The following is a 41,334-nucleotide window of genomic DNA, read 5'->3' on the forward strand; positions in this document are numbered from 1 at the left end:
GCGCGCAGGGACGACAAGGGCAGAAAGCGTCGCCGATGGCTTTTCCAGCGCCATCTCATAGGCATCCTGCCAAAGCCGCAACAGAGCCTCGATCGTCGCTTTTTCGAACAGGTCGGCATTGTATTCGATCGACATACGCCATCCGCTCGGCCGGCCGATCATGATGAAGCTCAGATCGTAGATGACGCCAGGCGACTGAGACGGCGCGCTCAGCAGTTCGAAACCACCATATTGATGATCTTCGAGAAATGCCTTCTGCAGGTTGAAGTTGACGGAGATCAGCGGATTGCGCGAAGGGTCGCGGACCGGATTGACCAGCTCCACCAACTTGTTGAAGGGCATCCGGTGATGGTTGAGCGCGGCCGTCACCTTCGCACTTGCCAAACGCACGTGCTCGGCAAACGACACGTCATCCGCGATGTCGAACCGCAGGACGACATTGTTGATGAAGACGCCAATGAGATTTTCCAGGTCGGTCTCGTCGCGGCCCGCAACCTGCGAACCGAACATCACGGTGTTGTGGCCGGTATAGCGATGGAGAAGCGCGCTGACGACGGCAGCACCGAAACTATAGAGCGAAACCCGGTGTGCGCGGGCGGCGGCGTCGATCCGTTCGCTGAATTCGCTCGGATTGTTGACGGACAGGATGTTGCCGCGACTGGTCTTGACCGGGCCGCGCGGGGTATCGGGAATGACCTCGAAATAGGGCGCGCCGGTCAATTGTTCGCGCCAGAAGGATTTCTCCGTCTCGAAACCGTAGCTGCCCAGATACTCCTGCTGCCACAGCGAGAAATCGCCATATTGCAGCGGCAGGTCGGGAACGGCCGGCGGCCGCCCAGCGTCGAGCGCCGCCGCGATCTCGCCGACTTCGCGACCCAGCACGCGGATCGACCAGCCGTCAAAGCAGCTTTGATGAGCGGTAATCAACAGGAAGCCGCGCTCGTTCTCCACCATCAGCAACGAGACGCGGAAGAGATAGGGACTGCTGAGATCGAACGGCGCGCGCGCGGTTTCCTCGCCGATCGACAGGATGCGCTGTTCGCGCTGGTCGACCGGCACGTTTCTCAGGTCAATGACCGACATCTTGAAGTCGACCTCGTCGACCACCTGCTGGCAGGGCCTGCCGCCGACCTCGACGAACCGGGTCCGCAGGATCTCGTGACGCTGGATCACCATTCGGAAGGCGGCCTCCAGCGTCGACGACCGGAAGGCGCCGCGGATCTCCCAGCGCACCGCGACGTTGAGCGCCGGATTGCCGGGCTTCAGTTGATCGAGGATCCAGCAGCGCAGCTGGGTCTGTGAACAGGGGAACTCCGCGATCACGACGGGTTCGGCGACGGTTGCTGTGTTGCTGGTCTCTTTCATGCTCGTGATACCTGCTCAACCCGGCGACGTGCGCCATTGCGGAAATCTCTCAGCGAAGGCACGGGCGGCTCAGCGCCGTTCAGATCGATCTCATCACGCGTCTCGGCAAAGGCAGCGAGTTCGGCGATCGAAGGATGCATCATCAGATGTTTGGCCTCGAGCCGCAGACCGCTGTCGAGCATGCGGGCGGCGATGCGGAAGATGATCAGCGAATCCGCCCCGAGCGCATAGAGGTTGTCGTCGACGCCGACGTCCTCCGCGTTCAGGACCTCGCGCCAGATCTCGCTGAGGCGGGTTTCCAGCGGCGTGCGCGGCTGTACCTTGACGGCTGCGACCACCCGTTGCGGCAACCCGCGCTGCTCGAGCGTCTTGCGGTCGAGCTTCCCGTTGGCAGTCTGTGGAAGAGCCTCTTCCAGCACCCAGAAACTCGGCACCATATGGGCCGGCAGGTTGGCCGCGGCATGGGCTGCCAGCGTGGATGCCGTGGGCTTGTCGGCCGGATTTTCGGGAATGACATAGCCCACGAGCTGCCGGTCGCCGTTCTTGCCTGAGGCAGCGACGACGGCGCATTGACGAACCCCGACGGCACTCGCCATGGCGGCTTCGATGTCGCCGAGCTCGATGCGGAAGCCGCGCAGCTTGATCTGCTGGTCGCGGCGGCCGAGCAGTTGCAGCGAACCGTCGGCAAGCCGCCGGCCAACGTCACCGGTCTTGTAGAGACGCTCCGCCGCTCCGGTTCCGACGTTGATGTCGACAAAGGCCTTCTCGGTCAGGTCGGACCGGGCGAAGTAGCCGTTGGCGAGGCCCTCGCCACCGATGTGCAATTCACCGGTGACGCCGATCGGAGCAACCCGACCGCTCTTGTCGAGGATCAGCAGCTGCGTGTTGGCGATCGGATGGCCGATGGTGATCGGCTTCTCGCCGTCCTCGATCCGCTGCACCGACGACCAGATCGTCGTTTCGGTCGGGCCGTACATGTTCCACAACTCGCCACCCAGGCCGAGCAACGACGAAGCGAGTGGCTTGGGCAGCGGTTCGCCGCCGCAGAGCATCTTCAGGCCCTGTCGGCTGAGGCCGGCTTCGAGCAGCATCTGCCACAGCGTCGGTGTCGCCTGCAGGACGGTTGCCCCGCAGCTTTCAATGAGCCCCACCAGGGCGAAGCCGTCACGCACGGTCTGGCGGCCGGCAAGCACCACCTTGGCGCCCGTAATCAGCGGCAGATAGAGTTCGAGGCCGGCGATATCGAAGGAGATCGTCGTCACCGCGACGATCGTGTCGCGGTCGGTCAGTCCCGGTTCCCGCGCCATCGACGTCAGGAAGTTGATAAGCGCGCGGTGGGAGACCTCCACCCCTTTCGGCGCGCCGGTGGAACCGGACGTGAAGATGATGTAGGCGGGCGTCGCCGCATCGTTGGGCAGCTTGGGCAACGCTTTCTCCGGGCCGCCGGCAGCGTGTTCGCCGTCGATGCGGATGACGGCGACGTCCTTGCCGACCAGGCCACCTGCCCGCTCGCCATCGCTGACGACGCCGGCGACACGCGCGACCTCCAATGTCTGCGTCAGCCGTGTCTCCGGGTGCGCCGGGTCGAGCGGCACATAGGCATGGCCCGATTTCATGATCGCCAGCAGCGCAACCACCATCTCGAGCGAGCGCTCGACCAGCAGCGCTATCCTCTGCCCCGGCTCCGGAACGGCCTGCTGGATCCGGCATGCCAGCGCGTCGGATCGCGCCTCGAGTTCGCCGTAGGTCATCGTCGCGCCGTCGAGCTCGACGGCCACCGCGGTCGGCTGTTCGGCGGCCCTGCGGCCGAACAGCGAAAAGACGAAGGCATCGCGGTCGTAGTCGGCGGCCGTGTCGTTGAGGCCCTCGGTGAGCCACGCCCGTTCTGCCGCCGACAAAAGTGGCAGGTCTCCGATCGGCCGGGTGATATCGGCGGCCAGCGCGGAAACCAGCGTCGTCAAATGTCCGATCCAGCGTTCGATCGTGCTGCGGTCAAACACCTCGGCGTTGTAGTCGACATCGATGCGCACGCCCTTCGGGCTTTCGGTCAGGTTGAAGAACATATCGAAGTTGGAGAACGCCTTGGCGTTCGAAGCCACGCTCGTCTGCAGCCCGCCGAACTCCAGATTGTCGGGCACCCGCTCCAGATTGAACTGGATCTCGGTCAAAGGCAGGCGGTGCGTGTCGCGCTTGACGCCGAGCTTCCTGACCAGCGTGCCGTAGGTATAGTCCTGGTGTTCGAAAGCGCCGAGCACCAGTTGCTGCGTGGCCTTCAGATGCTCGTCAAAACGCATGGAAGACGAAACGGTCTGGCGAAGCGGCAGCAAGTTGACGCAATGGCCGACCAGCGTCTGGCCGTCGAGCAGGCTCTGACCTGCGGATGGCACCGCGACGACGATGTCGTCTTGCCCGGAAAGGCGCGCGATCATGACCTGAAGTGCGGCGAGCAGGGTGGAAAACAACGTCGCTCCGGACTTGGCGCCCGCCTTCTTCAGCGCCTTGTAGGTATCCGCCTCGATATGGCCGGTGACGGTGCCGCCGGCAAAGCTGCGGCGCTCCGACCTCGGCCGATCGAGCGGCATCTCCGGCAGGTCGGGCACATCCTTGTACTGGTCGAGCCAGAATGTCTCGGTTGCGTTCGATATCTCGGCATTGGGGGCGAGATCGGTCGCATAGGTGGCAAAGGAGAGTGGCAGCGCAAGTGCAGCCTCGGCGCCGCCGACAGCGGCCGTATAGGTCGCCGCAAGCTCTTCGATCAGCACATTGACCGACCAGCCGTCGCAAACGATGTGGTGCGCGGTGAAGACCAGGCGGTGACGGTCCGAGGCCATGCGAACGATGGAGGCCCTGACGAGCGGTCCGTTGGCAAGGTCGAAGGGCGTGCGCGCATCCTCGTCGGTCAATTGCCGGAACAGCGCCTCGGCGTCACTTTCGCCGGAAAGGTCGATCTCGGCGACATCAAGTTCGAAATCGGGAATGAACTCGAAATGATCGCCCGCCCGGCCGAAGCGGATCTGCAGGGCATCATGCCGTGCGACGACCGTGTCGAGCGCCTGGCGAAGGCGCGCGCGGTCGAGCGGCCCGTCCAGAACCATCGTGAAGGACTCGTTGAAGGAGCAGGACGCGCCGTCGCCGACCTGGGCGGCGAGCCAGATTTCCTTTTGCGCTTCGGTCAGCGGTGCCGACGACGGACGCACGGGGCCGTCTGCGGCGGGCACCGCCACACTATCCTTGGCCTCGTTCTGCCCGCCGAAGATGCCGACCGACTGGAGCGCATCGAGACTGGTGCGGAAGGCCGCGGCGATGGCCTGAAAGTCGGCCTCGCTGTGGGCGGTCGTGAGGAAGCAGGGATAGCCGTCCTGAATGTGGATGCCCAGCATGCGCATCTTGCCATACATCAGGGCGCCGAGCGGATCGTCGCTGCCGAAGTCGGCGTAGAACCAGCTCTTGTAGCCGTGGATCGTCTTTGCAATCCCGCGCCTTGCGAGATCGGCGTTGATCTCGGCGACCAGCGCCTGCGTGCGATCGGCGACCGGCCCATAAAGCGCTGCGCCCTCGCCCCTGATGTGATGGAGCACGGCCTTAGCCGCTGCCAGCACCAGCGGATGACGCACGAACGTACCGGCACAGAAGGTCGGCGCGGTCATCGGGACACTGTCGTCGCCATAGTTCCATGTGCCGCCGTCGAGCGCATCCATGTAACGGCTGTCGCCGACCAGGACGCCGATCGGCATGCCGCCGCCGATCACCTTGCCATAGGTGGCCATGTCGCCCTTGATGCCCCAGATGGCCTGAATCCCGCCGGGGTCGACGCGAAATCCGGTGACAACCTCGTCGAAGACAAGCGCGAATTCGGATTGCGTTGCGATCGTGCGCAACTCCCGCACGAACTCGACCGGCCGCAATTCCGGATGGCGGCTCTGGACCGGCTCGATGATGACGGCGGCGATATCCGCCGCATTGGCCTTGATCCATTCAAGGCTTTCGGGTTCGCCATAGCGAAGCACCGTCATGTTGGCGACCGAGGCGGACGGAATGCCTGCGGCAACGGGGATCGCCACCGGCGCACCCGCCCGGTTCTTGCCCTTGACCAGCACCTCGTCGAACTGCCCGTGATAATCGTTGCCGAAGATCACGATCCGGTCCCGGCCGGTCACCGTGCGGGCTACCCGCATGGCCGCCATCACCGCTTCCGAACCGGTGTTGCAGAAGGTCACCCGCTCGTGTCCGGTCATCTCGGCGATCATTGCCGCGACTTCGCCGGCGAGCGGCGTCTGAGGACCGATGGCAAACCCGGCGTCGGCCTGCGCCTTCACAGCCTCGACAACGAAATCCGGGGCATGGCCGAAGGCCGTCTGTCCCATGCCGTTGACGAGGTCGATGTATTCGTTGCCATCGACGTCCCAGATGCGCGATCCCTTCGACCGCTCGGAGACCACGGGAAAGACCATTTCCTTCCAGTCCTGGCGGAACCCGGCGGCCGTGCGCGGGTCGGCCAGCCATTTGCGGTTCTCGCCCGTAAAGCGCTTCGACTTTCCGTTGCGCGCTTCATAGGCTGCGATGAGGTCCGTCACGAAAGCCTGCTTAGCGGGCGTCATCTCGCTTGCGAGGCTCTTGGCACCCGGGCGGTAAAGCTTGATGCGGCCTGCGCCGATTTCGCTCTCGTCCTGACGGCCGACGGCATCCTTCGGTGCCGGCTGCGGCGCAGCCGTTTGGATCGAGGTGGCGACCGCCGCAGTCGTCGTCGCGGCAACCGGCGCGGCGACGGAACCCGTCGCCTGCAGCACCTGCAACTGCTGCGAAACGATCGTCTGCAACATCTGCAGTTGAGAGTGGAGGACGGCCTCGATCCCGGCAACGTTCGCGACCGTCGCGACGGGAGCAACCACCGGCAACAATGCGACCGGTCCGGCCAGCTGTGCCGCGGCGGCGGTTGCCGCGATTTGCGGCGTCGCTGCCGCTGCTGCCGGCACCTGTTGCGGTTCAGGCGGTAGCTGCGCATCAAGGTGCGAAGCCAGATCGGCCACGGTCGGAATGTTGCTCAGGAGTTCGCGGAAGGACAGCTTGACCTTGTAGTCCTTCTCGATCCTCTGGGCGAACTGGCCGATGAAGAGTGAATCGAAGCCGAGTTCCAGGAACGTCGCACCCGCTTCGCCCGGCCCGAGCGCTTCCCCGGACATGTCGCCGAGCAAGGCGAGAAGGGCAGTCTGCAATGCCGGAATGCGGCTTGCGGCAGCAACTGGTGTGGCAGCATTCATGATGTTGATCCCGTCAATCGGTTGCGCTTGAGTGTCGCTTGAGGAAGGCTCGTGCCCGGCGTGTGGCGCGACCGGCAACGTCGATCGGCCTTCACTGCGGCGCACCGAGGCAGGTGCGTCGATCCAGTGGCGTTGCCGCTGGAACGGATAGGTCGGCAGCACCAGGGGCGCTTGTCCGGGGGCAGACGAAGTCGGCCAGTTGAGTTCGCAACCCGACATCCACAGCTTGCCATGGGCTTCGGCGAGGACTTCGCCGGCCGCATGCGCGCGGTCGTGCTCGGGCAGCGACTGCACGACAGCCGTGATCGCATCGCGGGCAAGGGTCTGTGCCGCGAAGACCGACAGGGTTCGGCCCGGGCCGACCTCCAGCAACACCGGCTTACGCCCGTCGCAAAGCGTTGCCAGCCCGTCTGCAAAGCGCACGGGCGCACGGCAATGTTTCGCCCAGTAGTCCGGCGACAGGCCCTGCTCGATCGTCTGCCATCCACCGGTGACGCAGGAGATATAGGGTGTAATGGCCGTGCCGTAGGTGACCTTTGCCGTCTCCTCGCGCAGCGCGTCCGTGACGCCGTCCATCATGGCCGAATGAAACGCATGGGATGTGTGTAGTCGGCTGTAGGCGATGCCGGCACGCTCCATGGAAGCGCAAGCCGCATCGACGGCAGCAAAGGTTCCGGAAATTACGCAGAGCTTCGGGGCGTTGACCGCCGCGATTTCGACGCCCTCGCCGAGATGGGCGCTGACCGCTTCGACCTCGGCGCGCACGGACACCATCGCACCTTGCGGCTGCGACTGCATCAGACGGCCGCGCGCGGCGACCAGCCGCAATCCGTCCTCGAACGAAATGACATTGGCAAGCGTCGCAGCAACGAATTCGCCGACGCTGTGGCCGATCATGATGTCGGGCTTCAGGCCGCGGCTCATCCACAACCGCGCCAGCGCATGCTCGACGATGTAGAGGCTGGGCTGTGCGATGCGGGTCTCGCGTTGCTCGTCGGCCATGGCCTGGCTGACCGTGCCGGCGTGGCAGATGAAATCGCGCAGATCGGTTTTCAATGGCGCGCGAAGCAGATCGGCGCCGCGGTCGATCCAGCGGGTGAATTCCGGTTCGCGGCCATAAAGACCGGCTCCCATGCCGACATATTGCGAACCCTGGCCGGGAAACATGAAGGCGATCGGCGGACGATCAGCCGCCACTGCGTTCGGCACTCGGTCCGCGCCCAGACGGTCGATCGCCTGCTGCATGTCGCTGACGGCTACCGCGGTGCGGTGAGCGAACGCCCGCCGTCCAGACTGCAGTGTGTGGGCCACCTGCGAAATCGCCACATCGGGGTTTGCCTGCAAATGGTCGCGCAGGTTCAGCCGCATGGCGGCAAGGGCCGCCTCGTTGCGGGCGGACAGCGGCAGAATGTACGGTCCTTCCGATACATCCTCGATATCGCCTTGGGGTGCAGGCGCCTGTTCCAGAACCAGATGCACATTGGTGCCACCAACGCCGAACGAACTGACACCGGCACGGCGGGGGCCGTCCGTCACCGGCCAATCGGCGGTGCTGTCGGGGATGTAGAAGGGGCTCGCGTCAAGATCGATGCGCGGGTTCGGGCGCTGGTAATTCGCCATGCCCGGGATCTTGGCATGGTAGAGCGCGAGCGTGGTCTTGATCAGCCCGCAGACGCCCGCCGCCGCATCGAGGTGACCGACATTGCCCTTGACGGAACCAAGCGCGCATTGCCGCCGCGCGTCGCCGGCATCGGAAAAAGCGCTCTTCAGGCCGCCGAACTCGATCGGGTCGCCGAGCGGCGTCGCGGTCCCATGGCATTCGACATAACCGATCGTGCGCGGATCCACGCCGGCGTTTGCAAGGGCGGAGGCGATCGCGTCCGCCTGCCCCTCGACGCTCGGTGCCGTAAAGCCGATCTTGTCGGCGCCGTCGTTGTTGATGCCGTAGCCGCGAATGACGGCGAAGATCCGGTCGCCGTCGCGCAGCGCATCGTCCAGACGTTTCAACAGCACGATGCCGGCGCCGCTGCCGAAGACCGTTCCGGCCGCCTTTTCGTCGAACGGCCGGCAGACGCCGTCGGGCGAAACCATGCCGCCCTCCTGATAGATATAGCCGCGCCGCTGCGGGATGGTGATCGACACGCCGCCGGCGAGCGCCATGTCGCACGTATAGGTCAAGAGGTTCTGGCAGGCCTGGGACACGGCCAGAAGCGATGTCGAGCAGGCGGACTGGATGGCGATGGCCGGTCCGCGCAGGTTGAACTTGTAGGCGATGCGGGTGGCAAGCACATCGGTCAGCGAACCGACAATCTGCTGGAAGCAGCCGATCTGGTAGTTGGAGGTGAACTCCTCGGCCTTTGCCCGTTCGCCGAGGACATTGTTGATCAGGTAGGTGGGCATCGACGCGCCGGCGAAGACACCGACGAGACCCGGATACCGATGGGGATCGTAGCCTGCCCGCTCAAGTGCCTCCCAGCAGATCTCGAGAAAGACGCGATGCTGCGGATCGGTGACCGCCGCCTCGCGTGGGAACATGCCGAAGAATTCCGCGTCGAACAGCTCGATATCAGGGAGCTGTGGCCGGGCCGGCACGTAATTCGCAGCCGCCCGCTCCTCGTCGGTGAACGCGTCGTCGATCTCCTCCGGTTTCAGCTTCGAGAAGGCGTTGCCCCCCTTGCACACGAGATCCCAAAGCGCCTCGACCGAGGGGGCGCCCGGAAACCGGCCGGACATGCCGATGATCGCGATGCCCGTCAGGTCCTGCTCGTCGCGCTCGCAATCGCGGGTTTCGTCCGCACTGTCAAAGACCGTCATGAAGCGCTCCTGCGGAAATGGGACATTGTTTTTTTTTGCAAGCCGGCCCGTTCGGCCGCCGTCATTGCGCGGGCACTCGCCGGCGACTTGCCGTCGAGGAAGCGCGCCAGTTCCCGGATCGTCGGGTGCTTGAACAGCGCGACCACATCGACAGGGCGGGCGAGGCTTGTTTCCAGCGCCGCATGCACACGCATCAGCTGGAGCGACGTGCCGCCGAGATCGAAGAAGTTGCGATCGAGTTCCACGGCCTGCAATCCGAGGACATTTCGCCATTGTTCCAGCAGCATGGCCTCGGTCCGGCTGGCGACCGGCGCGTTTTCGGCCGGCAGCACGTCCGCGGGCACCGGCAGCCTGGCACGGTCAACCTTTCCCGACTGATGCAACGGCAACTGCTCGAGCACCATCACGGCGCTCGGGATCATGTAGGCGGGCAGGCTGTTGCGCAGCCGTTCCATCACGGCGCGGATGAGTTCGGCATCGTCAACGCGCGTGCCCTCGCGCGGGCACAGATAGCCGACGATACGCTTGTGCGACTGATCGAGGTGCTGGCAGATGACGACGCCGTCGGCGAGCCGCGGATCGCGCCTGAGCGCCGCTTCGATCTCATCGAGTTCGATGCGCTTTCCATTGAGCTTGATCTGCCGATCGCGCCGTCCTCGAAACAGCAGGATCCCGTCCTCGCCGAGCACGGCAAGGTCGCCCGTCAGGTAACCGCGTACATCACCCTCGTCCGTATGGATGGTCACGAACCGTTCCGCCGTCAGCTCCGGGCGGCGGAAATAGCCGATGGCGACGCCATCGCCCGTCAAGACAAGCTCGCCCTCGACGCCGCGCCCGATCGGCCGCTGGTCTTCGTCGACAATCAGGATCCCCGTGTGACTGATCGCACCCCCGATCGGCACATCCTTGCCGTCGAAGGCTGCGGGAATATCGAAGGCCGTCGCCATCACGGTGATTTCCGTCGGCCCGTAGGCATTGGTCAGGCGGCAGCCCGGATGCGCCTTCTGGAAGCGTTTGACATGTTCGGCCGAAGCCACTTCGCCGCCCAGCATCATGTGCCGCAGCGTCGGCAGCTCGCCGCAGGAAAAGTCGGCGAGAAGATTGAACAGACCGGTCGTGATCAGCGAGACGGTGACACCGTTGTCGCGGATGGCATCCCGCAACCGGGCGACCGAAAAACGTCCGTCCGGCAGCCCGGCAAGGATCGCCCCGTTGATCAACGCGCCCCAGACCTCGAACGTGGTGATGTCGAATGCGATGGTGCCGGCATGCAGCACCACGTCGCCGCTGCCGAGCTCGACATAGTTCTGGTCGAGCACAAGCCGGGTGATGCCGCGATGGGGAATGGATACGCCTTTGGGGCGCCCTGTCGAACCCGACGTGTACATGACGTAAGCCAGGTCGCCGCCGTCCACCGCGACGGGATCGAGCGGGCGCCTTTCAACTTGCAAGAGGCCGGCGACAACAGCACCGAGATCGGCAACCGTGCCCTTCACGCTCGGCACCAGCCGGATCGTCGCGAGCGTGCAGCTGTCGACGAAGACCACCTTGGGCTCGCAATCGCCGATGACATAATCGAGGTGATCTACCGGGAAGGTCGTGTCGAGCGGAAGATAGGCCGCGCCTGCCTTGAGCGTCGCCAGCATGGCGACGACCGTGTCGAGGGAACGCGGGACGAAGAGGCAGACGATATCGCCCTTGCCGACGCCCTGGTCGATCAGATAGGCGGCGAGCGCGTCGGACAGGCGATCGAGCTCGCCATAGCTGATCGCGCGATCCTCGAAGACGATGGCGGTTGCATGCGGCGCCGCTCGGGCCTGCTGGCGGACGATGGCGTGAACGGAGCTCTGCGGATCATAGTGCACGACGTCTCGCGAGCGGCCGGTTGTACCTTCGGACGCCGTTGCCGAACCGTCCGTCCCGGAGAATCGGAACTCAGCCATACCTCGCCTCCTGTTGCCTTTCCCTGCCGCCAGGCGATGTGGGTCCAGACACCCTGCCGCCCTCGCACGGGCCGCAATTTTGTTGCAACGCCGTCGTCAGGCAGAATTCCATGGTGGCGAAAAATGAACAGCTGATCATTGGGATAGGCGCGGCGCCGACGCGCCATCAAAAGGTTTAGGCCCGCTTAGTCCTTATGGCGATGCGGGCCGCGTCAGCGCGCAAGCCACGCGCCTTCGGCCGCCACTGTCCGCGACATACATCCTATTGAAAATATTGATTTTATACTGCGTCAGCGCTCCCGATCCGGCCGGGCGCGGGTGACGAAAACCCCATGATCGAAGGGCCTACTGAAGGTCGTAGGCCCTGACATAGTCGATAAACATGTGGGAAGGGTCGGGCGCCTGATCGGCGGTCTTTTCGACCAGGGCAAGATTGAGCAGCACATACATCGGCTGCCGGTGCTCGGGCCGCGTTTCGGCCTTCCACACGAGTTTGCGGTCGAAATACATCCGGATGAATTCGGAGTCGATCTTCACGCCGTAGGTATGAAAATCCTGAGGATCGGCATCGCCGAACACCTCGATCCGACTGAATTGCGAATCGTCCTTGTCATCACGATGCCAGACATGGATGACAGAGGAATAGCCGTCGGGCTTGTCGCCGTAGAATTCCATCACGTCTATTTCCGCCGTCGACTTCGAGCGATCCTTGCCGATGAGCCAGAAGGCGGGCCATACACCCGGACCAACAGGCAGTCGGGCGCGCATTTCGAAATAGCCGTATTGCTGGGCAAAGCCGTTGCCCTTGGGATCCACCGATGCAAGCAGGCCCGACTGCCAGTCGCCTTCGGGATCGCGCTTTGCCTCGATCCGCAGGATACCGTTCTCGGTCTTGAAGGGCGTGCGCTGGCCGGGATCGGCAAAACGGGCGCCGCCGAAATCGCCCGACCACGGCGTGTGGGCGATCCAGCGGGTGCCCGGCCCCCAGGCCGATACGCTGAGATCGTCGAACGGCTCATCGAAGGTCAAGGGCATGTCGTCGAGCGGAAGCTCGTCTCCTGTATCGCCACCGGCATAACCGCCGCCATAGGCCGCCGACGCCAGCATCAGCAGACACAGGCAGCCGAGGACCGGCCGGGCAAAAAGCCGGGATTTCGGATGACGGGCCCACAAGGGGCGAGCTTCGCGAACAGATGGGGTCATGCCGCAAAGCTAGCTGCCGCCCCGCCGCGGGTCCATTACCGATTAAGGACGCGGCTTTATGCGAAAGACTTAGCCGCAGGCGTAAATACGCGCCCTGCCCCCTTTGATAGGATCGCCGCAGCAACTGGAACGGGTGGCATGAGCTTTGAACTGATCGGCTTCGTGACCGTACTTGCAGGGTTGGGCGTCCTGATGGCGCCTGTCCACTGGGCGTTGACGTTGATGGTCGTTTCGACCGCGCTTGGCTCCGCGGCGGCCATCGACCTGCCCGCCCTTGGCGGCGCGTCCATCCTCGTGCCCAACGTGTTCCTCTTGTTCTTCGGCCTCAGGGTGCTGATGGCCTATGGCGAAGGGCCTGTGCTTTCCGCCTTCGTGCCTGCAGGCGCCGGCTTCTGGTTGATGGTGCTTACCTTTTTCGGTGTCCTGACTGCATTCCTGTCGCCACGTCTGTTCCAGGGTGCCGTCGACGTCATGACCGTCGAGCGCTCGGTCGGCGCAAGGAGCTTCATTTCGCTGTCGCCGCTGCAGTTCTCCTCCAACAACATAACCCAGACCGTCTATGCGCTCGGCGGCCTTGGCTGTTTCGGTTTCTGCTACGCCTATCTGCGTCGCACGATGGCGCCGTCGCACCTCATCAACGCTCTGCTCGTCGCTGCCGCAGTCAATATCGCCTTCGCGGTGGCCGATGTCGTCACCTACTTCAGCGGCACGGAATATCTGCTGAGCGTGGTGCGGACCGCCAACTATGCCCTTCTCACAGGTGCCGAAAAAGGCGGACTGAAGCGGATTTCCGGATCCTTCCCCGAGGCATCCGCCTTTGCCGACTACACCCTGGTGCTGTTTGCCGCCACCGCGAGCCTCTGGCTCGACCGGGTGCGCGCTCGGGTGACGGGTGTCCTTGCGGCAGCCTCTCTGGCGGGATTGATATTCTCGACCTCAGCCACGGCGCTGCTGGGACTTGCCGTCGTTTTCCCGTTTCTCTGGATCCGCTCGATCCTCACGGCTTTCGATCGCAGCAAGCCTGCCCGCCCGGTCTTCCTCGCGGCGCTTTTCCTGGTGGTCCCGCTCGTCATCCTCGCTATCGTCAACCTGTTTCCGGAGATGATTGCGACCGTTTACGACTTTCTCGACGAGATGCTGCTGTCGAAGGCCGACAGTCAGTCGGGCCGCGAGCGCGCCATGTGGAACACCGCAGCCTACGAGGCGTTCATCAATACGTTCGGCCTTGGAGCAGGACTGGGAAGCGCCCGTGCTTCCAGCTATCTCCTGGTGCTGCTGTCGAATGTGGGCATCCTCGGGTTCATCCTCTTTTGCATTTTTGTCGCGGCTACTCTTTTCGCGCGCACGGCGTCCGATGGCGTGCGCTCGGCGGAGAGCCGCGCGGCAATGCGCGCGGCCAAGGCCGGGTTTGGCGCAGCCCTCAGTACGGCTCTGGTATCGGGCACCGTCTACGATCTCGGCCTGATGGTCTACATCCTGGGCGGTAGCGTCTCGGCGCTGGCATGCCGACAGATCATCCAGCCAACAGCAACCGGTGCGCGGCTGATAGGTGCGTCCGGGCCGCGCCGCATGGGAGGCATCCGATGAAAATCGTTATCTTCAACGTCAAATACAGCGAAAACCTCGGCGACGGAATTCTAGCCCAATGCCTGGAGACCGCACTCGCCCGCGGCATGGCAACGCCTGACGTCACGACGATCGACCTTGCCGGCAGGACGGCTTTCGGCACTGGCGGCGGAGGCCGGCGCCGGCAGGTGCTGAAGGTACTGCAGGCGCTGCCGTCGGCCCTGCGCCGGCTGGTTGTCAGACGGGCACTTGCGCCCAAACTCCGTCGACTGCAGGTCGAATGGCAAAACGCGATCGATGCCGCGGACGCCGTCGTCATCGGCGGCGGCAACCTGTTTCAGGACGACGATCTGAATTTCCCGCTGAAGGTTGGCGCTGCGCTGGACTGCATCAGGCGCAGCGGCAAGCCGCTCGCCATCTATGCTGTCGGCGCCAGTCGCGACTGGTCACACCAGGCAAGACAGCTCTTCGGCGTGATCGAGAACTGCCAGCTCGTCCATGTCTCCGTTCGCGACACCATCGCCAGCGGCAACTGGATCGGACATTTTCCGGCCGGGCCGCACGCCGAGATACTTCCGGACCCGGGCCTGCTCATTCGCGATATCGTTGAAACACAGGATATCGAAGCGTCGAAGATCGACGACCGCCCGATCGGCATCTGCGTTACCGACCCGCTGATCCTGCGCCGTCATTCGAGCCGCCAGGCGCATGGCATTCCCTTCCGCCACGCGGACGACTACCGCCAGTTGCTCGGCCTCCTGCTCGACGCCGGATACCGCGTCTGCCTGTTTACGAACGGAGCACAGGAGGATCAGGCCTTCGCCCGGCGCATACTCGACGCAAACGCGCTTGTCGGCCACATCGACAGCGGCGAACTACATCTCGCCGCTCGCCCCAAGACGCCGCAGGACCTGGTCCGCATCATCGCCTCGACACAGGTCATTCTGGCGCATCGCCTTCACGCCTGCATCGCCGCCTATTCACTGGGCGTGCCGCCGGTCGGCCTGGGTTGGGATCCGAAGGTCGACGGCTTCTTCCAGTTCATCGGCCACTCCGACCATTTTGCCGGCGATGCCACCATTACCGCGCAGCAGGTCGCATCCCTGCTCGAAGAAGCTGCCCGCCGTGGCATCGATCCTGCGATCCACGCGGCCGTCCTCGATCAGGCTCGCGCCGGCATCGCGCAATTGCACGCGAGCCTGGACGCGCAGCACTTCAACAGAGAACGCCCGGCACTCCAGCCTGCGATGGCGGCAAGCGAGGAGGACCGTTTCGGCTACGTTTTAGCGCGCAGCCTCTAATCGTTACGGGTCACAGGCCGACGATCAATGGCACCATCCTGGAGCTCATACCTAAAGATCAATTTTTTCAGCTGCTTACCGGCGACCCCACCCGCCCGGATTAAGCTCATATCGATGTGAATTCCCACCATTACTAACTATCTTGGGTAATATCCCTAACCACCGGTTGTTTGCTATATACTTAAGTACAATCTGAAAGACCAAAGAGAGAGTGCGCCTTTATGGTGGGGCAACTTCAGGCAATTTTGGGGTCGCGGCCGTTGCGCGAACCGTCGCCTTTACAGACGGATCAGCAAAGGCCCGAGGTGGCGCTCGCCCGAAAACGCGTCTTTCCCGCGGGCTCGATTCTGTTCGAGCCGGGCGGACGGACCTGCGTGCTGTATTTCATTTCCGGCTGGAGCGTCAGCCGCAGGATCCTGACCAACGGCACGCGCATCGTCATCGACTTCATCCTGCGCGGAGACATGGTCTGGACCCTGTCGTCGGAGATGACGCAGGAAACGATCCAGGCCCTGTCCGATGTGACGGCCTATGAGTTCGCCGTGCCCACCGGCGGCGCGGGGCCCGACCTGCCGCAAAAAGCCCAGCAGACCTTCCTCCACGAGACGCTCAAACGTCAGGTCAGGATGACCGAACGGTTGGCGAACATCGCGCGTCGCGACGCGCTGGAGCGCACCGGGCATCTGCTGCTCGAACTCTCACTGCGGGCAGGCAAGCCCGACAGACCGGGATTTGACGGCTTCGACTGCCCGTTGACGCAGTCCGATATCGGCGATGCCGTCGGCCTGTCGACCGTTCATATCAACCGCGTTCTAAAGGAGATGAGGCTTAAAGGATTGCTGTCGTTCAGAAATGGCATCGTCGAATTTCTCGACCGCCGCCGACTGGCCGAGCTGGTCGATTTCGATTCAGGTTACCTCGGCACCAATTCAGGATAAATCATTGCACCGACATTAACCTGTGTTAATGCAACCTTCGAATATATGTGATTTTGTACTAAAAACATTGAGAAAATGCGAGAGGAACACAAGGATATATTGAAACCATTACTTGTATCACTGATATTTACACCTTCAAAATAAAAATAAAAAGGAGAAATTTCAATGGATATTCGTTCAGCCACAATTGCAAGACCCTCAACGGCACGGCCGACATCCTTCCCAAGCGCAGTGGACCAGCGCATGCCCCAGGGACTGGCAGGTTCCGACGTGACAGCCCAGGAAGAGGACGTCGATTACATCCTCCTCATCGACCCCCGTGCCCTCGACCGGGAATGCCTCTCGAAGAGCCTGACCGGTTACGACCCCGACCTGACGATCATCACCGTCGGATCCTTTGAAGAATGGCGCAGCCGCAAACTGCCTGCAGATCCGTCCGCAGTTCTCCTGATCGTTGGCGGCGGCAAGGTCGGCGACCTCGCCATCTGCGAAAAGATCGAGACGCTGGTCGAGAAGTTCAAATACAGCCCAGTGATCGTGGTCGCCGAAACGGACGAACTCGGCCAGATCCTCAAGGCACTCGAATGCGGCGCCCGCGGCTACATTCCAAGCAATGTCGGCATCAATGTCGCGGCCGAGGCCATTGCGCTGGCCCGCGCCGGCGGCGTCTTCGTTCCGGCAAGCAGCATTCTGACGATGAGGGAGGCAATCAACTCCGTCGTCAACGGTGCGCGCTGCTCCGACAGTCTGTTCACGCCGCGCGAGATCGAGGTTGCCGAAGCCTTGCGCCGCGGTAAAGCCAACAAGATCATCGCCTATGAGATGGACCTGTGCGAGAGCACCGTGAAGGTTCATATCAGAAACATCATGAAGAAGCTGAATGCGACCAACCGCACCGAGGTCGCCTACAAGATCAGGGAATTCATGAAGTAATCCGGCGACACCAGGCGCACGGCTGACCTTCGGGTAAATGACGTTCGTCCGGTGCACCTGTGATACTCGCCCGCCGAGAACGCTCCTCCAAAGAGCGGACATGCCTCCTGTATCCGACCACCGTGTCGGTACGGGACGGCTTGGGCGATGGACCGCGTCACGACTGCGAACGTCGCGGGGCGTCTATTGGCGCGGCATCGGCATCCACCTTGGCGAAAGAGTGAGACGGCCCTGTCGCTGCGTCAGCGGCTGCCGGTTCCGTTGACGAGGTTGAGGATCAACTGGTGGACGTTGCCGCCGGCGCTGAGTTCGACCCGGTCGAAATCGCGGCTTCTTTGACGTTGTGCCATGGACAGTTCGCCGAGCCGCCGCGTCAACTCGGTCCTGATCTTGCGACAATTGGGGTCGCCCGCGACCGACAGCCCGACCGATGTTGCCTCGATCGCCTTGACCAGATCCTTGATGAAATCGCCGTGCACGCGCTCGTGGTCGCGAACGCCCGCGATGAACGTCTCCCAATTCTGCGCCATCGCGCCCTCAAGCGGCTTTGACGGCTTTGGTAGCGTATAGGTGATGATCAGCTTCGGCTTGGCAGTCACCAATGTGCAGCCGCCATCCTGCGGCTCGTATTTCCTGGTCCAGGTCAGCTTGAAATCGGTGTGGGCGATGGCGCGCACCAGTCCGCCGACCTTGGGCCCGCGTTCTCCGATCGAGGCATAGAGCTCGGCGCCGGTTTGTCCGGAGATGGCATAGGTATTGGTCTTTTCCACCGCCTGCCACTGCGCATGCGCCGGTGATGTCAGCGACAATGCGCCGGCGATCATGCTGCAAAAGAAAACGTCTCGCTTCACCCGAATCCCCTGAAAGGCGTCTCAATCCGGGTGACCCTACCGCATTATTCGCCGGCAGGCATCGTTTCGCGCCGTAGAAGCGTGGCCGTGGCGGCGAACGAAGCGCATCCGGCATCGGACGAGCGTCCCTGACGGTCGTTCGACGCTACTCCGCCGCCACTGCCGGCGGATAGAGCACCGTCGCGCCCGGTTCCGGGCTCGTCGCTTCGGCAACCTCAGGCTCCGGCGTGCGCTTCTTCGGCTCCCGACCGAAAAACAGCGCGTAGCCGGCCGGCAGCACCAGGATCGTCAGAACGGTCGCGACCAGGATCCCGCCCATCATCGCATAGGCGAGCGGCCCCCAGAAGACGCCGCGCGAGATCGGGATCAGCGCCAGAACCGCGGTCAGCGCCGTCAGCATGATCGGGCGAAACCGGCGCACGGCCGAGCCGATGATGGCTTCCGAGCGCTCCATGCCCGCGGCAATGTCCTGATCGATCTGGTCCACCAGGATGATCGAGTTGCGCATGATGATGCCGAGCAGGGCGATGACGCCGAGGATCGCGACGAAGCCGAAGGGCGCGCCACTGATCAACAGCGCCGCCGCCGCGCCGATGATGCCGAGCGGGCCGGTCGCCAGAACGAGCATCGCCTTTCCGAAATGCTGGAGCTGGATCATCAGGAGCACGACGATGACGGCCAGCATGATCGGCGCCTTGGCGGCGATCGAGCCCTGGCTTTCGGCGGCATCCTCGGCTCCGCCCTGGATGCTGACGCTGTAGCCGGGCGACAGGCCGTCGCGCAGTCCCTGCATGTCGCCATACATCTTCAATGCCACGTCGTTCGGCTGCACGCCGTCCGGCAGGGTGCCGCGAACCGTGATCGTCGGCAGACGATCCCTTCGCCATTCGATGCCCTGCTCGAGCACCGGCACCACCTTGGCCACCTGCGACAGCGGAACGAAGCTGCCGAAATCGGTCGGGATATAGATCGATTCCACCGACGACAGCAGCGCCCGGGTTGCGTCCGGCTCACGCGCGACGATCGAGACGGTTTCTTCGCCGTCGCGGAACGTGTCGAGCGGTACGCCGGACATGCTTGCCTGCAGCATCTGGCGGATGCGCTGCGACGTGACGCCGAGCGCGCGGGCGCGATCCTGGTCGACCACCAGCTTCATCGCCGCTACCGGCTCCAGCCAGTCGTCGTGCACGGCACCGAGCTGCGGGTTTTCGGCAAACTTCGCCTTCACCTGATCGGCGATGCGGCGGACCTCCTGGCGGTCCGGGCCCGTGATGCGCATCTGCACCGGCCAGCCGGTCGGAGGGCCTAGGAAGAGGCGGTCGACCTTGGAGCGGATCGACGGGAAGTCCTCGGCAAGGATCTTGCGCAGCTTCACGATCAGCCGCTCGCGCGCCGGCTCGTCATTGGCCATGATCAAAAGCTGGGCGAAATTCGGGTTGCGCAATTGCTGGTCGAGCGGCAGGAAGAAGCGCGGAGCGCCTTCGCCGATATAGGTGGCGATGAAGCGCTTGTCGGCATCGTCCATCATCCGCGCTTCCAGCGCCTTGGCCTCACTCTCGACTTCCTTGATGCTCGTGCCTTCCGGCAGCCAGAGATCGACGAGGATTTCCGGACGGGAGGACTGCGGGAAGAAGTTCTTCGGAATGAACTGGAACGCCCACAGGCTCACGAAGAAGGCGACAAGCGTCATCGACAGCACGATGACGCGATGGCGAACCGCCCAGGACACCGTCGAGCGCAGGCGCCGGTAGAAGCGGGTATCGAACACGTCGTGATGGCCGCCGGCATGGGAACGCTGCTTCAGGATCATGTTGCCGAGCCAGGGCGTGAAATAGACCGCCACGAACCACGAGACCACCAGCGCGATACCGACAACATAGAACAGCGAACGGACATATTCGCCCGCGGTCGAGGCTGCAAAACCGACGGGAATGAAGCCGGCTGTGGTGATCAGCGTGCCGGTCAGCATCGGGAAAGCCGTCGAGGTATAGGCGAAGCTTGCAGCCTCGACCTTGACGAGCCCCTCCTCCAGCTTCCGCTCCATCATCTCGACGACGATCATCGCGTCGTCCACCAGCAGCCCGAGCGCAATGATCAGCGCGCCGAGCGAGATGCGCTGCAAGTCGATGCCGAGCTCGTACATGATGGCAAAGGTGGCTGCCAGCACCAGCGGAATGGTGATGGCGATCACCAGGCCAGAGCGCCAGCCGATCGACAGGAACGAGACGACGAGCACGATCACCAGCGCCTCGCCCAGCGCCTTCATGAATTCGCCGACGGCTTCGGTGACCACCTCGGGCTGGTTTGCGATCTGGTCCACGCTGACGCCATAGGGCAGTGACGCCTCGAAGCGTTTATACGTTTCCTCGACGGCCTTGCCGACATCGGTGACCTTGAAGCCCTTGGCCATGACCACGCCGATCTGCACGCTGTCCTCACCGTTGAAGCGGAACTTGCGCGAATAGGGATCTTCCAGCCCCAGGGAAACCGTGGCGATATCGCCAAGGCGGGTCACCTGCCCGCCGGCCCTGACGCTGAGGTTCTTCAGATCCTCGACCTTGTCGAGTCCGCCCTCGACGGCAATGCGCACGGAGCGCGACCCGGTATCGACCGAACCGGCCGGATCGACGCTGTTCTGGCCGGCGATGGTGTTCCTCAGATCGTTGAGCGTCAGGCCGCGCGCCGCCAGCACCTTGGAGGAAACGTCGATGAAGATCTTTTCCGGCTGGTCGCCCAGGATCACCGCCTTTTCGACGCCGGGCGTCGTCAAGAGCATGTCGCGCGCCTGGATCGCGAACGCCTTCAGTTCCGGGTAGCTGTAGCCATCGCCACTCAGCGAATTCAGGGTGATGAAGGTGTCGCCGAACTCGTCGTTGAAATAGGGCCCGTGCAGGCCTTCCGGCAGCTCGCTGGCGATATCGCCGACCTTCTTGCGGACCTGATAGAAAGCGTCGGCGACCTGCTCGGCATTGGTATCGCCTTCGACCTGCAGGGTGATGATCGCGCTACCGGCGCGGGTGTAGGAACGCACGAAATCGAGGTGCGGCGTCTCCTGCAGCTTGCGCTCGATCTTGTTGACGACCTGGTCCTCCATCTCCTTGATCGAGGCGCCCGGCCAGAAAGCCTGCACCACCATGACGCGGAAGGTGAAATCGGGATCTTCCTTCTGTCCCATGCGCATCAGCCCGAAAACACCGGTAATGATGATCAGGCCGAACAGGAACCGCGCCATGCTGGGATGGGCGATCGCCCAGCGCGAAAGGTTGAAAGGCCGCTTTTCTTCGGTGGACTTGGACATCGGCGTCATTCCGCGGTTGGGTTGGCTCAGCGCACGATTTCGGTGGCTGCGGTCTGATCGTTTCCGGCGGATTGGCGAGCGACATCGCCCGAGATCGCCACCTTCAGGTTTTCCGTCATGAATTGCGTGCCGGCAGCCACGACGAGATCGCCGCGTTTCAGGCCGTCGAGCACGCGCACGCCGTCACTGGTGAAATCGGCGACGGTGACCGTGCGGCTCCTGACCGTCTGGCTGCCACGGTCGACGACCCAAACCGTCGTTCCGCCGTCCTTCTGCGCCAGGGCACTAAGCGGCACGGACAGGTGGCGGTCGGCGTCGGCGGCCGAAGCCAGGATCGTCGCCGTCATGCCGAGCAGGATACGCGGATCGTCGGGCAGGCTGACGCGCACCGCAAAGGTTCTGGACGGCTGTTCTGCGCTGCCGGCAACTTCGCGAACCTTGCCGTCGAGCATGAGCCCCTGATCCGACCAGAACCCGGCCTTGACCGCCATGCCCGGCTTGAAATTGGCGACATCGACTTCGGGAACCGCGATCAGCACTTCCTTCTCGCCCTCGGCAGCGACAGTGGCGACCGGCGTTCCGGAGCCGACGACCTGGCCGACATCGGCGGCGATTGAAGCGACGATGCCGCTGCGGTCGGCCATCAGCTCTGTATAGGTCACCTGGTTTTTCGCCTGGGCGAGTGCGGATGCTGCCGCATCGCGGCTGGCCATCGCCTGGCTGTGCCCAAGCGTCGCCTGATCCAGTTGCGCCTTGGAGGCGACCTTCTTGGCAAAAAGCTGTTCGGCGCGCGTGCGTACCAGCGCCGTTGTCTCGACCTGACGCTCGGCGGCCTCCAGATTTGCAGCGGCACTCTTGACCGAAAGCTCGTAGTCGGTCGCATCTATGCGCGCGATGAGGTCGCCGGATTTCACCCGGTCGCCGACATTGACCAGGCGCTCGGTGATCTTGCCGCCGACCCGGAAGCCGAGGTTCATTTCCGTGCGCGCCCTGATAACGCCCGAATAGTTCATCTGGCGCGCCTCGCCCGCATCGCCGATCTCGATGACCTTGACCGGCCGCACGACGGGCTTTGCTTCCTCGGCCTCCTCGGAGCAGGCGGCGAGCAGGAGCGAGATCGCGGCAAGAAGAACCATCGTTCCGCCGGAGGAGAAGCGGCGACGGGTTTGAACGGGCAAGGGCATTTCCGCACTCCTAAAGGTGGCATCAGCCATACCGGCCGCATGAGGGCCATCTGCAGTTCGTCAGTTTTTCAGGGCCTTGATCGCAAACTCGATCAATTGTTCGGGCGTCGCCCGGTTTGCCTTCGAAAGACATTGCGCCACCATCTGCGGGTGACAGAGGGTCACCGTGGCCGCGCCGAAACATCGGGAGGCAATATCGACATCCTGCTCGGGGAATTCTCCCGCTTCGATGCCCTCGCGGATCACGTCGGCGAAAAGGGCGTGCAGACGATCGATGTGCATGTCGATCACATGCCAGTCGCGCTCCATGGCGATGACGACCATTTCGTGCACCTTCTGATCGTCGAGCATGACCTCGACCGTCATCTGGTACTGCGCGCGCAGATACTGCCGCAGGCGCTCCGGAGCACTTATCGGCAGCCGACAAATGTCCTGCGCCATCTGGCAACTCGCATCCAGCAGCCGGCCGCAGATCGCCTGGTGGATCTCTGCCTTGGAGGCGAAAAAGCGATAGATGTTGGCTGGCGACATGCCGAGATCGCGGGCGATGTCGGCCACATTGGTTTTGGAATACCCGAAATGTCGAAACAGCCGCTCTGCCGATTCCAGGATCCGCTCGACGTTTTCCTGATGCGTGGCGGTCAGCTGGTCGATGCCGTCGTCCATGAGTTTCACTTTCGATTTACGTCTGACGAATTTCATATTTCGTCAGACGTAAATCGAAAGTCGTCAAACGTCAACCAATGAGCCGTGCCTGCCGTCTCACGAAACTGTGTTCGCCAGCGGCAACGTGCGCTCATCGTTGACTCGACACGCGGTGGTGGTTACTGCCGAATCCTTAAAGAGCGACTGCTCGAACCGAATTTCAGCACAAAGGCTTGGCATTTCATGGCTACTGGTCTCATCGCCCTGCTCGACGATATCGCTGCCATCGCCAAGATGGCGGCCGCCTCGCTGGACGACGTCGCCGCCCAGACCGCAAAGGCCGGAGCAAAGGCGGCAGGCGTGGTGATCGACGACGCCGCCGTGACCCCACGCTACGTCGTCGGACTGACGCCCGAACGCGAATTGCCGATCATCGGCCGCATCGCACTCGGCTCGCTCAAGAACAAGATCCTGTTTCTGCTGCCGGGCGCATTGCTGCTCGGCTACTTCGCCCCCTGGGCGATCAACCCACTCTTGATGTTGGGCGGCATTTTCCTCTGCTACGAAGGTGCCGAGAAGCTCTATGGCGTCTTCTTTCCGCATGCGGCCCACCAGCACGAAAACGCCGTGCTCGGACACAAGACCGACCCCGTAGCGCTCGAAAACGAAAAGGTCTCGGGCGCGGTGCGCACCGACTTCATCCTGTCGGCCGAGATCATGGCACTGACGCTGTCGTCCGTCGCCGACGCCAGCATCTACATGCAGGCCGCCGTGCTCGCCTCGGTCGGCATCGCCATCACCCTTGCCGTCTACGGCGTGGTCGCCCTGATCGTCAAAGCCGACGATGCCGGCGTCGCTTTGGCCAAGACGTCGGTCTCGGCGCTGCGCGCCCTCGGCCGCGGCCTCGTGATCGGCATGCCCGTCTTCCTGAAAATACTCGCCGGCGTCGGCACGGCCGCCATGCTCTGGGTCGGCGGCAGCATTCTGGTCCATGGCGCCGCCCAGATGGGCTATGCCGGGCCGGAACACCTTATCCACGACATCTCCGGAGCGATCGTCCAGGCGCTCGCCATTGCACCGGGCCTGATCGGCTGGATCGCCACGTCCGCACAGCAGGCGCTGCTTGCGATCGTCGTCGGCGCCATCACCATTGTCGTCATGGGCAATGTGGTCGCACCGATCTGGAGCCGCTTGAGGCCGGCGCGTCACTGACATGCCGGTGTACGGTTCCCAACTCTGGCCCGCAGGGGGCCAGAGGAATAGACTTCGTCTCGAACCGTGATCAGCCCGCGGCGAGATGGGCCTTCGACGGATCGGGGATGACGACGATGGGGCTGCCGTCGCGCACCTGGTCGTGCAGATAGACCACATCCTGGTTGAGCATGCGGATGCATCCGGACGAGACGGCCTTGCCGATCGAGCGCGCCTCGGGGCTGCCATGGATGCGGTAGAGCGTGTCCCTGCCGTCCTGGTGGATGTAGAGGGCCCGTGCTCCGAGCGGGTTTTTCAGGCCCGGCCCCATGCCACCATTCTTGATGCTGTAGGGCTCGAGCTTCGGCTGGCGTGCCACCATCTCGTCGGGCGGCGTCCAGCGCGGCCACTTGCGCTTGTAGGCGACGACCGCGCGTCCGGACCAGGCAAAGCCTTCGCGACCGACGCCGATGCCGTAGCGCATGGCGCGCTGGCCGGGCAACACGTGGTAGAGATACTTCGCCGGCGTATCGACGATGATCGTGCCCGGGCGCTCTTGCGTCGGATAATCGACCTCCTGGCGCCAGAATTTCGGATCGACCTCGGCGATATTTACGGCGGGAATGGGAAACTGCTCGTTCGGCATCGCCTGATACATCGCGGGAACCACGCCCTTTACCGGCGGCGGCGGCTCGACCACCACCGGCTTCGGCGTCGGGCGCGCCGTTGCGGCACAACCTGATAACAGGACGGCGGTTGCGCCGACGAAAAGGCTGCGGCGCGTCAGCGTTACGCCGGCGCACCGATCGGTTATGGCTGACGGCAATGGATTCGGCTGTTCTTTATCGGACATTCATCGACTCGAAGGGCTTGTTACGATGGCCCCAGAGGAAGGCGCTACCTTAAGGCTGCCTTAAGGGACGTGATAAACAACCGTTGCCGAATACAGCGTGGAGATCCGAGTGCGGGTACTGATTGTCGAAGACGATGACATTTTGCGTGACGGGCTGAAGGTCGGGCTGGCGCTTGCCGGCTTTACCACCGATGCCGTCGCCACTCGTGAGAGCGCAGATGCGGCGCTCGCGGCTGGCAGCTTCGACGCCGTGGTCCTCGACCTGATGTTGCCGGATGGCTCCGGCATCGACGTCCTGAAGAAGCTGCGCGACGGGCGCGACGATACGCCGGTACTGTTGCTGACCGCCCGCGACACGGTCGCCGATCGCGTCAGCGGGCTCGACATGGGCGCCGACGACTATCTCGGCAAGCCCTTCGATCTCGACGAGGTGGCGGCACGCTTGCGCGCGCTCGCACGCCGCTCTGCCGGTCGTTCGACGGCCCTTGTCGAATGGGCGACGATCCGGCTCGACCCTGCCCGGCAATCGGTGGAAAAAGCGGGTATCCCGGTCAGGCTCTCGCGCCGCGAATACTCGATCCTGCATGCGTTGATGTCGCAACCCGGCACCATCCTGTCCAAGGCGACGCTGGAGGACAAGCTCTACGGTTGGCAGGAAGAGGTCGAAAGCAACGCCGTCGAGGTGCATATCCACCACCTGCGCAACAAGCTCGGTCCTGGCCTGATCGAAACCGTCAGGGGCATCGGCTACCGGCTCGGCGGCGGCAACTGATGCGATCGATCCGCACCCGCCTGTTCTTCATCCTGCTCGTCACCACCGGGCTCATGTGGCTTTCGGCCACGCTGTGGATCTTCTTCAGCACCCGCGCCGAAGTCGAGCAGGTGCTCGACGCCCGGCTGATGGAGGCGGCAAAGATGGTGAGCTCGCTGGTGGTCAACCAGGAGATCGACCCGGACAGGCCGGCCCAGACGAAAGCCAGGATCCCGGTGCTCGACCACCCGCACTATGACCGGCAGCTTTCCTGCCAGATCTGGTCGCTGGACGGGACGCTGATCGGCAGGTCGGAAAGCGCGCCGGAGACGACATTGTCGGCACATGCCACCGGCCTTTCCGAAACGGTGATCAACGGCGAGACCTGGCGGGTCTATGCGGTCGAAAACGCCGAGCTCGGCGTGCGCGTGCTGGTCGGCGACAACCTGCGCATCCGCGACAGGCTGGTCAATGACGTGGTCAAGGGCCTGCTCTTTCCCGCGCTTCTGATCGTCCCGCTGCTGGCAACGCTCATCTGGCTGAGCGTCGGGCGCGGGCTGGCACCCCTCAGAAAACTCGCAGGCGACCTCGCTGCGCGTGATGCCTCCGACCTGCATCCGATCGGTCAAACCGCGGCGCCAAGCGAGATCACTCCGGTGCTTGGCGCGCTCAACGGCCTTTTCAGCCGCGTCGCCGGCGCGCGTCAGCGCGAGCAGAATTTCATTGCCTTTGCCGCCCATGAGCTGAGGACGCCGCTTGCCGGGCTGAAGACCCAGGCCCAGGTGGCACTTGCCAGCAACGATGCCGAGATCCGCGAAAAGGCGCTTGGCCAGATCGTTGCGGGCGTCGACCGCACCGGACGGCTCGTCCGGCAATTGCTCGACATCGCCTCGGTCGAAGCATCGGAAACAGCGCGGGCCACGGCCGAAGTCAACTCGGGCGAGATGCTGGCCTCGCTGAGGACCGAACTGCTCAGTCACGCCGGCCGGGCGGCCACGATCTTGATCGACCCGGACCTTCTCGCGCTCCGGGTCAGGATCAATGCGGACCTCATGCGGCTCGCCGCCCGCAACCTGATGGAAAATGCACTCCACCATTCGCCAACCGGCGGTGTTATCCGCTGTTCGCTCGACAGAAGTCGCGCATCCACGACGATAACGATCGACGATGAAGGCCCGGGGATACCGCCGGAAGAAATGCCGCATGTCACCGAGCGCTTCTTCCGCGGCCGCTTCAAGGCCGCCATCGGCAGCGGCCTCGGCCTCAGCATCGCCGAACTCGCGCTCCAGCACGCCGGCGCAACGCTGGCCCTGCAAAATCGGGCCGAGCGAGGCTTGTCCGCCCGGATCGTCATCCCGAATGACCTCATCGTTTGAGCGCTGGCGGAAAGTTCCCATCCGATAGGCCGCATGACGCTTGCCGGATGCCATGCATCGGCGCACAACCCTCGCAGGAACTCAAATCATTGCACACATCATGAGAGAGCGGTGATGGATAAGCGTATCGAAACCTTCCTTGCCGATATCGGCGACCGTGGCCCGACCCAGTTCGCGATCGTCACGAGGCTGCGCGACATCGTGCTGGCGTCCGGGCTTGGCCTTTCGGAAGAGATCAAATATGGCGGCCTGCTGTTTTCCGCCGCGCGGCCGTTTTGCGGCATATTTCCCTATTCGGCACACGTAACGCTGGAGTTCAGCGAGGGCGCAGCTCTCCCCGACCCGCATGGCGTGCTGATGGGTCAAGGCAAGGGGCGTCGGCACATCAAGATGCTGTCCCTGTCCGACATCGAGGAAAAGCATGTGGCCGCCTATGTCGAACTGGCTTTCAGAGCCGCCAGTTGACCCGGACGTTCCACGACGTCAGCGCCCCGCGGCACCCGGCATGCTGACCTTCTCGACGTAGTAACGCGGAATGCTGGCGCGCTCGCGATCACGGTAGAAGTCGATGCAGAAGTCGACGAAAGCCCTGAAGCGCTTCGAGACGTGCCGGCGGCGCGAATAGATCAGGTTGATCGCCGTTTTCGGCGACGACCATTCGGAAAGCACCGGCTGCAGCAACCCCGCCTGCCGCTCCGTCTCGACGAAGAATTCCGGCAGGTAGGCGATACCCTCGCCGGCGACCGCGAAGTACTTGATCGTCCAATAGTCGTTGGTGGTGCAGGTTGCGGCCGGAAGCAGATCGACCTCGCCGGCACCCTCGCGTGTCAGATACCAGGATTGCAACCGTGTCGGCTGGCGAAAGACAAGGCCGCGATGGCCGGCAAGCGCGTCAGGCGTCGAAGGCTGGCCATGCCGGGCGATATAGTCGGCACTGGCAAACAGGCCGTAGGAAGAGACCGAAAGCCGCCGGCTGATATAGTCGACATCAGACGGTTCGCCCCAGTGAAAGATGCCGTCGAGCGCCTGTTCGGTGACGTCGGAGAACGGCTGCCTGGAGCTCAGGAAAACCACGTCGAGATTGACTTGCGGGTATTGCTGCCGAAAGGCGTAGAGCAGCTCGGATGTGATCGTGGTGCCGAACTCGCCGGTCGAGCCGACGCGCAGCGTGCCCGCCACCTCCTGGCGCATCTCGGCCATGGCCGTTGCCGCATCCTCGCAATTCGACTGGATCAGCCGGGCATAGCGCAGGAATTCGGCTCCGGCATCGGTCACATGCAGCTGGTGCCCCTCCCGCACGAAGAGTTCGATACCGAACTCATCCTCCAGTTGGCGGATCTTGTGGCTGAGCGTCGATTTCGGCAACCGATGAAGGCGCGAAGCCGCTGAAATCGAACGGGAATCGGCAACTTTGACGAAGCAGTCGAGAAGCGAGAGGTCCATGTTTCGTCCAAAATCTTGGATGATATGTCCGAGAAATACGCCATTTCGGCCCATTGTACAAACGAAACCAAACTGGGACTATTTGTCGACGCTAAGGGAGACGTTTCAGTGAGCGATATCAGAGAATTTATCCGGGCAGCCTCGGGCACCGGCAACAAGGCCACATTGGCGATCCGCGGCGGCCGGCTGGTCAACGTCGTTTCGGAAGAGATCTACCAGGCCGACGTCGCGATCTATGGCGAGCGGATCATCGCCGTCGGCGATATCTCCGATTATATCGGGCCGGACACGAAGATCATCGATGCCACTGGCAAGTACCTGGCGCCGGGCATGATCGACGGCCATCTGCATGTCGAATGCTCGAAAATGTCGCTGACGAGCTTTGCCAAGGCGGTCGTGCCGCTCGGCACAACCTCGATCGTCACCGGCCTCGACCAGATCATCGTCGTCGGCGGGCCGTCCGCCGCACGCGAATTCCTCGACGAGGCCAGGGAGACACCGCTGAAGGTGTTCTGGGGCGCGCCGTGCAAGACCCCCTACACCATGCCGCGCTCCACCGTCGGCCATTACTTCAGCCCGGCCGACCACCAGGCCACCCATCACTGGCCGGAATGCGTCGGTATCTGGGAAACGGTGCGCGAGTTCATCCAGGAAGAAGACCCGGACGTGCTCGCAGCACTGGAGCTTGCCGAAAGGAGCCGGCTGCCGGTGCTCGGCTGCTGCCCGATGACGCGCGGCGCGCGCCTCAACGGCTACCAGCAGTCCGGCGTGCGTGCCGACCACGAAAGCTACTCGCCGGAGGAAATGCTTGAGAAGCTTCGGGCCGGAATGCACGTCGTCGTGCGCGAATCCTCGATCTCCCACTTCCTTTCCGACAACCTGCGCATCGTCACCGAAATGGGCGTGAAGGCGCTGCGCCGCATCAGCTTCTGCACCGACGACGTCGTTGCCAGCGACATCTTGAAGCGCGGCCACCTCGACAACATGGTCCGCATGGCGATCGCCATGGGCATCTCGCCGATGGCGGCGATCCAGATGGCAACGATCAACGGCGCCGATGCGCTGCGCATCGACGACAAGGTCGGTTCGATCTCGCCTGGCCGGGCGGCCGACATCCTGCTCGTCAACGACCTGCGCGAATTCCGCATCGACGCCGTCATCGCCAAGGGCGAGGAGGTCGCCCGCGACGGCCGCATGGCCATCGAACTGGTGCCGCCGCCGCGCAGCGCGGCATTGCTCACCTCGATGAAGGTCGCGCCGCTTGAACTCGACGACCTGAAACTGCGTTACGACGGCTCCGGCGACACCGCCCGTGCCATGGCGATCGCCGTCACGCCAGAGAAGATCTTCGTGCGCACCCGCCGCGATGTCACCTTGCCGGTGATAGACGGCTGCGTGCTCGCAGACCCGGCCCAGGACATCCAGTATGTCACCGTCGTCGAGCGCTACGGCAAGACGAAGAACCGTCCCGTCGCCTTCACCTCCGGCTTCGGACTGCGCGAAGGCGCGATCGCAAGTTCGACAGCACCCGACGACAACAACATCATCTGCATCGGCGCGAACCCGCAAGACATGCTGGTCGCGATCAACCACCTGATCGCCAACCATGGCGGCCAGGTGGTGGTGAAGGACGGCAAGGTCGTCTCCTTCCTGCACCTGCCGATCGGCGGCATCGTCTCCGACATCGAGCCATCGGAAATGGCGGCGCTGGAGGAGGAGCTGGACGACGCGGCGCGTGCGCTCGGTTGCACCCTGCCATGGCCGTTCATGTACATGTTCGTGCTTCAAATCACCGCGATCCCGGAATATGCCATCACCGATCTCGGGGTCGTCGATTGCGTTCAGCTGAAAGTGATCTCGCCGCTTCATGGGAATGGTGGCGAGGAAGAGCGCGCCGCAGCGGCGGAATAAAGCCTTGGAAGGGGTCGGCACTGCCGGCCCCTTCCTCATTTCAAAAAAAGGGGAACACGAATGAACTACCAACCCAAGGGCGTGGAGCCAGCCTCAGGCAGAGCGCAAGCCTCCTGGCTCGCCGGCCTGCTCGACCGCTACTTCCAGATCTCCAAATTCGGCTCGACGATCCGCACCGAGATTCTCGCCGGTCTCACGACCTTCCTTGCCGCCTCCTACGTGATCGTCGTCAACCCGTCGATCCTGTCGCATGCGGGCATTCCGTTTTCGGCCGGCGTCACGGCGACCGTGCTCGTCAGCTTCGTCGGTAGCTGCGCCATGGGGCTCTATGCCCGAAGCCCGATCCTTGTGGCACCTGGCATGGGCATCAATGCGCTGTTTGCCTATACGATGGTCGTTGGTGCCAACGTGCCGCTCGAAATCGCGCTCGGCTGCGTCTTCTGGGCCGGCGTGCTCTTCACCGTCATGGCCTTCTTCAACCTGCGCCAGACGATCATCGAGGCGATTCCGGTCGACCTGCGCTATGGCATTGCCTGCGGCATCGGCCTGTTCATCGCGCTGATCGGCTTTGAAAACGCAAAGTTCATCGTGGCCAATCCCGATACGATCGTCGGGCTGACGACCTTCAACCCCGTCACCCTCACCTTCATTGCCGGCTTCATCCTCACCGTGGCGCTCGTTGTCCGAAAGGTCCCCGGCGCCATGATGGCCGGCATGATCCTCACCACCATCCTGTCGATCCCGATCGGCCGCTGGTGGGGCGATGGCAGCGCGTTTTCGCCGGAGACACCCGACGTGCACACGCTGGTCAACTGGAGCGGCTTTTCCGCAGCACCCGACTTCAGCTTCGTCGGCCAGATCGATCTTATCGGCGCTCTCAGCCTGATCTACGTGCCGTTCATCTTCGTCTTCCTGTTCACCAACTTCATCGAGGCGCTCTCGACCTTCCTCGGTCTTGCTGAAGCGGCGGACCTGAAGGACGAGCAGGGATTGCCGCGCAACATCAAGCAGTCCATGCATGTCGACGCCGTCGCCGCACTGATATCGGCGCCGCTCGGCACCAGCCCCGCCACCGTCTATCTGGAATCGGGTGCCGGCATTGCCCAGGGCGGCCGCACCGGGCTGGTCGCCCTTGTCGCCGGCCTTCTGTTCGTGCCGTTCCTGTTCCTGTCGCCGCTCCTGTCGCTGGTTCCGGCTGTGGCGACGGCGCCGGTGCTGATCCTCACCGGCCTTTTCATGTCCGAACCGATGAGCAAGATCCGCTGGACCGACCTTGACGAGGCGATCCCTGCCTTCCTCGCCATCGTGCTGATCCCGCTGACATTCTCGATCACGCTCGGCCTGTCGCTGGCCATCATCGCCTATGTCCTGATCAAGCTGGTCTGCGGCCGGGCGGGTGATGTAAAGCCGGTGATGTGGTTCGTCGCCCTGCTCGCGGCAGCGCTCGTCGCCCAGACCCAGTAACGCCTCCCGGCGCCCCTTTCTCCAGTCGCGCGAAGGGGCGCCGATACAGTCTCCACTCGAAGGAACCTCTCATGCTTCAATCCTGGTCGAGGACCGCACCCGAGCTCGTCGACGTCGCCATGGGCCGCACACCGGCGGACCTGGTGATCCGCAACGGCAAATGGGTCAACGTCTATTCCGGCGAGATCATCCCCAATACCGACATCGCCGTCAAAGCCGGTCGCTTCGCCTATGTCGGCGCCGACGCCAGCCACACGATCGGCGAAGGCACGAAAGTCGTCGACGCTCACGGCCGCTATCTCGTGCCGGGGCTCTGCGACGCGCATATGCATGTCGAAAGCGGCCTCGTCACCGTCACCGAATTTGCCCGCGCCGTCATCCCGCATGGCACCACGACAATGTTCATCGATCCGCATGAGATCGCCAACGTGCTCGGCCTTGCCGGCGTAAAGCTGATGAACGACGAGGCGCAGAGCCTTCCGGTCAACGTCTATGTCCAGGTGCCGAGCTGCGTGCCGAGCGCGCCTGGGCTTGAGACCGCCGGCGCCGAACTCTCAGCCAAGGACGTGGCGGAGGCGCTCAGCTGGCCCAACATCATCGGGCTCGGCGAGATGATGAATTTCCCGGGCGTCGCCTTCAACGATGAAAAGATGGTGGCCGAGATCGCGGCGACCCAGGACGCCGGACTGACCGTCGGCGGGCACTATGCCTCGCCGCATCTCGGCCGCGAGTTTCACGCCTATGCTGCCGGCGGGCCTGCCGACGACCATGAGGGAACGACGGTCGAGGACGCGATCGCCCGCGTCCGGCAGGGCATGCGCGCCATGCTCCGGCTCGGTTCCGCCTGGTTCGACGTCGCCGCCCAGGTCAAGGCGATCACGGAAGCCGGCGTCGATCCGCGCAATTTCCTGCTGTGCACCGACGACAGCCACTCCGGCACGCTCGTGCACGACGGCCACATGAACCGGGTGGTGCGCCACGCGATCGCCCAAGGGCTGAAGCCGATTACCGCCATCCAGATGGCGACGCTCAACACCGCCCAGCATTTCGGCGTCGAGCGCGAACTCGGCTCGATCGCGCCGGGTCGCCGCGCCGATCTGATCATCACCTCGGATCTTGCCGCGCTGCCGATCGAGATGGTGTTTGCCCGCGGCGAACTGCTGGCGGATTCCGGCGCCCTGGTGCGGGACATCCCGCCATTCGTCTATCCGGCAAGTGCCCGCGACACGGTGCATCTCGGCAAGACGCTGAAGGCGGGCGATTTCGACATCGGTCTCAACTCCAACGAAAGCCGTGCGCGCGTGCGGGTGATCGGTGTCGTCGAGAACCAGGCCCCGACGCGGGCGCTGGAGGCCGAGCTTTCGGCTGCGGGCGGCATCATCGAGATGGACCGCGCAAACGACGTCTGCCAGATCGCGCTGGTGGAACGCCACCGCGGCACCGGCGACGTCGTCAACGCCTTCGTTTCCGGCTTCGGTTACGACAGCGACTGTGCGGTTGCCAGCACCGTCGCCCATGACAGCCACCACATGATCGTCGTCGGCACCAACAAGGACGATATGGCCAAGGCCGCCAACCGCCTGCACGAAGTCGGCGGCGGCATCGTGGTGATCAAGGACGGCAAGGAGCTTGCGCTCGTGGAACTGCCGGTGGCGGGGTTGATGTCGGACCAGCGCGCCGAGATCGTGGCCGACAAGGCCGCTGCACTCGTCGAGGCGATGCGCCTCTGCGGCTGCCGCCTGAACAACGCCTACATGCAGCATTCGCTGCTGGCGCTGGTCGTCATTCCCGAACTGCGCATCTCCGACAAGGGCCTGATCGATGTCAGGACCTTCGAGAAGGTCGACGTCGTCATCTCGTAGCGGCAAAAGGCACTCGACCGCCCGAAAAGGGCGGTCGAGACCTGGTTGTTGCAAATATGGGTGGCAGCTCAACCGTCCAGGATGATACCGACCGCGCGATCAAGCACCTCATGCAGCCCGCTGGCGTAAAAGGACATGCGGTAGCCCGAGCCGACATTGCTGGCCATCGCGATTGTCAGGCCTGATTTCGGCTCGTGCATCATCACGGTAACGTAGCCCGGAATGCTGCCCTGGTGACCATAGAGGAGCCGGCCGGCATAGCTGCTCTGGAACAGTCCAGCCCCCGTCTCGCGCATTCGGGTGCCGGGGAAGCTGACGGTAACGCGACGTTCGCTCATCTGCCCGAACATGTCGGCCGCCAGGAGCCGGCCACCATAGAGCGCCCGCATGAACGCGACCATGTCACTCGGGGTCGAGACCATGTCGCCACAGGCATAGGCCGCGGTGAACGGGAACGAATCCGATGAATCCTGCAGCGCATCGGAATAGGGCAGCACACCGTCCATGCGCCACATCTCGGCGCCGGCGGCGATGCCCGCCCCGGCGTCCGCCGCCGGCGGCGGACGGTGATAGTAGCCGCGAACCATCCGCTCCTCGGGGAAGCTTTCAGTCGACGGAGACCAGGTGTTTTCGAGCCCGAGCGGTTCGAGCACCTGCCGGCGCACATAGGTGCCGAGCGACTGGCTCGTTACCGTTTCGATCAGCATGCCGGCCAGCACATACCCGGTGTTGTTGTAGACCGCCGGGCCGCCGGACGCCGTCTGCCCACCGACCCGGAAGGCGAGATCGACCAGTTCGGCCGGCGTCCAGAGACGATCCGGCGTCATCGGGATATCGTATTCGAACTCCGGCAGGCCGCCGCGATGGTTGACGAGCTGGCGGACCGAAATGGCCGCCGCTCCCGGCAGATCCGGAAACCAGCGCGAGATCGGTGCATCGAGATCGACGGCGCCGCTTTCAGCGAGTTTCATCAGTGCGGCGACGGTGAACGTCTTGGTGCAACTGCCGATCTTGAACAGCTGCGTCGGCGAAACGGAAATCCCGCGCGCCCGATCGGAAAGCCCCGCGGTTACGGCAGCCGTCTCGCCATCGCCGCACGCAACGGCGAGGGAAGCGCCAACGGCACCATCGTTGACATAGCCTTGAAGCAGCCGGCTCAGATCGGCCATGCGCGTGCCGCCATTCGCGCCTATCCCGTCCATCCCCATCACTCCGCAATATCGACGCTGGCAAAATTCTGGCGCCCGAAGGCGTCGAGCACATAGTTCTTCACGTTGTTGCGCACCGGGATCGACACGACCGAATGGGCGATCGGCGCCACCGGCACTTGAGCCTTCAGGATCGCCTGTGCCTTGCCGTAAAGCGCAGCGCGCTCCTTGGGATCGGCGGCAACGCGCGCATCCTGAAGCAGCTTCTCGAAATCGGCATCACACCAGCGCGCCCGGTTGGAACCGCCGGCAACGCCGTCGCAGCTCAGAAGGTAGCTCAGCATGTTGTCAGGGTCGCCGTTGTCGCTGCTGCCGCCGAGCAGGAAAGCGTCGTGCTCTCCCTTGGCGGTACGGGCCAGATATTCCGCCCATTCGAAGCTGACGATCTCGGATTTGACGCCGATGGCGTTCCAGTCCGCCTGGATCATTTCCGCCATGCGGCGGGCATTCGGGTTGTAGGGCCGCGAGACCGGCATGGCCCAGAGCGCGACGGAAATGTCGCCCTCATGGCCCGCTTCCTTCAGCAACGCCTTTGCGCCTTCGGGATCGTAGTCGATGCCGGCGTCCTTGGCAGCACCGAGTTGCGCCGGCGGCACGACGCTGCCGGCAACCGTGCCTGCCCCCTGATACACCGCCTCGACGATCGCCTGGCGGTTTACGGCCTTGGCGAGCGCCAGGCGGATGCGCGCATCGTCGAGCGGCTTGTGCTCGACGTTGAAACCGAGAATGCCGATGTTCTGGCCCTCGAGATTGTAGACGGTCACGTCGGGATCGTTGCGGAGCTCGGCAACGGCGCCCGGAGGGGGCGGTGCCGCCACCTGGCACTCGTTTGCCTTCAGCCGGGTGACGCGCACCGTCGGCTCGGGCGTGATCGCAAAGACCAGGGTGTCGATCTTCGGCGCACCGTTCCAATAGTCCTTGTTGGCGGCATAGCGGATCTGGCTGTCCTGCGCATAGGCTTCGAGGACGAAGGGCCCGGTGCCGACAGGCGCCTGGTCGATCAGTTCCGGCGTGCCGGCCGCCACCATCTTCTCGGTCTGTTCCAGCGACAGGATCGAGAGATAGTCGAGAGCAATGCTCGGCAGGAACGTGACATTTGCCGACGTCAGCGTGAAGCGTACCGTGTAGTCGTCCACCTTCTCGATCTTCTCGATCAGCGGCCCCAGACCCAGCGCGCTGAAGTACTCGTAAGATGCGTTCGACAGCTTGTGATAGGGATTGTCGGCGTCGCGCTGACGGTCGAAAGTGTAGAGCACGTCGTCAGCGTTGAATTCGCGCGTCGGCGTGAACTGCGCGTTGGCATGAAACTTGACGCCATGGCGCAGATGGAAGGTGTAGACCTTGCCGTCCTCGGACACGTCCCAGCGTTCGGCCAGTGCCGGGCCAACTTCCGTCGTGCCGGGCTTGAACTCCACCAGCCGGTTGAAGATCGGCTTGGCGGCGGCGTCCATGGTGCTGTCAGCCGTTCCGATCATCGGATTGAAGGTCTCCGGGCTCGCCTCGGAGCAATAGACCAGGGTCTTGGCGTAGGCCTGGCCGCCGAAAAGGATTGTCGACGCGACGAGCGCGGTGCGCAGGATCAGATGGGTGGATTTCATGGAAAACGCTCCTGGTTGTCCTAGGTGTTGACGTCGCCGCGCGGCTCTCCCCACAGCATGGTCGACGTTTCGTTGATGGTGGCGCTCCCGGTCATTCACCGACCGGAGCAAGCGGCGCCGCTTGGGCGACTGCGATAAATCTATCGGGCGAAAGCGCGTCGAAGGTGACGCCGAGGCCCGCGACATCCTCGGGCATCCCGGCATCGCCAAGCAGCGCCGAGGCGATCCGCGCCAAAGTCAGCGACACCTGGAAGCCATAACCGCCCTGGCCGCCGAGCCAGAAGAAGCCGGGCAAACGCGGATCGAAACCGACGACGGGCGTGCGATCCGGCGCAAAGGTACGCAACCCGGCCCAGGGGCGTTGCGGGCGGCCGATGCGAAACTCCGTCGCCTGCTCGATCCGGTCGACGGCGATCGCAACGTCGAGATCGTCGGGATAAGCGTCGCAGGGGGGCGTATCCGTTTCGTCCGCCAGCGACCCGATCAACTTGCCGGCATCCGGCTTGAAATAGAAGCGCTCGTGCAAGTCGACGGCGAGCGGCCAGTTGCGCGCGTCGAGCCCCTCTGGTGGATCGAACATGAAGGCGGTGCGTCTCTTCGGAGCGAACCCGAGCCCGGGCAAACCAGCCCGTTCGGCAACAACGTCCACCCAGGCGCCAGCCGCGTTGACGACCATGTCGGCCGTGTGCGAGCCCGCCGAAGTCCTCACCAGGAAATGGCTGGTGAGGCGGGAAATCTCCAACACCTCTTCGCCCGAGATCACCGTCCCGCCGCGTGCCTTGAGCGAGGCGGCGCAGGCATGCACCATCTTGCCGGTGTCGATATCGAGCGCGCCGGGTTCATAGACGCCGCCGCAGGTGGTGTCGGCGCGGATGACCGGGATCAGGCGGTTGACTTCATCAGGCGAAAGCCGCCGCACGCTCGGCACCAGCGCCTGGTACTTTCGTGCCAGCTCGTCGACCATCCGGTCGTCGCCATGCCCGCCGAAATGCAGGGCGCCGCGCACATGCTCGGCAAAGCCGCCGTCGACGATGGCCGGTCGACTGGCGACCGAAAGCGCGCGCACCGTGGTGTTGCCGTAGGTTTCCGCAAACAGGGCCGCCGAGCGACCGCTGGCGTGATAGCCGAGATGGTCCTCGCGCTCGATGAGGGTGACAGAAGCCCATTCCTGGACGGCGGCCGCGACCGAAAGGCCGGCGATACCGCCGCCGATGACAATCACTTTGGGAGAAGAGGTTCCTGAGCGCATAGCCATTGGTAAAATCATTTTCCGATACGGTCAATATTTAGCGTATCGGAAAATTCTTGGTGGATGTTGCGAGGCGCGCGGAGTTGAACTAGCTAGTGGACTGTCGCTTGCGGGAGAAAACCATGTCGGAACAGCCAAACCTCGGCGATTGCCTGCGGAACCTGAGGAAGCACCACGGCTGGACCCTTCAGGATGTCAGCCATCTGACCGGCGTCGCCGTGTCGACGTTGTCCAAGGTCGAGAACGACCAGATGTCGCTGACCTACGACAAGCTGCTGCAGATCTGCGCCGGCCTCGGCGTGCATGTAACGGAACTGTTGAGCGGCGACAGCAAGCAGCCATCCGCCCGCACGCGGCGTTCGGTGACCTCGGCCACCACGACGTTGCGCCAACTGACCCGGAATTACGACTATCACTATCTCGCCACCGATCTCGTGCGCAAACGCATGGTGCCGATCCTTGCCCATGCCCGCGCCCGCACCCTGGAAGAGTTCGGTCCGCTGACGCGACACGCCGGCGAAGAGTTTCTGATCGTGCTCAAGGGCGAAATCGAGCTGCACACGGACCAGTACGCGCCGGTGCGGTTGAAGGCCGGCGAAAGCGTCTATATCGATTCGACGATGGGCCATGCCTATCTCTCGGTCGGTGATGGCGAAGCGGAAATGTTGTGCGTCTGCTCCGGCGACGAGCCGGACATGGAAAAGACCCTGCTTAGCATCACCGACCGCGCGCTGACGGATCGATAACGCCCCGCCCCATCGGTTGGCGGGCCAATCCTTTCCTGCACCACCCCTACTTGCTGCAGCACCTTCATGCAGCCGCTCGGCGTCTCGACCATTGCCCGACACCACACCTTCATTCGAGCGGCAAAGAACCGTCGGAGTCCACCGCCTTCCAAATCGGCATTATTGACGTCGGTGATTTCCGGGCCTATTGATAAAATCATCCGATGACTTGATGAGCAGATCATGCAACCCATCAACCGTACCAATCTTGCCGACAGCGCGGCGGAAAGCCTGCGTGCCGAAATTATCAGCGGCCGCTGGGGCGTCGGCGACCGCATCCCGAACGAAACCGTGCTGACCGAGCTGTTGTCCGTCAGCCGCGGCACGGTGCGCGAGGCCGTGCGCGTGCTGGTGTCGCAAGGCCTGCTCGATACGCGCCAGGGCTCCGGCACCTATGTTCGCTCGACGGTCGATCCGGCCGGCGCGCTCGACCGCGTCAAACGTGCGGGCTTGCGCGACCAGTGGGAGGCACGGGCCGCTCTCGATGTCGAAGCGGCGCGGCTTGCCGCAATCCGCCACACGCCGGCAGATCTCGAGCGCATGACCCGGCTTTTGAAGGCGCGCGGCACGGTAGCCGATGATGGCTTCGAGGCCTTCGGCCAGCGCGACATCGCCTTTCACAAATCGATCGTCGAAGCCTCCGGCAACCACGCCATCGTCGGGCTCTACGACTTCTTCACCGCATCGATCCTCGAAACCATTCACTCGACGCTCAAGGGCGACTTGCCGGAGCCGGACGAGGAGGCCCATGCGGCGATCGTCACGGCCATCGCCACCGGCGATCCGGACCGGGCTGCCGCCTCCGTGCGCGCCTTCATGGCGCCGGTGCTGCGCGAACTCGACAGGCTTCTTTCGCAATGAACCATACTTTTCGCGACCCCAATGCCCAGGCCCTGCAGGCCACAGCGCTCGATGGCCTCGAAGACCAGCTCATCGACGCCGAGGCCGATAGCGTGCCCGAACCTGAACCCCCGGTCATGCCGCGCGGCGCGGCGCGCTTTGTGCTGGGCGCCAGCCTGGTGCTGATCGCCTTCAACCTGCGGCCGCTGTTTTCGAGCCTCTCCGTGCTTCTGCCGGAGGTGATGCGCGACACCGGCCTTTCGACGGCAAGTGCCAGCCTCTTGACGACGCTGCCGGTGCTTTGCCTCGGCCTATTCGCACCGCTCGCGCCGAAGCTGGCGCAGCGTATTGGCGCGGAGCGCACCCTGCTCGGCGCCCTGGCGCTGCTCGCGCTCGGCACGGCCCTGCGCGGTTTCGGTCTCGTGCCCCTGCTCTTCCTGTCGACCTTTGCGGCCGGTGCCGCCATCGCCATCGGCAACGTCCTGCTTCCGGGCCTCGTCAAGCGCGACTTTGCCGACAAGGCAGCTGTTATGACCGGGCTCTACACCATGGCGCTCTGCGCCGGTGCTGCCGGGGCAGCCGGCCTGACACTGCCACTTGAGCACGGCGTTACGGGCTCCTGGTCCGGCGCGCTCGCCATCTGGGCGCTGCCTGCCTTCATCGTTCTGCTGATCTGGGCACCGCAGGCGCTCGGCAGCAAGGCGCAGGTGAGACACACCGGCTTTCGTGTCGTCGGCCTTTGGCGCGACCGGCTCGCCTGGCAGGTCACGCTGTTCATGGGCCTGCAGTCGGCGCTCGCCTATTGTATCTTCGGCTGGCTCGCTCCCATCTTGCGGGAACGCGGCTTCGACCCGGCGACGGCCGGCGCCATCGTCTCGGTCTCGATCATGACCCAGGTCGTTACCTGCCTGCTGGTTCCCTCCTTCGCCGTCAGGCGCAAGGACCAGCGGGGCATCAACGTGGCCCTCGTCGCGGCCGCGGTCATCGCCCTCATCGGTATTCTCTTTGCGCCGCCCTCGACGGTCCTCGTCTGGGCGGTCCTGCAGGGCTTCGGCCAGGGCGGGCTGATTGCGGTGGCGATGACGCTCATCGTGCTGCGCTCGCCCGATGCCCACGTCGCCGCGCATCTCTCCGGCATGGCGCAAGGGGTCGGCTATGTGCTCGCCGCCATCGGCCCGCTGCTCGTCGGGCTCATTCGCGACTGGACGGGAAGCTTCGATGCCGCCGCCATCCTGTTCGTGGCGCTTGGCCTCGCGGCCGCGTTCATGGGCTTCGGTGCCGGCCGGGCGCTGCATGTCGGCGCGCGCACGATCAAGATCGACGGCTGATCCTTATCGTCAGCCGCCAACCCCGAAGTATGATCAGGACGCCCGTTCCATTTCCGGCAGGGCTTCGAAGAGGTCGGCGACCAGGCCGTAGTCGGCGACCTGGAAGATCGGTGCCTCCTCATCCTTGTTGATGGCGACGATGACCTTCGAATCCTTCATGCCGGCGAGATGCTGGA

The 41,334-nt window shown here is 63.8% G+C and carries 27 protein-coding genes and 1 pseudogene (1 of these 28 cut by a window edge); 14 read left to right on the forward strand and 14 right to left on the reverse strand.

All coding sequences use genetic code 11. From position 1 onward, the window contains the following. The 4 genes from RTP54_RS16980 to RTP54_RS16995 form a co-directional block, all read right to left on the reverse strand. Positions 1–1,365, reverse strand: the start of a protein-coding gene (locus RTP54_RS16980) for a condensation domain-containing protein (RefSeq protein ID WP_312364341.1). The gene continues 1,434 nt to the left of window position 1, outside the view; 1,365 of the gene's 2,799 nt are visible here — the first part of the coding sequence; it begins with the start codon at positions 1,363–1,365; the stop codon falls past the left edge of the window. Continuing rightward, positions 1,362–9,437, reverse strand: coding sequence for a non-ribosomal peptide synthetase/type I polyketide synthase (locus RTP54_RS16985; protein WP_312364343.1), 8,076 nt, complete (start codon positions 9,435–9,437; stop codon positions 1,362–1,364). Before RTP54_RS16985 ends, RTP54_RS16980 begins: the two co-directional genes overlap by 4 nt. Continuing rightward, a complete protein-coding gene (locus RTP54_RS16990; RefSeq protein WP_112817751.1) occupies positions 9,434–11,380 on the reverse strand; it encodes an amino acid adenylation domain-containing protein in 1,947 nt (648 codons plus the stop codon). Before RTP54_RS16990 ends, RTP54_RS16985 begins: the two co-directional genes overlap by 4 nt. Before the next feature lie 345 nt (positions 11,381–11,725). Then, positions 11,726–12,583, reverse strand: coding sequence for a glycoside hydrolase family 16 protein (locus RTP54_RS16995; RefSeq protein WP_312364345.1), 858 nt, complete (start codon positions 12,581–12,583; stop codon positions 11,726–11,728). A 138-nt stretch (positions 12,584–12,721) separates the two neighbouring features. Between RTP54_RS16995 and RTP54_RS17000 the strand changes: the two genes are divergently transcribed. The 4 genes from RTP54_RS17000 to RTP54_RS17015 all read left to right on the forward strand — a co-directional run bounded on the left by RTP54_RS17000 (position 12,722) and on the right by RTP54_RS17015 (position 17,321). Then, positions 12,722–14,170: a hypothetical protein gene (locus tag RTP54_RS17000; protein ID WP_312364347.1), complete on the forward strand. Its 1,449-nt coding sequence runs from the start codon at positions 12,722–12,724 to the stop codon at positions 14,168–14,170. Then, positions 14,167–15,450, forward strand: a complete 1,284-nt coding sequence (locus RTP54_RS17005) for a polysaccharide pyruvyl transferase family protein (RefSeq protein ID WP_312364348.1) — start codon at positions 14,167–14,169, stop codon at positions 15,448–15,450. The genes RTP54_RS17000 and RTP54_RS17005 overlap by 4 nt, the downstream gene beginning before the upstream one ends. Before the next feature lie 221 nt (positions 15,451–15,671). Then, positions 15,672–16,388, forward strand: coding sequence for a Crp/Fnr family transcriptional regulator (locus tag RTP54_RS17010; protein WP_112807734.1), 717 nt, complete (start codon positions 15,672–15,674; stop codon positions 16,386–16,388). A gap of 243 nt (positions 16,389–16,631) precedes the next feature. Continuing rightward, positions 16,632–17,321, forward strand: coding sequence for a response regulator transcription factor (locus RTP54_RS17015; RefSeq protein WP_112807732.1), 690 nt, complete (start codon positions 16,632–16,634; stop codon positions 17,319–17,321). 242 nt (positions 17,322–17,563) lie between these two features. On the opposite strand, the gene RTP54_RS17020 is transcribed toward RTP54_RS17015, so the two are convergent. From RTP54_RS17020 to RTP54_RS17035, 4 genes are all read right to left on the reverse strand, one after another. Beyond that, positions 17,564–18,145 carry a DUF922 domain-containing Zn-dependent protease gene (locus tag RTP54_RS17020; RefSeq protein WP_112833066.1) on the reverse strand — a complete coding sequence of 194 codons (582 nt, stop codon included), beginning with the start codon at positions 18,143–18,145 and terminating at the stop codon, positions 17,564–17,566. Positions 18,146–18,317: 172 nt separating this feature from the next. Beyond that, positions 18,318–21,470: an efflux RND transporter permease subunit gene (locus RTP54_RS17025; RefSeq protein ID WP_112833080.1), complete on the reverse strand. Its 3,153-nt coding sequence runs from the start codon at positions 21,468–21,470 to the stop codon at positions 18,318–18,320. Positions 21,471–21,496: 26 nt separating this feature from the next. After that, entirely contained in the window at positions 21,497–22,654 is a 1,158-nt protein-coding gene (locus RTP54_RS17030) for an efflux RND transporter periplasmic adaptor subunit (protein WP_409517148.1), read from the reverse strand. A gap of 60 nt (positions 22,655–22,714) precedes the next feature. After that, a complete protein-coding gene (locus RTP54_RS17035; protein ID WP_112817754.1) occupies positions 22,715–23,320 on the reverse strand; it encodes a TetR family transcriptional regulator in 606 nt (201 codons plus the stop codon). A gap of 222 nt (positions 23,321–23,542) precedes the next feature. Between RTP54_RS17035 and RTP54_RS17040 the strand changes: the two genes are divergently transcribed. Further along, a complete protein-coding gene (locus tag RTP54_RS17040) occupies positions 23,543–24,511 on the forward strand; it encodes a DUF808 domain-containing protein (RefSeq protein WP_312364352.1) in 969 nt (322 codons plus the stop codon). A 70-nt stretch (positions 24,512–24,581) separates the two neighbouring features. Here the strand turns inward: RTP54_RS17040 and RTP54_RS17045 are convergent, their stop codons facing one another. Beyond that, positions 24,582–25,343, reverse strand: a complete 762-nt coding sequence (locus RTP54_RS17045) for a L,D-transpeptidase (protein WP_312364353.1) — start codon at positions 25,341–25,343, stop codon at positions 24,582–24,584. A gap of 109 nt (positions 25,344–25,452) precedes the next feature. Here RTP54_RS17045 and RTP54_RS17050 point away from each other — a divergent pair, with 109 nt between their 5' ends. From RTP54_RS17050 to RTP54_RS17060, 3 genes are all read left to right on the forward strand, one after another. Beyond that, the gene (locus RTP54_RS17050; protein WP_112807722.1) at positions 25,453–26,115 is read left to right on the forward strand and encodes a response regulator transcription factor; all 663 of its coding nucleotides are present in this window, start codon (positions 25,453–25,455) and stop codon (positions 26,113–26,115) included. Beyond that, the gene (locus RTP54_RS17055) at positions 26,115–27,470 is read left to right on the forward strand and encodes an ATP-binding protein (protein ID WP_312364354.1); all 1,356 of its coding nucleotides are present in this window, start codon (positions 26,115–26,117) and stop codon (positions 27,468–27,470) included. Before RTP54_RS17050 ends, RTP54_RS17055 begins: the two co-directional genes overlap by 1 nt. A 114-nt stretch (positions 27,471–27,584) precedes the next feature. Further along, entirely contained in the window at positions 27,585–27,935 is a 351-nt protein-coding gene (locus RTP54_RS17060) for a DUF1801 domain-containing protein (protein ID WP_312364355.1), read from the forward strand. An 18-nt stretch (positions 27,936–27,953) separates the two neighbouring features. On the opposite strand, the gene RTP54_RS17065 is transcribed toward RTP54_RS17060, so the two are convergent. Next, positions 27,954–28,913, reverse strand: coding sequence for a LysR family transcriptional regulator (locus RTP54_RS17065; protein ID WP_112807717.1), 960 nt, complete (start codon positions 28,911–28,913; stop codon positions 27,954–27,956). A gap of 108 nt (positions 28,914–29,021) precedes the next feature. On the opposite strand from RTP54_RS17065, the gene RTP54_RS17070 reads away from it, so the two are divergent. The 3 genes from RTP54_RS17070 to ade all read left to right on the forward strand — a co-directional run bounded on the left by RTP54_RS17070 (position 29,022) and on the right by ade (position 34,150). After that, entirely contained in the window at positions 29,022–30,824 is a 1,803-nt protein-coding gene (locus RTP54_RS17070; protein WP_312364358.1) for an adenine deaminase, read from the forward strand. A gap of 60 nt (positions 30,825–30,884) precedes the next feature. Next, positions 30,885–32,288, forward strand: coding sequence for an NCS2 family permease (locus RTP54_RS17075; protein ID WP_112807713.1), 1,404 nt, complete (start codon positions 30,885–30,887; stop codon positions 32,286–32,288). 71 nt (positions 32,289–32,359) lie between these two features. Further along, on the forward strand, positions 32,360–34,150 hold the full coding sequence (ade, locus tag RTP54_RS17080) for an adenine deaminase (protein WP_312364360.1): 1,791 nt from the start codon (positions 32,360–32,362) through the stop codon (positions 34,148–34,150). 68 nt (positions 34,151–34,218) lie between these two features. Here the strand turns inward: ade and RTP54_RS17085 are convergent, their stop codons facing one another. From RTP54_RS17085 to RTP54_RS17095, 3 genes are all read right to left on the reverse strand, one after another. Continuing rightward, positions 34,219–35,352 carry a serine hydrolase domain-containing protein gene (locus tag RTP54_RS17085; RefSeq protein WP_312364361.1) on the reverse strand — a complete coding sequence of 378 codons (1,134 nt, stop codon included), beginning with the start codon at positions 35,350–35,352 and terminating at the stop codon, positions 34,219–34,221. 5 nt (positions 35,353–35,357) lie between these two features. Further along, on the reverse strand, positions 35,358–36,956 hold the full coding sequence (locus RTP54_RS17090; RefSeq protein WP_312364363.1) for an ABC transporter substrate-binding protein: 1,599 nt from the start codon (positions 36,954–36,956) through the stop codon (positions 35,358–35,360). A gap of 91 nt (positions 36,957–37,047) precedes the next feature. Continuing rightward, entirely contained in the window at positions 37,048–38,211 is a 1,164-nt protein-coding gene (locus RTP54_RS17095; RefSeq protein WP_312364365.1) for an FAD-binding oxidoreductase, read from the reverse strand. A gap of 116 nt (positions 38,212–38,327) precedes the next feature. On the opposite strand from RTP54_RS17095, the gene RTP54_RS17100 reads away from it, so the two are divergent. The 3 genes from RTP54_RS17100 (at position 38,328) to RTP54_RS17110 (ending at position 41,158) form a co-directional block, all read left to right on the forward strand. Beyond that, a complete protein-coding gene (locus tag RTP54_RS17100) occupies positions 38,328–38,951 on the forward strand; it encodes an XRE family transcriptional regulator (RefSeq protein WP_312364367.1) in 624 nt (207 codons plus the stop codon). Between the two features lie 222 nt (positions 38,952–39,173). Beyond that, positions 39,174–39,851: a FadR/GntR family transcriptional regulator gene (locus RTP54_RS17105; RefSeq protein WP_312364369.1), complete on the forward strand. Its 678-nt coding sequence runs from the start codon at positions 39,174–39,176 to the stop codon at positions 39,849–39,851. Next, on the forward strand, positions 39,848–41,158 hold the full coding sequence (locus RTP54_RS17110) for an MFS transporter (protein WP_312364371.1): 1,311 nt from the start codon (positions 39,848–39,850) through the stop codon (positions 41,156–41,158). Before RTP54_RS17105 ends, RTP54_RS17110 begins: the two co-directional genes overlap by 4 nt. Before the next feature lie 33 nt (positions 41,159–41,191). On the opposite strand, the pseudogene RTP54_RS17115 reads toward RTP54_RS17110, so the two are convergent. After that, positions 41,192–41,334, reverse strand: a pseudogene (locus RTP54_RS17115) (electron transfer flavoprotein subunit alpha/FixB family protein); the annotation flags it as partial.

It is taken from the genome of Ensifer sp., assembly GCF_031989085.1.
Lineage (GTDB): Bacteria > Pseudomonadota > Alphaproteobacteria > Rhizobiales > Rhizobiaceae > Ensifer.

What these genes read in the sequence shown, in the direction of transcription:
- RTP54_RS16985 (WP_312364343.1), bottom strand. Translation starts at nt 9,437, where the DNA reads ATGACGGTCTTTGACAGTGCGGACGAAACCCGCGATTGCGAGCGCGAC.
- RTP54_RS16990 (WP_112817751.1), bottom strand. Translation starts at nt 11,380, where the DNA reads ATGGCTGAGTTCCGATTCTCCGGGACGGACGGTTCGGCAACGGCGTCC.
- RTP54_RS16995 (WP_312364345.1), bottom strand. Translation starts at nt 12,583, where the DNA reads ATGACCCCATCTGTTCGCGAAGCTCGCCCCTTGTGGGCCCGTCATCCG.
- RTP54_RS17000 (WP_312364347.1), top strand. Translation starts at nt 12,722, where the DNA reads ATGAGCTTTGAACTGATCGGCTTCGTGACCGTACTTGCAGGGTTGGGC.
- RTP54_RS17005 (WP_312364348.1), top strand. Translation starts at nt 14,167, where the DNA reads ATGAAAATCGTTATCTTCAACGTCAAATACAGCGAAAACCTCGGCGAC.
- RTP54_RS17010 (WP_112807734.1), top strand. Translation starts at nt 15,672, where the DNA reads ATGGTGGGGCAACTTCAGGCAATTTTGGGGTCGCGGCCGTTGCGCGAA.
- RTP54_RS17015 (WP_112807732.1), top strand. Translation starts at nt 16,632, where the DNA reads ATGCCCCAGGGACTGGCAGGTTCCGACGTGACAGCCCAGGAAGAGGAC.
- RTP54_RS17020 (WP_112833066.1), bottom strand. Translation starts at nt 18,145, where the DNA reads ATGATCGCCGGCGCATTGTCGCTGACATCACCGGCGCATGCGCAGTGG.
- RTP54_RS17025 (WP_112833080.1), bottom strand. Translation starts at nt 21,470, where the DNA reads ATGTCCAAGTCCACCGAAGAAAAGCGGCCTTTCAACCTTTCGCGCTGG.
- RTP54_RS17030 (WP_409517148.1), bottom strand. Translation starts at nt 22,654, where the DNA reads ATGCCCTTGCCCGTTCAAACCCGTCGCCGCTTCTCCTCCGGCGGAACG.
- RTP54_RS17035 (WP_112817754.1), bottom strand. Translation starts at nt 23,320, where the DNA reads ATGGACGACGGCATCGACCAGCTGACCGCCACGCATCAGGAAAACGTC.
- RTP54_RS17040 (WP_312364352.1), top strand. Translation starts at nt 23,543, where the DNA reads ATGGCTACTGGTCTCATCGCCCTGCTCGACGATATCGCTGCCATCGCC.
- RTP54_RS17045 (WP_312364353.1), bottom strand. Translation starts at nt 25,343, where the DNA reads ATGTCCGATAAAGAACAGCCGAATCCATTGCCGTCAGCCATAACCGAT.
- RTP54_RS17055 (WP_312364354.1), top strand. Translation starts at nt 26,115, where the DNA reads ATGCGATCGATCCGCACCCGCCTGTTCTTCATCCTGCTCGTCACCACC.
- RTP54_RS17060 (WP_312364355.1), top strand. Translation starts at nt 27,585, where the DNA reads ATGGATAAGCGTATCGAAACCTTCCTTGCCGATATCGGCGACCGTGGC.
- RTP54_RS17065 (WP_112807717.1), bottom strand. Translation starts at nt 28,913, where the DNA reads ATGGACCTCTCGCTTCTCGACTGCTTCGTCAAAGTTGCCGATTCCCGT.
- RTP54_RS17075 (WP_112807713.1), top strand. Translation starts at nt 30,885, where the DNA reads ATGAACTACCAACCCAAGGGCGTGGAGCCAGCCTCAGGCAGAGCGCAA.
- ade (WP_312364360.1), top strand. Translation starts at nt 32,360, where the DNA reads ATGCTTCAATCCTGGTCGAGGACCGCACCCGAGCTCGTCGACGTCGCC.
- RTP54_RS17085 (WP_312364361.1), bottom strand. Translation starts at nt 35,352, where the DNA reads ATGGACGGGATAGGCGCGAATGGCGGCACGCGCATGGCCGATCTGAGC.
- RTP54_RS17090 (WP_312364363.1), bottom strand. Translation starts at nt 36,956, where the DNA reads ATGAAATCCACCCATCTGATCCTGCGCACCGCGCTCGTCGCGTCGACA.
- RTP54_RS17095 (WP_312364365.1), bottom strand. Translation starts at nt 38,211, where the DNA reads ATGGCTATGCGCTCAGGAACCTCTTCTCCCAAAGTGATTGTCATCGGC.
- RTP54_RS17100 (WP_312364367.1), top strand. Translation starts at nt 38,328, where the DNA reads ATGTCGGAACAGCCAAACCTCGGCGATTGCCTGCGGAACCTGAGGAAG.
- RTP54_RS17105 (WP_312364369.1), top strand. Translation starts at nt 39,174, where the DNA reads ATGCAACCCATCAACCGTACCAATCTTGCCGACAGCGCGGCGGAAAGC.
- RTP54_RS17110 (WP_312364371.1), top strand. Translation starts at nt 39,848, where the DNA reads ATGAACCATACTTTTCGCGACCCCAATGCCCAGGCCCTGCAGGCCACA.